This window comes from Streptosporangium longisporum (assembly GCF_039534895.1).
In the GTDB taxonomy this organism is placed as follows: domain Bacteria; phylum Actinomycetota; class Actinomycetes; order Streptosporangiales; family Streptosporangiaceae; genus Streptosporangium; species Streptosporangium longisporum.
Genome location: NZ_BAAAWD010000006.1, coordinates 1771349 through 1829019, shown reverse-complemented (window position 1 = coordinate 1829019; position 57671 = coordinate 1771349). Strand labels below are relative to the sequence as shown.

The 57671-nt window shown below is 71.5% G+C and carries 44 protein-coding genes and 2 riboswitches (2 of these 46 running past the window's edge); of the genes, 15 read left to right on the top strand and 29 right to left on the bottom strand.

Going from position 1 to position 57671, the window contains the following annotated elements; genetic code table 11:
- Nucleotides 1-542, bottom strand: partial view of a hypothetical protein gene (locus ABD832_RS12465; protein WP_344892992.1) — the 5' portion only. It extends 148 nt beyond the left edge of the window; 542 of the gene's 690 nt are visible here — the first part of the coding sequence; its start codon is at nucleotides 540-542; its stop codon lies beyond the left edge, outside the window.
- 154 nt (nucleotides 543-696) lie between these two features.
- Between ABD832_RS12465 and ABD832_RS12460 the strand changes: the two genes are divergently transcribed.
- Nucleotides 697-1572 carry an HhH-GPD family protein gene (locus ABD832_RS12460; protein WP_344892989.1) on the top strand — a complete coding sequence of 292 codons (876 nt, stop codon included), beginning with the start codon at nucleotides 697-699 and terminating at the stop codon, nucleotides 1570-1572.
- A 169-nt stretch (nucleotides 1573-1741) separates the two neighbouring features.
- On the opposite strand, the gene ABD832_RS12455 is transcribed toward ABD832_RS12460, so the two are convergent.
- The 5 genes from ABD832_RS12455 to ABD832_RS12435 form a co-directional block, all read right to left on the bottom strand.
- Nucleotides 1742-2692 (bottom strand): TIM barrel protein, encoded by a 951-nt coding sequence (locus ABD832_RS12455; RefSeq protein ID WP_344892987.1) that lies wholly within the window; start codon nucleotides 2690-2692, stop codon nucleotides 1742-1744.
- Nucleotides 2693-3060: 368 nt separating this feature from the next.
- The gene (locus ABD832_RS12450; RefSeq protein ID WP_344892984.1) at nucleotides 3061-5568 is read right to left on the bottom strand and encodes an ATP-dependent Clp protease ATP-binding subunit; all 2508 of its coding nucleotides are present in this window, start codon (nucleotides 5566-5568) and stop codon (nucleotides 3061-3063) included.
- A gap of 278 nt (nucleotides 5569-5846) precedes the next feature.
- Complete coding sequence (locus ABD832_RS12445) at nucleotides 5847-6179, bottom strand: histone-like nucleoid-structuring protein Lsr2 (RefSeq protein ID WP_344892982.1); 333 nt, start codon at nucleotides 6177-6179, stop codon at nucleotides 5847-5849.
- A 1833-nt stretch (nucleotides 6180-8012) separates the two neighbouring features.
- Nucleotides 8013-9161, bottom strand: coding sequence for an RDD family protein (locus ABD832_RS12440; RefSeq protein WP_344892979.1), 1149 nt, complete (start codon nucleotides 9159-9161; stop codon nucleotides 8013-8015).
- A gap of 216 nt (nucleotides 9162-9377) precedes the next feature.
- On the bottom strand, nucleotides 9378-10040 hold the full coding sequence (locus ABD832_RS12435; protein ID WP_344892977.1) for an amino-acid N-acetyltransferase: 663 nt from the start codon (nucleotides 10038-10040) through the stop codon (nucleotides 9378-9380).
- 336 nt (nucleotides 10041-10376) lie between these two features.
- Nucleotides 10377-10525: riboswitch (cyclic di-AMP (ydaO/yuaA leader) on the top strand.
- Nucleotides 10526-10531: 6 nt separating this feature from the next.
- Here ABD832_RS12435 and ABD832_RS12430 point away from each other — a divergent pair.
- Complete coding sequence (locus ABD832_RS12430) at nucleotides 10532-11581, top strand: C40 family peptidase (protein WP_344892974.1); 1050 nt, start codon at nucleotides 10532-10534, stop codon at nucleotides 11579-11581.
- Nucleotides 11582-11685: 104 nt separating this feature from the next.
- Here ABD832_RS12430 and ABD832_RS12425 read toward each other — a convergent pair whose 3' ends face one another.
- From ABD832_RS12425 to ABD832_RS12400, 6 genes are all read right to left on the bottom strand, one after another.
- Nucleotides 11686-11886, bottom strand: a complete 201-nt coding sequence (locus ABD832_RS12425; protein WP_344892971.1) for a helix-turn-helix domain-containing protein — start codon at nucleotides 11884-11886, stop codon at nucleotides 11686-11688.
- Nucleotides 11887-12828: 942 nt separating this feature from the next.
- The gene (gene lysX, locus ABD832_RS12420) at nucleotides 12829-14337 is read right to left on the bottom strand and encodes a bifunctional lysylphosphatidylglycerol synthetase/lysine--tRNA ligase LysX (RefSeq protein WP_344892969.1); all 1509 of its coding nucleotides are present in this window, start codon (nucleotides 14335-14337) and stop codon (nucleotides 12829-12831) included.
- Between the two features lie 97 nt (nucleotides 14338-14434).
- Nucleotides 14435-15217, bottom strand: a complete 783-nt coding sequence (locus ABD832_RS12415) for a type III pantothenate kinase (protein WP_344892966.1) — start codon at nucleotides 15215-15217, stop codon at nucleotides 14435-14437.
- Nucleotides 15217-17925 carry an L-aspartate oxidase gene (locus ABD832_RS12410; protein ID WP_344892964.1) on the bottom strand — a complete coding sequence of 903 codons (2709 nt, stop codon included), beginning with the start codon at nucleotides 17923-17925 and terminating at the stop codon, nucleotides 15217-15219. The genes ABD832_RS12415 and ABD832_RS12410 overlap by 1 nt, the downstream gene beginning before the upstream one ends.
- A gap of 233 nt (nucleotides 17926-18158) precedes the next feature.
- Nucleotides 18159-18986, bottom strand: a complete 828-nt coding sequence (gene panC, locus ABD832_RS12405; RefSeq protein ID WP_344893465.1) for a pantoate--beta-alanine ligase — start codon at nucleotides 18984-18986, stop codon at nucleotides 18159-18161.
- Between the two features lie 144 nt (nucleotides 18987-19130).
- Nucleotides 19131-20021 carry a Rossmann-like and DUF2520 domain-containing protein gene (locus ABD832_RS12400; RefSeq protein WP_344892961.1) on the bottom strand — a complete coding sequence of 297 codons (891 nt, stop codon included), beginning with the start codon at nucleotides 20019-20021 and terminating at the stop codon, nucleotides 19131-19133.
- Between the two features lie 318 nt (nucleotides 20022-20339).
- Between ABD832_RS12400 and ABD832_RS12395 the strand changes: the two genes are divergently transcribed.
- The gene (locus ABD832_RS12395; protein ID WP_344892959.1) at nucleotides 20340-21317 is read left to right on the top strand and encodes an SAM-dependent methyltransferase; all 978 of its coding nucleotides are present in this window, start codon (nucleotides 20340-20342) and stop codon (nucleotides 21315-21317) included.
- 187 nt (nucleotides 21318-21504) lie between these two features.
- On the opposite strand, the gene ABD832_RS12390 is transcribed toward ABD832_RS12395, so the two are convergent.
- Nucleotides 21505-22704, bottom strand: a complete 1200-nt coding sequence (locus ABD832_RS12390; protein WP_344892957.1) for a cytochrome P450 — start codon at nucleotides 22702-22704, stop codon at nucleotides 21505-21507.
- A gap of 123 nt (nucleotides 22705-22827) precedes the next feature.
- Entirely contained in the window at nucleotides 22828-23760 is a 933-nt protein-coding gene (locus ABD832_RS12385) for a TerC family protein (protein WP_344892955.1), read from the bottom strand.
- Between the two features lie 200 nt (nucleotides 23761-23960).
- A riboswitch (SAM riboswitch) is annotated at nucleotides 23961-24076 on the top strand.
- A 54-nt stretch (nucleotides 24077-24130) separates the two neighbouring features.
- On the opposite strand from ABD832_RS12385, the gene ABD832_RS12380 reads away from it, so the two are divergent.
- The 3 genes from ABD832_RS12380 to ABD832_RS12370 are packed head-to-tail and all read left to right on the top strand — an operon-like array spanning nucleotide 24131 to nucleotide 27971.
- Nucleotides 24131-25468 carry an aminotransferase class V-fold PLP-dependent enzyme gene (locus tag ABD832_RS12380; RefSeq protein WP_344892953.1) on the top strand — a complete coding sequence of 446 codons (1338 nt, stop codon included), beginning with the start codon at nucleotides 24131-24133 and terminating at the stop codon, nucleotides 25466-25468.
- 17 nt (nucleotides 25469-25485) lie between these two features.
- Nucleotides 25486-26682 carry an NADH-quinone oxidoreductase subunit D gene (locus ABD832_RS12375; RefSeq protein WP_344892951.1) on the top strand — a complete coding sequence of 399 codons (1197 nt, stop codon included), beginning with the start codon at nucleotides 25486-25488 and terminating at the stop codon, nucleotides 26680-26682.
- Between the two features lie 17 nt (nucleotides 26683-26699).
- Nucleotides 26700-27971 carry an acyltransferase family protein gene (locus ABD832_RS12370; protein WP_344892949.1) on the top strand — a complete coding sequence of 424 codons (1272 nt, stop codon included), beginning with the start codon at nucleotides 26700-26702 and terminating at the stop codon, nucleotides 27969-27971.
- 47 nt (nucleotides 27972-28018) lie between these two features.
- Here the strand turns inward: ABD832_RS12370 and ABD832_RS12365 are convergent, their stop codons facing one another.
- The 11 genes from ABD832_RS12365 to dacB all read right to left on the bottom strand — a co-directional run bounded on the left by ABD832_RS12365 (nucleotide 28019) and on the right by dacB (nucleotide 38364).
- Nucleotides 28019-28471, bottom strand: a complete 453-nt coding sequence (locus tag ABD832_RS12365; RefSeq protein ID WP_344892947.1) for a DUF3180 domain-containing protein — start codon at nucleotides 28469-28471, stop codon at nucleotides 28019-28021.
- On the bottom strand, nucleotides 28468-28965 hold the full coding sequence (gene folK / locus ABD832_RS12360) for a 2-amino-4-hydroxy-6-hydroxymethyldihydropteridine diphosphokinase (protein ID WP_344892945.1): 498 nt from the start codon (nucleotides 28963-28965) through the stop codon (nucleotides 28468-28470). The genes ABD832_RS12365 and folK overlap by 4 nt, the downstream gene beginning before the upstream one ends.
- On the bottom strand, nucleotides 28962-29324 hold the full coding sequence (folB, locus tag ABD832_RS12355) for a dihydroneopterin aldolase (protein ID WP_344893462.1): 363 nt from the start codon (nucleotides 29322-29324) through the stop codon (nucleotides 28962-28964). The genes folK and folB overlap by 4 nt, the downstream gene beginning before the upstream one ends.
- 257 nt (nucleotides 29325-29581) lie before the next feature.
- Nucleotides 29582-30022 carry a nuclear transport factor 2 family protein gene (locus tag ABD832_RS12350; RefSeq protein ID WP_344892943.1) on the bottom strand — a complete coding sequence of 147 codons (441 nt, stop codon included), beginning with the start codon at nucleotides 30020-30022 and terminating at the stop codon, nucleotides 29582-29584.
- Entirely contained in the window at nucleotides 30019-30870 is an 852-nt protein-coding gene (gene folP, locus ABD832_RS12345) for a dihydropteroate synthase (RefSeq protein WP_344892941.1), read from the bottom strand. Before folP ends, ABD832_RS12350 begins: the two co-directional genes overlap by 4 nt.
- A gap of 310 nt (nucleotides 30871-31180) precedes the next feature.
- Nucleotides 31181-31765 (bottom strand): GTP cyclohydrolase I FolE, encoded by a 585-nt coding sequence (gene folE, locus ABD832_RS12340; RefSeq protein WP_344892939.1) that lies wholly within the window; start codon nucleotides 31763-31765, stop codon nucleotides 31181-31183.
- Nucleotides 31766-31767: 2 nt separating this feature from the next.
- Nucleotides 31768-33777, bottom strand: a complete 2010-nt coding sequence (ftsH, locus tag ABD832_RS12335; RefSeq protein ID WP_344892937.1) for an ATP-dependent zinc metalloprotease FtsH — start codon at nucleotides 33775-33777, stop codon at nucleotides 31768-31770.
- Between the two features lie 297 nt (nucleotides 33778-34074).
- Nucleotides 34075-34632 carry a hypoxanthine phosphoribosyltransferase gene (gene hpt, locus ABD832_RS12330; RefSeq protein ID WP_344892935.1) on the bottom strand — a complete coding sequence of 186 codons (558 nt, stop codon included), beginning with the start codon at nucleotides 34630-34632 and terminating at the stop codon, nucleotides 34075-34077.
- An 11-nt stretch (nucleotides 34633-34643) separates the two neighbouring features.
- A complete protein-coding gene (gene tilS / locus ABD832_RS12325) occupies nucleotides 34644-35657 on the bottom strand; it encodes a tRNA lysidine(34) synthetase TilS (protein WP_413224246.1) in 1014 nt (337 codons plus the stop codon).
- A 199-nt stretch (nucleotides 35658-35856) separates the two neighbouring features.
- Nucleotides 35857-36948, bottom strand: coding sequence for a zinc-dependent metalloprotease (locus tag ABD832_RS12320; RefSeq protein ID WP_344892931.1), 1092 nt, complete (start codon nucleotides 36946-36948; stop codon nucleotides 35857-35859).
- 51 nt (nucleotides 36949-36999) lie between these two features.
- The gene (dacB, locus tag ABD832_RS12315; protein ID WP_344892929.1) at nucleotides 37000-38364 is read right to left on the bottom strand and encodes a D-alanyl-D-alanine carboxypeptidase/D-alanyl-D-alanine endopeptidase; all 1365 of its coding nucleotides are present in this window, start codon (nucleotides 38362-38364) and stop codon (nucleotides 37000-37002) included.
- Between the two features lie 121 nt (nucleotides 38365-38485).
- Here dacB and ABD832_RS12310 point away from each other — a divergent pair, with 121 nt between their 5' ends.
- Complete coding sequence (locus tag ABD832_RS12310; protein ID WP_344892927.1) at nucleotides 38486-38995, top strand: inorganic diphosphatase; 510 nt, start codon at nucleotides 38486-38488, stop codon at nucleotides 38993-38995.
- 83 nt (nucleotides 38996-39078) lie between these two features.
- Here the strand turns inward: ABD832_RS12310 and ABD832_RS12305 are convergent, their stop codons facing one another.
- From ABD832_RS12305 to ABD832_RS12290, 4 genes are all read right to left on the bottom strand, one after another.
- Nucleotides 39079-40362 carry a C40 family peptidase gene (locus tag ABD832_RS12305; RefSeq protein WP_344892925.1) on the bottom strand — a complete coding sequence of 428 codons (1284 nt, stop codon included), beginning with the start codon at nucleotides 40360-40362 and terminating at the stop codon, nucleotides 39079-39081.
- Between the two features lie 125 nt (nucleotides 40363-40487).
- Nucleotides 40488-42533, bottom strand: coding sequence for a sigma factor (locus ABD832_RS12300; protein WP_344892924.1), 2046 nt, complete (start codon nucleotides 42531-42533; stop codon nucleotides 40488-40490).
- Between the two features lie 258 nt (nucleotides 42534-42791).
- Nucleotides 42792-43604 (bottom strand): hypothetical protein, encoded by an 813-nt coding sequence (locus ABD832_RS12295; protein ID WP_344892922.1) that lies wholly within the window; start codon nucleotides 43602-43604, stop codon nucleotides 42792-42794.
- 63 nt (nucleotides 43605-43667) lie between these two features.
- Nucleotides 43668-45278, bottom strand: coding sequence for an ABC-F family ATP-binding cassette domain-containing protein (locus tag ABD832_RS12290; RefSeq protein ID WP_344892920.1), 1611 nt, complete (start codon nucleotides 45276-45278; stop codon nucleotides 43668-43670).
- A gap of 288 nt (nucleotides 45279-45566) precedes the next feature.
- On the opposite strand from ABD832_RS12290, the gene ABD832_RS12285 reads away from it, so the two are divergent.
- The 8 genes from ABD832_RS12285 to ABD832_RS12250 all read left to right on the top strand — a co-directional run.
- Complete coding sequence (locus ABD832_RS12285) at nucleotides 45567-46154, top strand: RNA polymerase sigma factor (RefSeq protein ID WP_344892917.1); 588 nt, start codon at nucleotides 45567-45569, stop codon at nucleotides 46152-46154.
- Entirely contained in the window at nucleotides 46151-47104 is a 954-nt protein-coding gene (locus ABD832_RS12280; protein WP_344892914.1) for a CU044_5270 family protein, read from the top strand. The genes ABD832_RS12285 and ABD832_RS12280 overlap by 4 nt, the downstream gene beginning before the upstream one ends.
- Before the next feature lie 283 nt (nucleotides 47105-47387).
- Entirely contained in the window at nucleotides 47388-47981 is a 594-nt protein-coding gene (locus ABD832_RS12275; protein ID WP_344892911.1) for a MarR family transcriptional regulator, read from the top strand.
- Between the two features lie 5 nt (nucleotides 47982-47986).
- Nucleotides 47987-48442 carry a hypothetical protein gene (locus tag ABD832_RS12270; RefSeq protein ID WP_344892908.1) on the top strand — a complete coding sequence of 152 codons (456 nt, stop codon included), beginning with the start codon at nucleotides 47987-47989 and terminating at the stop codon, nucleotides 48440-48442.
- Between the two features lie 714 nt (nucleotides 48443-49156).
- Complete coding sequence (locus tag ABD832_RS12265) at nucleotides 49157-50545, top strand: carbohydrate binding domain-containing protein (protein ID WP_344892905.1); 1389 nt, start codon at nucleotides 49157-49159, stop codon at nucleotides 50543-50545.
- Nucleotides 50546-50788: 243 nt separating this feature from the next.
- Nucleotides 50789-52627 (top strand): ABC transporter ATP-binding protein, encoded by a 1839-nt coding sequence (locus ABD832_RS12260; RefSeq protein ID WP_344892902.1) that lies wholly within the window; start codon nucleotides 50789-50791, stop codon nucleotides 52625-52627.
- The gene (locus ABD832_RS12255; RefSeq protein WP_344892899.1) at nucleotides 52627-54453 is read left to right on the top strand and encodes an ABC transporter ATP-binding protein; all 1827 of its coding nucleotides are present in this window, start codon (nucleotides 52627-52629) and stop codon (nucleotides 54451-54453) included. Before ABD832_RS12260 ends, ABD832_RS12255 begins: the two co-directional genes overlap by 1 nt.
- A 174-nt stretch (nucleotides 54454-54627) precedes the next feature.
- A protein-coding gene (locus tag ABD832_RS12250) for a tetratricopeptide repeat protein (RefSeq protein ID WP_344892897.1) crosses the window boundary here: on the top strand, nucleotides 54628-57671 show its 5' portion. 418 nt of this gene lie beyond the right edge of the window; 3044 of the gene's 3462 nt are visible here — the first part of the coding sequence; it begins with the start codon at nucleotides 54628-54630; its stop codon lies off the right edge, out of view.

Genomic DNA, 57671 nt, shown 5'->3' with positions numbered 1-57671 from the left:
ACGCCGCGTTCCAGCCGGTCGACGTGGTCGGTCTCGCCGCTGATGCAGTCGGAGGACGACCACACCCGGTCTGGGCCGGAGGTGATGCGGACCTCCAGGGAGCGCGGTCCCACCTCGGCGGTGCACATGACCTTGCCGACGTTGACCAGCGTCAGGATGAACCGGGGCCGGATGCCCGCCGGGTAGACCGTCCCCTGGCCCTCCATGCTCAGCACGAGCTGCCGGGGGGTGCAGACCTGCCCCGGCCTCCTGTGCCGGACGGCCGTCCCGGCCGCCCCGGTCGCCCTGGAGGTCCCCGGGGACGGTGTGCGGCTCCAGGACGCCGAGGGGGTGACCTCGGGGGGCGGCAGCACACCCGGCACCGCGTCCGGCGTCTCCTGCGCGGTGGTCCCGCCGCGCTTGCGGACGTCGTCCGGGCCTCCCGTGGCCGAGCACGCCCACGCCACCACGGCGACCACCATGAGCACGCCGATCAACGCGGTCATCCGGCGCCGCCAGTAGACATCGGCTCCGAGGTCGTCACGGAACGTGTCGGGGTCCATGCTCACAGTATGGTCGGCCCGCACGGCCCCGAGGAGGCGACCCGCCGCTTCCCCGGGGCTTCGGCGCCGTTCCGGCCGCGGTCGGGCGGGTGAAAGGCGGACGAAGGAGAAGGAGCCGGATCGGGGACACCGCAGGCGGCACTATCGTCGAAAGGTGCCCGAGTCGAACCGCCTGCTCGAACCCATCCTCGACTGGTACGCCGGCAACGCCCGCGACCTTCCCTGGCGGACGCCCGGCGCCTCACCGTGGTCGATCCTGGTCAGCGAGATCATGCTCCAGCAGACCCCGGTCGTACGGGTGCTGCCGGTGTGGACCGAGTGGATGGAGCGCTGGCCCACCCCGGCCGACCTCGCCCGGGAGACGCCCGGTGAGGCCGTACGCCACTGGGGCCGGCTCGGTTACCCGCGCCGGGCGCTGAACCTGCACGCGTGCGCCCGCGCGATCACCGACCGGCACGGCGGCGAGGTCCCCTCCGACCACGACACCCTGCTGACGCTTCCCGGCGTCGGCGAGTACACCGCCGCCGCGGTCGCCAGCTTCGCCTTCCGGGGCCGGCACCCGGTCCTCGACACCAACGTGCGACGGGTCCTGGCGCGGGCCGTCGGCGGCGAGGAGTACCCGCCGAAGGCCACCACACCGGCCGAGCGCAGGCTCGCCGCCTCGTTGCTCCCCGACGCCGACCGGGCCCCGGTCTGGGCGGTCGCCGTGATGGAGCTGGGCGCCCTGGTCTGCACGGCCCGCGCGGCCCGCTGCGCCGACTGCCCGATCAGCGACCTGTGCGCGTGGCGGCTGGCGGGCAAGCCCGCCTACGACGGCCCCGCGCGCAGGGGCCAGACGTACGCTGGCACGGACCGCCAGTGCCGCGGCCGTCTCCTGGCGGTGCTGCGCCAGGCCCACGGCGCCGTCCCCAAGGACGCCCTCGACGTCGTCTGGCAGGACGTCCCGCAGCGCGAGCGTGCCCTCGACGGCCTGGTCGCGGACGGCCTGGCCGAGGTGCTCGACGACGGCACCTACCGCCTGCCCGGCTGAGACGGCCCGCCGAGACGACCGTCCGGGCCCCGGGACCGCCTCCCGGCCGAACCGGCCGGTCCCGGCCGCGTCGAGCCCCCTCCGGGGTCGCGGAGGGCTCCCGGGCCGCTCCCGGATCGTCCCCTGAGAGGCTCCGGAAGGGCTCCGGACAGGCTCCCGGGGCCGTTCCTCAGGCGGCCAGGCGCAGGCCCAGGGCGGTGAGGTTGCTCCGGGCCCAGTCGAGCTCCTCGGCGATCATGTTGACCAGCGCGCCGGGCCCCCGGGCCCGCAGCGGCACGGCCGGGTCGTGGGCCTCCACCTCGATGTGCGCGGTTCCGTTCACCGCGCCGGAGAGCATCGCGGTGAGGGTGTCCTCCAGGATCGGGCGGGTGCTGGGCAGCTCCTGGCAGGCGGCGGTCAGGTGGTTGTGCACGTGACCGAGCTTGACCACCGGGGCCCCGGCCGCCGCCAGCCCGCGCAGGGCCGCTCCGGGCTCCTCGGCGCCTCCCGACAGGTGGCAGGCGTCCAGGCAGACGCCCAGGTGCTCGGAGTCGATGCCGCCGACCCGGTCCAGGGCCTGCTCGGTGGTCTCCAGCACGCAGCCGGGCCACGGCTCGAAGCCCACCCTGACCGTCTTGCCGGTGACGCTGTAGAGCCCGCGCAGCTCCCGGGCCAGCCGCTCCAGGCGGCGCGAGGCGATCGCGTGCAGGTCGGCGGGCCAGTCCCGGCGCCAGCCGATCGGGATGGTGGAGATGCTTCCGAAGCGGACGTCGTCCGGGAGCAGGAAGGCCAGGATCCTGGCCAGCGCCATCGTGTAGCGGTAACGCTCGGGCTTGGCCCAGTCGGGGCCGGGCGACTCCTGGTTCCTACCGCCGGTGCCGTTGAGGCTGACGACCTCCAGGCCGCGCTCCTCCAGGGAGCGGCGCAGGCGCACCAGCTCGATCCGGTCGGCGCTGAGGTGGTCGGCGACGCTCGGGGAGAGCCAGAGGCCGACGCCCATGCGCTCCACACCCAGGCGCTTGCGCACCGGCACCGCGTACCTGGTCAGGTGGGCGATCAGGTTCTCCAGGTCCTCGGCGGGGTGGACGCCCGCGTTGTAGGCCAGGTGAACGAGCGTCCCGTCCTCGTGCCGTAAACGCATGCGGTGCCTCCCAGGCGTACTTCTCGTGGGTCCCCGATCGCCCCGCGCCGGCCGTTCGCGGCGCCGCGAGCCGGAGGCTCTCTCCAGCCGGGAGCTCGGCCCGGCTCGTGCAGCATCCCGTGCGGGCAGCGACCTCCGCGTCATTCCCGGAGTTGATACGTCGCTACGTCGCGAGGCTGACATCGTCGGCGATCCACGGTGGCCGATGTGGTTCGAGGATCGCGCGGTGAGGCCCCGCCGAGCTCACTCTACACAGTGTAGTACTACCTGTCGTGGCGTAGACACCCTCTTTGGTAACAAATAGACAGGCCCCGCCGTGAGTCTCCTCACGGCGGGGCCTGCCGGGTGGCCCCGGAGGGCCTTGCGTCCTAGTTCTGGATGGGCTCCGCGATGGCGGCGGCCGAGTCGGGGACCCGGTCGACCGGCGCGTTCTCACCGACGAAGGTGAACTTCGCGTTCTCGCCCTCGCCCTCGACCGCGATCTTCACGATCTGGCCGGGACGGAGCTCGCCGTACAGAATCTTCTCGGACAGGGTGTCCTCCAGCTCGCGCTGGATCGTGCGCCGGAGCGGGCGGGCGCCCATCACCGGGTCGTAGCCACGGTCGGCCAGCAGCTGCTTGGCCTCCTGGGTGAGCTCCATCCCCATGTCGCGGTCCTTCAGACGCAGGCCCACCTGGGCCAGCATCAGGTCCACGATGTGGATGATCTCGTTCGGAGTCAGCTGGTGGAAGACCACGATGTCGTCGACACGGTTGAGGAACTCGGGCCGGAAGTGCTGCTTGAGCTCCTCCTGGACCTTGGACTTCATCCGGTCATAGTTGGACTCGGCGTCGTTGTTCTTGGCGAAGCCGACCCCCTGGCCCTTGGAGATGTCCCGGGTGCCGAGGTTCGTGGTCATGATGATGACGGTGTTCTTGAAGTCGACCACCCGGCCCTGGGCGTCGGTCAGGCGACCGTCCTCCAGGATCTGCAGCAGCGAGTTGAAGATGTCGGGGTGGGCCTTCTCGATCTCGTCGAACAGGACGACCGAGAACGGCTTGCGCCGCACCTTCTCCGTCAGCTGACCGCCCTCCTCGTATCCGACATAGCCCGGAGGCGAGCCGAACAGACGGGAGACGGTGTGCTTCTCCATGAACTCCGACATGTCCAGCATGATCAGCGCGTCCTCGTCCCCGAACAGGAACTCGGCCAGCGCCTTGGACAGCTCGGTCTTACCGACACCGGACGGGCCGGCGAAGATGAACGAACCACCCGGGCGGCGCGGGTCCTTCAGGCCGGCGCGGGTACGGCGGATCGAGCGGGACAGACCCTTGATGGCGTCGTCCTGGCCGATGATCCGCTTGTGCAGCTCGTCCTCCATGCGGAGCAGCCGCTGGGACTCCTCCTCGGTGAGCTTGAAGACCGGGATGCCGGTGGCGGTGGCGAGGACCTCGGCGATGAGCTCCTCGGTGACCTCGGCCACGACGTCCATGTCGCCGGCCTTCCACTCCTTCTCCCGGCGCTCGCGCTTGAGCTGGAGCTGCTTCTCCTGGTCACGCAGGGCCGCGGCCTTCTCGAAGTCCTGCGCGTCGATCGCGGACTCCTTGTCGCGCCGGACGCCCGCGATCTTCTCGTCGTACTCGCGCAGGTCCGGCGGAGCGGTCATGCGGCGGATGCGCATGCGCGAACCGGCCTCGTCGATGAGGTCGATCGCCTTGTCCGGCAGGAACCGGTCGCTGATGTAGCGGTCGGCCAGCTGCGCGGCGGCCACCAGGGCGCCGTCCGTGATGGAGACGCGGTGGTGGGCCTCGTAACGGTCGCGCAGGCCCTTGAGGATCTCGATCGTGTGGCTGAGGCTGGGCTCGGCCACCTGGATCGGCTGGAAACGACGCTCCAGCGCCGCGTCCTTCTCCAGGTGCTTGCGGTACTCGTCGAGGGTGGTGGCCCCGATGGTCTGCAGCTCACCCCGGGCCAGCATCGGCTTCAGGATGCTGGCGGCGTCGATCGCGCCCTCGGCGGCGCCCGCCCCGACGAGCGTGTGCAGCTCGTCGATGAACAGGATGATGTCGCCTCGGGTGCGGATCTCCTTGAGGACCTTCTTCAGGCGCTCCTCGAAGTCACCGCGGTAACGCGAACCCGCCACCAGGGCGCCCAGGTCCAGCGTGTAGAGCTGCTTGTCCTTGAGCGTCTCGGGCACCTCGCCCTTGACGATCTTCTGGGACAGGCCCTCGACGACGGCGGTCTTGCCGACGCCGGGCTCGCCCACCAGGACCGGGTTGTTCTTGGTCCTGCGGGACAGGACCTGCATGACCCGCTCGATCTCCTTCTCCCGGCCGATGACCGGGTCGAGCTTGCCCTCACGGGCGGCCTGGGTCAGGTTACGGCCGAACTGGTCCAGCACGAGGGAGGTCGACGGGGCGGCCTCGGTCGGGCCTCCCGCGGCGGCCGGCTCCTTGCCCTGGTAGCCGTGGAGCAGCTGGATGACCTGCTGCCGGACCCGGTTGAGGTCGGCACCCAGCTTCACCAGCACCTGGGCGGCGACGCCCTCGCCCTCACGGATGAGGCCGAGCAGGATGTGCTCGGTGCCGATGTAGTTGTGTCCCAGTTGCAGGGCCTCGCGGAGCGACAGCTCAAGGACCTTCTTGGCACGCGGGGTGAACGGAATGTGCCCCGACGGCGCAGACTGACCCTGGCCGATGATCTCCTCGACCTGCTGACGCACACCTTCAAGACTGATGCCGAGGCTCTCCAGAGCCTTGGCGGCAACGCCTTCACCTTCATGGATCAAGCCAAGAAGAATGTGCTCCGTACCGATGTAGTTGTGGTTGAGCATCCGGGCCTCTTCTTGGGCCAGGACGACAACCCGCCGTGCGCGGTCGGTGAACCTCTCGAACATCTCGTCGCTCCTCACAGAGCGGTCAGGCAGGTCCGGGATATCCGGGCCCTGTCATCCCGCATGGTAGCCCCGACCCGGCGACCGCTCTATGCAGAAGACGTTCCCCGAGAGCAGGGCGTTCACCCTCATCCAACTACTTACGGGGGGCGGGATGTTCCCGCTACGCCGCAAGCGAACGACGTTTGTCGGCTCCCCGAACGCATCATGCGGTCATGGCCGCCACCGGACCCCACCGTGACCGCCATAACCGCATGATTCACTCGACCGGCCGAGCCGGTCTAGTGAGCCCGCTCGTAGTCTTCGACGATCTTGGACGCGATACGGCCGCGCTCGCTGACGTTCTTCCCGTTGGCCTTCGCCCACGCCCGGATGTCGGCGCTCTTCTCGCGGGTGAGTGCCCGCGCCCCGCCCGCACGGCGGCGGCGGGCCGGCAGTGCGCCGGAACGACGGGCGCTCTGCACGAAAGGAGACAGGGAGTCCCTGAGCTTCTTGGCGTTAACGTCGCTCAGGTCAATCTCATAGCTGGTGCCGTCAATCGCGAAGGTGACGGTCTCGTCGGCCTCACCCCCATCGAGGTCGTCGATGAGAATCTCCTGGATCTGCTTGGCCATCTACACAATCCTTTCGCGGAGTATTGTTTCATTCGCAAGCCAAACATATACCCGCGACCCAAGAGCGGCAATTCCAGAAGCCTGGCGATTCTCACAGGGAACCGGGGCTCCCGGTGCGGCTCCGTGGTGGATCAGCTGTTCTGCGTCTCGGCCGGATCGGCCTGTTTTGCCTGGCGCCGACCGGCGGCTTCACTCCGAACCAACTTGACGACTCCGAAGATGAAGGCCCCGCCGACGACCGCCGGGGGTATCAACGCGGACAATACTGCGTACATTCGTCCTCGCTCCGCACCGTGGATGGGCTTTCTGGACCGGGAAAAGTGGCGGCGACCCCGGGGCACGGGTGCGTGCCCGATCGGTCCGGAACCGCTCACGGATGACCATAGCGCCACCGACCGGCGACATGCGTCTCAGGGGCGCCATGCCCGTCGGTCTCCAGCCTAATGCTTCTCTCCAGCCGCCTTACCGGTTGCGACCGTAAAGCCGTCAAGAAAAACAGCCGGGGAGATCAGGTGATCATCGTCGTCTCCGGAATACCCGGCCGCGCGGGCGTTCCGGCCGGTGCACCACCCCCTCCCCCGCGGTGAAGCCCCTGCTCAGAAGGCATCCCGGCAGGAACGGCGCCCCGCCGGTATCCCGGGATCCGCAACGGACGGGTTCATCACGGGAATGCCCGCCGCCGGTGGAACACCCGGGCGGAGAGCCTCCCGCCTCATGGTCCGGCCGGAGCCGATGCGACGCGAGCGCTTGTAACAAGACGGATCTTCAGTGCTTTCTTGCCTGGAGTATGACTCACTTCGGTGGGCGGCACATAGTCGTAGACCGTATAACCACCAAAGGCGAGCCCCCCTCGCGCAAGCCCGGCAAGACCGTGCCCACCCGATCCGGATCCCCAAGAAGGTCTTCATCGGTCGCCTCGAACACACCGTGAAGACGAACGGGAGAAAGCCGTGAGCGCCGCGCGGGACACTCCGGGCGGGCGGAAGCGGCCATTCGGAGAGTGGTGGGCTAACTCCCGACGGCGGACGATCCGGCCATTGAGGGGCCATAGCGGTACGAGGACATCGGTGGCACCGAGGGCGACTATTTTCCTGGACCGGGCCAAGGGACGGTCATAAGTCGTCCCGCGCCCGGGAGTAAATGGGGGCGCGCGGCCACGGCGTCCCGTCCGCCCGGCCGTTACGGCTCCGCGGGATCCTCGTTTTCCGGCCCGGATGAAGCCGAGCGCGTCAAGCCGCGCCCGTGAAGGCGAGTACGTCAAGGCGTGTACGTGAAATCCCGCGTGTGAGGACGGGGGTTGGAAGGCCGCGCGTCAGGGTCCGTGGACGACGCCGTGGGGACGAGAAGGCCCGCGGAAAGGCCCCCGTGACGGGAGAAGGTCCGGGTGCGGGGTCGTGCGAGGGCTCATGGACGACACCGCGCGTGCGGAAGGCGGCGTGCGACGCCGTAACGCGCGAGAGGGCCGCGAAAGGCGCGTGTGCGGGAGCCGGGGGCGAGGACGGGCCGGGAGGGCCGGTGCGCGGCCGGCGTCCCGAGGCCCGCGCCTTGAGGGCCGGGCTCGAAGGGCCGCTTCCGGGGGGCCGGGCCGGGAAGGCCGGGCTCGAAGGGCCGCTTCCGGGGGGCCGGGCCGGGAAGGCCGGGCTCGGAGGGCCGGGCAGGGAGGGGCTCGCGTCAGGGACCTCGCGTCAGGGATCGCGGGGCCGGGATCGCGGGGCCGGGATCGTGTCGCGTCGCGTCGCGTCGGCGACCGTGGTGTCGCGGGACGCGTACGAAGGCCCGCGCATGAAGAACGGGACCGGCGGTCGAACCGCCGGTCCCGTCTCTTCGGGGAAACTACTTGATCTTCACGACGACCGTGTCGGCCACCTTGTCGTGCAGAGCCTGGTGCAGGGGCTGGTCCCAGAGCAGCCACAGGACGTTCAGGAGGGAGAAGATGCGCACGATCCAGTTCAGGAACGGCACCCAGGACAGGAACTGCGGACCGAAGAACACGCCGGCACGCTTGAGCGCGACGGCGCTGCTGAGCCCGCCCGGCGGCACGACGTTGCCCACGGGCACGATCTTGATGCCCATGACCATCTTGCCGACGGTCTGCCCGCTCCTGGTCGTCATGAAGAACTCGTAGGCGAAGTACAACGCCGCTGCGAGCAGGGACGTGAGCAGGGTGGCGAGGAAGACGCCGCCTCCCGCGTCCAGGGTCCCGGTCGCGCTGTCGAAGCTGGGGGACGTGATGATGACGGCGGCCAGCACGGCGCTGATGATGAACGTCGGGATCCCCAGGATGATCCCGTCGATGAGCCGTGCCACCAGACGCTGCCACCACTCGGCGAGCGGCGCCGGAGCGCCGGGGACGCCGCCGTAGGGCTGTCCGTAGCCCTGCTGGCCGTACGCCGGTTGACCGTAGCCCTGCTGGCCGTAGTCCGGCTGCTGACCGTACCCGCCCTGCTGGCCGTAGCCCTGCTGCTGGCCGTAGTCGGGCTGCTGGCCGTACCCGGGCTGGGACGGCTGCTGCCCGTAGCCCTGCTGGCCGTAGCCGGGCTGCTGGCCGTAGTCCGGCTGCTGCCCGTAGCCACCGCTCGTGCCCTGCTGGCCGTACCCCGGCTGGCCGTAGCCACCCGTGCCGCCCTGCTGGCCGTAGCCCGGCTGCTCGGCGGAGGACTGGCCGTAGCCGGGCTGCTGGCCGTAGTCCGGCTGCTGCCCGTAGCCACCGCTCGTACCCTGCTGGCCGTAACCCGGCTGGCCGTAGCCACCCGTGCCGCCCTGCTGGCCGTAGCCCGGCTGCTCGGCGGAGGACTGGCCGTAGCCGGGCTGCTGGCCGTACCCGCCGGTCGCCCCCTGCTGGCCGTAACCCTGCTGCTGGCCGTACCCGCCGGTCGCGCCCTGCTGGCCGTAACCGGGCTGCTGCCCGTAGCCCTGCTGGCCGTAGCCCTGGGCCTGTCCAGGACCGGTGTTCGGCTGTGAGGCCTCCGACCGATATCCCACGACCGTTATGTCGGGGTCGAGTTCACCAGCGGCTCGACCCGCGTTGTGCTGTCCGTATTCCGGCTGCCCCGACGGTGTGCGATCGCGGTCGGGATCATCCTGTGGATACGGCGGCTGTCCGGTGCTCACCGCGTCACCTCACTTAGACTGCGCATGTGGCAGATGTCAGACTCACATGCTTGCTGCAGCACAAGGTATCGACATAGGCAACAACAGTCACCTTTCCGTTGTGTCAGCTCTAAAGTCACTCACGTCGGGCTCACGTGTCAGATGCAGCAGCATCCGCGTATTGCCCAGGGTGTTGGGCTTGACGTGCTCCAGATCCAGGAACTCCGCGACGCCCTCGTCGTAGGAGGCCAGAAGCTCGGCGTACACCTCCGGGGCGACGGGGGTGCCCTGGATCTCCCGGAACCCGTGCCGGGCGAAGAAGTCCACCTCGAAGGTCAGGCAGAAGACGCGGCGCAGGCCGAGCTCGACGGCGGTGCGCAGCAGCGCGGAGACGATGCGGTGGCCGATCCCCGCCCCCCGGCGGGCGGGGTCGACGGCGACGGTGCGGATCTCGGCCAGGTCCTCCCACAGGACGTGCAGCGCCCCGCAGCCGACCACCTCCCCGTGCTCGTCGGTGGCGACCCAGAACTCCTGGACGTCCTCGTACAGGGTGACGGTGGCCTTCTCCAGCAGGCGCGGTCCCGCGCCGCCGTAGGTGTCGACCAGGCGCCGGATGGCGCGGACGTCCGGGGTGCGGGCACGCCGGACGGTGACGCCGGCCGCCCCCGGCGGTCCGTCCCGCTCCGTGCCGGTACGGGGTTCACCACCGCTTCCGGCCTCGGCGGGGGCGCGCATCACCGGCGCCGGAGACTGTTCCGCAACCTGCTCCATGACCGATCAGCGTACGTCCTCGCCGTCCCCCAATTACGGCTCACCCCTAACTCGCGCACCACCCTCCTCTCGTGACCCTTGGTAGTCCCATTGCCACGCTGGGCATCGGACGCCGAAGTGTGGCGCATTTCATCTTCGGTACGCTCCCGGAGCTGGGAGGACCCCCTCGGGGCCCGACGACCCCCTGGGCAAAGGCCCCGTAAAGGCCTCAGTGATCATTTTGAGATGTGATCCGTCCGTGACATTTCAGTTGCGAAACCTCTACTGAATTCGAAGTTCTGGTTGAGCAGGAACCAGGGGTGGACTAATCTCCGTCCTCGATGTCAGAGATGTGAAAAGCCTGACCCGCCGAATCTCCCGCAGGGAGAACCGGGGACCCACCCGAGTCCCCCGGGGTGAATCCGAGTGCCACCGGCGCACCCGGTAGGGCTGCCCTCCGGCCCGAACCCGTCAGCTAACCCGGTAGGCGGCCGAGGAGAAGGAGTCCATTGGTGAAGCGCACGCGCGACCGCGGAGGAGACCAGGCGGGTGGCGACGCCCACCGTCCACGACGCGCGCCGCGAGGGCTCCGCCGCCGCATGGCGGTGATCGGCCTGGCGTTCGCCACCCTCACCCTGGGCACCCCGCTGGTCGCGGCCTCCGCCGACCCCGAGCCCAGCCTCAAGCAACTGGCCGCGCAGGCCGAGAAGCTGCACAACGAGATCGAGACGCTCGCCGAGCAGTACAACGGCGAGCGGGTCAAGCTCAAGCAGGCGCAGCGGGCCGCGGACAGCGCCAAGAAGACCCTGGCCACCAGCGAGTCCGAGCTGGCGGCGCGGCGGACCAAGGCCGCCCTGCTGGCACAGAGCAGCTACATGGCGGGCGGACTGAACGCAGGGCTCACCCTCACCCAGACGTCCGACCCCGACGACTTCCTCGACCAGGCCACCACCAGCTACGCCCTGCAGCAGCAGCAGAGCGAGGAGGTCGCCCAGGTGGGCCGGGCGATCGAGGCCGCCGAGCGGGCGCAGGCCGGCGCCAAGGCCAGGACCTCCGAGGTCAAGAAGCTGCTGACGGAGATCGGCGCCAAGCGCGCCAAGATCGAGCGACTGGTCGCGCGGGTGGAGAGCGACCTGTTCAGGGAGGTACGCGCCCAGGCCGTCGGCAACCGTGGCGCCCGGGTGAAGGTCGACGCGCCCATCGTGGGCAGCGGCAAGGGGGCCGAGGCCGCCCGCTGGGCGCTGACCCAGCAGCTCAAGCCGTACGTCTGGGGCGCCGAGGGTCCCAACTCCTTCGACTGCTCCGGGCTGGTCATGTGGGCCTACCAGAAGGTCGGGATCAGCCTGCCGCACTACACCGGCGACCAGTGGACCGCGGGCACGCGCGTCTCCCGGAGCGAGCTGCGCCCGGGTGACCTCGTCTTCTTCTACAGCGACCTGCACCACGTCGGGATCTACATCGGCGCGGGCCTGATGGTCCACGCCCCCCGGACCGGGGACGTCATCCACATCACCACGATCGACGACCGGCCCTTCGTGGGAGGCGTGCGCATCGCCGGCTGACCCCGGCACCCGCTCGACGCCGTCCCGCGCCCGCCCGGCGCGGGATCTGGCGTCGGCCGAGGACGGGCGGACGGAGCGGGCGGCTGAATTCGGGCGGCGGCAGGCTAGATCAGGCGGCGGCGGGCCGCCCAGGCCACGGCCTCGATCGCCGTGGCGACGCCGATGCGGTCGCAGATGCCCCTGAGCCTGCGCCTGACGGTCCGGCCGCTGATGTCGAGCCTGCGGCCCACCCTGTCGACGGTGACGCCCTTGGCGAGCTCAGCCAGCAGCACGAGGTCGTCGGCGCTGAGACCGATATCGCCCATGCCCAGGGGGCTGTCGCCATGGCGCGAATCCACTTCCGGATATGCCATCAAGAGTCACTCCCCCCACTCTGGAAACCGGGCCTAAGGCACCATGAATGAATACCGCCCGCCAGGAACGGTAAACGCCTTGTTCAAAGGTCGTCAAGTTCCGCCCTTCATGGCGTCGCCGCACTATTGACATAGCAGGCCATACGTGAAGTACTCATGATATGTCAGCGCCTTTGCGGTTAAGTCATGATCCGCCTCGGGCGTGGACCCGTAACCGTCCCCTGGCTGCGAGGACCCGCATCTTCGTAGAACAAGATTTTGCCGGATCGGCAGGCCCTGCGGCCCTCCGGACGCCGGGTCCGCGACGCGCGCGCCTCCCGTATTTTTCGGGAAATCGACCCCTGTTCCGCCGGTGCGGCGGTGGTCACGTCCCTCGGCACCTTGACGGCGTGACGTAAAAACCCGGAAATCGTGGGCCACTTCGGTTCTTTGCGGCATTTGCGGAGTTTCGCGCGGGGCCACTCGCACGCCGTAATATCGGGCGTGCGGAAAGGGAGTTTCTACACCATGCGGAAACTCCTCCGCACGGCACGAAGGGACGCGAGCACCGCCGTTTCCGGCGGCCGGGATCCCGCCCTTCCGCTCCCGGTCCCCGCGCACCGTACGGGCACGTCTCCGGCCCCGGGAAGGTGACCGCCGCCGCCGACGCGCGACGCCTGACCGGTGGGTACGCCGTCCGGGCCGTGTCGCCCCGTTCTGTGGGTCCGCGGGTGTCGTGGGTGCCGCGGGTGCCGTCCGGGAGGCCCGGGGCACGCTTTTGCCCGGACGCGGCACAGCGCCCGGGCGGGGGAATGATCGTGCTCCGTACGGCGGTACCGGACCCGGGCGTGGTCGGCCCGGTACACGCCGTACGGCGGGAACGTCGTTTCGCGTGGCCCGGGGGCCGCGCGTCGGTCAGGCCCGGCCCGCCGGCTTGACCAGGGGGAACAGGATGGTCTCGCGGATGTTCCTGCCGGTGAAGGCCATGATGAGACGGTCGATGCCCAGCCCCATGCCGCCGGTGGGCGGCATTCCGTATTCCAGGGCGGTGAGGAAGTCCTCGTCAAGCTGCATCGCCTCGACGTCGCCGCCCGCGGCGAGCAGGGACTGCTCGGTGAGGCGGCGGCGCTGCTCGATCGGGTCGTTCAGCTCCGAGTAGCCGGTGCCGAGCTCGGTGCCGAACCCGATCAGGTCCCACTTCTCGGTGAGGAGCGGGTTGTCGCGGTGGTTGCGGGCCAGCGGGGAGGTCTCCAGCGGGTAGTCCATGACGAACGTGGGCTGGATGAGCGTGTGCTCGACGAGAGCCTCGAAGATCTCCTGGACGAGCTTGCCCTGACCCCACGCGGCGTCCCAGTGGATCTCCCGCGCGTCCGCGAGGGCACGGACGCGCTCCAGCGGCGTCGCGGTCGTGACCTCCTCGCCCAGCGCCTCGGAGACCGACCCGTAGAGGGTGATCCGCGGCCACTTGGCCAGGCCCAGATCGATCTCCTGACCCTCGTGGACGACCACGGAGTGACCCAGCGCGGCCACCACCGCCTGCTGGATCATCCGCTGGGTCAGGTCCGCGATGTCGTTGTAGTCGAGATAGGTTCCGTACGCCTCGAGCATGGTGAACTCGGGGTTGTGGGTGGAGTCCGCGCCCTCGTTGCGGAAGTTGCGGTTGATCTCGAAGACCTTCTCGATCCCGCCGACCACGAGCCGCTTGAGGTAGAGCTCGATCGCGATGCGGAGGTAGAGCTCCATGTCGTAGGCGTTGATGTGGGTCTTGAAGGGCCGGGCCGTGGCTCCGCCGTGGATCGGCTGGAGCATCGGCGTCTCGACCTCCAGGTAGCCCTCCTCGTGCCAGAAGTCGCGGACCGACCGCACCACGGCGCTGCGGGTGTACGCCAGCTTCCTGGCCTCGTCGTTGACGATGAGGTCGACATAGCGCTGGCGGACCCGCGCCTCCGGGTCGGTCAGGCCCGCGTGCTTCTCCGGCAGCGGCCGCAGGCACTTGGAGGTGATCACCCAGCGGTCGGCGAGGATGGACAGCTCGCCCCTGCGCGAGGTGATGACCTCGCCCTCGACGCCCACGTGGTCGCCGAGGTCGACGTCGCGCTTCCACGCGGCCAGCGACTCCTCGCCCACCCGGTCCAGGGAGATCATGACCTGGAGGTCGCCGGAGCCGTCCCGCAGGGTGGCGAAGCAGAGCTTGCCGCCGGTCCGGGACAGCATCACCCGCCCGGTGACGCCCACCCTGTCGCCGGTCGCGGTGTCAGCGGAGAGATCGGCGTATTTCCCGCGGATCTCGGCGTTGGTCGCGGTACGCGGGAAGTTCACCGGATAGGGATCGACGCCCTCGGAGCGGAGGCGGTCGAACTTCTCCCGGCGCACGCGCATCTGCTCGGGCAGGTCCTCGGCGGGATTGGTCACGTCATCGGTCACAGTTCCAAAGGGTACCGATGCGGCGAACCCCGCGAGGTCACCCACCGTGCCCGCCGCCCGCCCGGGTCATGCCCTCCGGACGGGCCCGCGGGGCGGCTCAGGCGGTGTTGCGGTGATAGATCAGACGCAGGCCGATCAGCGTGAGCCACGGCTCGTGCATGTCGATCGAGCGCGCCTCGCTCACCACGAGCGGCGCCGCGCTGCCGGTGGCCACCACCGTGACCTCGTCGGGGTCGTCGGCCAGCTCGGCCGCCATCCGCTCGACGATCCCGTCCACCTGCCCGGCGAAGCCGTAGATGATGCCCGCCTGGAGCGCCTCCACGGTGTTCTTGGCGATCACCGACCTGGGCCGGATCAGCTCCACCTTGTGCAGCTGCGCGCCGGCCGCGGCCAGCGCGTCCACCGAGATCTCGATGCCGGGGGCGGTCACCGCGCCGACGTACTCGCCCTTGGCCGAGACCGCGTCGAAGGAGGTGGCGGTCCCGAAGTCGACGATCACGCACGGCCCGCCGTAGAGCTGGATGGCCGCCAGCGCGTTGACGATGCGGTCGCTGCCGACCTCCTTGGGGTTGTCCATCCGGACCGGGACCCCGGTGCGGACGCCGGGCTCCACGATGACCGCGTTCACGTCCCCGTAGTAGCGGCGGCACATCTCGCGCATCTCGTTCAGGACCGAGGGGACGGTCGAGCAGATCGCGATGCCGTTGACGTCGGCGCCCTTGAGCAGCGGCGACTGCCCGAGCAGTCCCTGCAGCACGACGGCGATCTCGTCCGCCGTGCGCCGGGGGTCGGTGGAGATCCGCCAGTGCTCGATGACGTCCTCGCCCTCGAAGAGGCCGAGAACGGTGTGCGTGTTGCCGACGTCGATGGCGAGCAGCATCAATTCCCCCGAAGGTCCAAGGCGATGTCCAGTGCCGGCGCCGAGTGCGTGAGCGCGCCCACGGCAAGGTAGTCAACACCCGTCTCGGCCACATCACGAGCCGTTTGCAGGGTCAGCCCGCCGCTGGACTCCAGCCGCGCCCTGCCGTCCACCAGCCGCACGGCCCGCGCCAGCTCCTCGACGGTGAAGTTGTCCAACAGGATCTCCTCGGCTCCCTCGGCCAGCACCGGCTCGATCTGGTCGATCCGGTCGACCTCGACCTCGATCGGCAGGCCGGGGCAGGCGTCACGGACCGCCCGGAACGCCTCGGCGACCCCGCCCGCGGCCACCACGTGATTGTCCTTGATCAGCGCCGCGTCCGAAAGGGACATGCGGTGGTTGACCCCTCCGCCGCACCGCACCGCGTACTTCTCCAGGGCACGCAGTCCGGGCAGCGTCTTGCGGCTGTCCCTGATCGCGGCCCCGGTCCCCTCGACGGCGCGGACCCAGCGCCCGGTCAGGGTCGCGACGCCGGACAGGTGGGTGAGCAGGTTGAGCGCGGTGCGCTCGGCGGTCAGCAGGTCCCGGGTGGGGCCGGTGACGGTCATCAGCACGTCGCCCGCGGCGACGCTCTCGCCGTCCTTGACCCTGCGCTCGGCCGTCAGGCGGCCCCGGCTGAGGTGACAGAAGGCCGCCTCGGCCACGGCCAGCCCGGCCACCACGCCGTCCGCGCGGGCCACCACGTCGGCGGTGTCGGTACGGCCGGCGGGGATGGTGGCCAGGCTGGTGACGTCACCGCCCTGCCGCACGTCCTCGGCCTCGGCGGTCTCCAGGAGGGCGGTCACCGCCGACGGGTCCAGCCCCGCCTCGGCGAGGTCGGCCTCCACCCTGGCCGGCAGCGTCGTCTCGCGCCGCCCGTGGGGTACGTACGTCATGGTCGGTCCCTCCGCTGTCAGGGTCACGTCGAGGTGGCCCAGCCATTCGGCATCGTCACGTTCGGGAAAGTCCTCGCGCCAGTGCGACCCCCGGGTCTCCTGGCGGTGCCGGGCCGCCTCCACCAGTACGGAGGCGACCGTCAGCAGGTTGGTGGTCTCCCACGACTCGGTGCACGGCTCGACCGCCACCGGGGTCCACCGGACGTTCAGCAGGGCCCGGGCGACCTCTCCCAGGGACTCCCGGCTGCGCAGCACGCTCGCCCCCCTGCTCATGTGCCCCTGGATCCTGGTACGGGCCCTGGGGTCGATCAGGCCGAAGGGGCGGCCGTCGGGGACCGGCACGCCCGCCACGGCGTCCACGGCGTTCCTGGAGCCCTCGGCGGGGGCGGCGTCCACGGGGTCCGCGGCCCTGGCGTCCGTGGCGTCCACGGTGGCCGCGGCCTTTCCGGCGGGCGTGGTGTTCACGGGATCCGTGGCGTCCATGGCGTCCGTGGCCTTCACGGTGGCCGCGGCGGACGGGCCGTGGCCGGTGGCCGCGGCGTGGACGTCGGCGGCGATCCGCGCGGCGAAGACCAGCCCCTCCAGCAGGGAGTTGGAGGCCAGCCGGTTGGCGCCGTGCACGCCGGTGCACGCGACCTCGCCGCACGCGTACAGGCCGGGGACGCTGGTGCGGCCGTGCAGGTCGGTACGGACGCCGCCGCTGGCGTAGTGGGCGGCGGGGGCGACCGGGACGAGGTCGGCGACCGGGTCGATGCCGTGCTCCCGGCAGACCGCGTGGATCGTCGGGAAGCGGGTGCGCCACTTCTCCTCGCCGAAGTGGCGGGCGTCGAGGTACACGTGGTCGGCGCCGGTGGCGCGCATCCGCCGCATGATCGCCTTGGCCACCACGTCGCGGGGGGCGAGATCGGCCAGCTCGTGCACGTCCCGCATGAACCGGACGCCGTCGGCGTCGACCAGCACCGCGCCCTCGCCCCTGACCGCCTCGGAGATCAGCGGCTGCTGGCCGGTGGAGTCCTCGCCGAGCCAGAGCACGGTGGGGTGGAACTGGACGAACTCCAGGTCCCTGACCACGGCACCGGCGCGCAGCGCGAGCGCCACCCCGTCCCCGGTGGAGACGACCGGGTTGGTGGTGGCGGCGTAGACCTGCCCCATGCCGCCGGTGGCCAGCACCACGGCCCCGGCCGTGACCGCTCCCACCCCGTCGCGCTCGCCCTCGCCCATGACGTGCAGGGTCACCCCCGCGGCGTGGCCGCGCGCGTCCTTGAGGAGGTCGAGGACGAGCGCGTGCTCGATCACCTCGATGCCCGACTCGCCGACGGCCTGCACCAGCGCCCTCTGCACCTCCGCGCCGGTGGCGTCGCCGCCCGCGTGCACGATGCGGTCGCGCCGGTGGCCGCCCTCCCGGGTGAGCTGGAGCGCACCGGAGGCGTCGGTGTCGAACCGGGCGCCCGTCGCGATCAGGTCGCGCAGCGCGTCCGGCCCCTCGGTCACCAGGACCCGTACGGCCTCCTCGTCGCAGAGGCCCACCCCGGCGACGAGCGTGTCGGACAGGTGCTCGGCGGGGGTGTCGGCCGGGTCGAGCACCGCGGCGATGCCGCCCTGAGCCCAGCGGGTGGAACCGGACGACAGGACGTCCTTGGTGACGACCAGGACCTTCGCCCCGGGAGCCAGGCCGGCGTAGCGCAGCGCCAGGGTGAGACCCGCGATGCCGGAGCCCACCACGACCACGTCCGCCTGGACCGTCCAGCCCGGAGCGGGCGCGGTCAACCTCTGGGGGATGGCCGGGATGCTCATTGCCGCCTCCTCGCGGGGGTTCATAGAGGCCGTTCATTTCGTCACTCTGACGATAACGGGGCGTCCGAGGCGGCCTCACCCCGGGGTGGGCATCGGGCGGCCGTCCCCGATCCCGGGGCCCCGGGGCCGGTCCCGGCCACGGGCACCGCCCGTCCGGTCCTGGCTCCGGGATCATGCTCCCCGGATCATGCTCCCCGGACCACGGGACCCGCCCCGGATCGTGGGCGCCCTGATCAGCCGAGGGTGAGCGTGACGTTGTCGATCAGCCTGGTGGACCCCACCCGTGCCGCCACCGCCAGGATCGCCTCGCCCGCGTGGTCGTCGCCGACCTCCGTGAACGTCGCCGGATCGACCAGGACCAGGTAGTCCAGGGCCAGCGACGGCTCGGCGTCCAGCACCGCGCGGGCGGCACGGCGGACCCGCGTCGCCGCATGCTCCGCCGACCCCTCGGTCAGCGCCCTGGACAGGGCCAGCGCCACCTGCCGGTCCCGCGGCGACAGGTAGCGGTTGCGGCTGGACAGCGCCAGCCCGTCCGGCTCGCGGACCGTGGGCGCCCCTACGACGGTGACCGGCACGTTCAGGTCGGCGACCATCCGGCGGATCATCGCGAGCTGCTGGGCGTCCTTCTGCCCGAACACCGCCACGTCCGGCCGGACCAGGTTGAACAGCTTCAGCACCACGGTCAGCACCCCGTCGAGGTGGCCGGGCCGGAACTCCCCCTCGACGATCGATCCCATCGCCCCCGCGGAGACGCCGACCTGCCTGCCGGGCGGGTACATCTCCTCGGCGGAGGGGGCGAAGACGATCCCCACCCCCTCGGCCCTGCAGATCTCCAGGTCGGCCTCGAACGTACGGGGATAGCGGGAGAAGTCCTCGGCGGGGCCGAACTGGAGCGGGTTCACGAAGATGCTCACCGCCACCTGGTCCGCCCGCTCACGCGCCAGCCGGACGAGGGAGCGGTGCCCCTCGTGCAGCGCGCCCATGGTGGGCACGAGCGCCAGCGTGCCCGCGCCGGAGAGGGCGCCCGCGCCGATCCCCAGGGTCTCGCGCGCCTTGACCAGTCCTGCGTGGTCGTCCGCCACGATCACTGCGACCTCCGGGGGGTGATGCTCCGGCTCCCTGGCCGGAGGGGGGTGACGCTCCGGCCAGGGAGCCGGAGCGGGGGGACGTCCGCGAAGCGGCCGCTCGGGGGCCTCAGGTCCATGTCAGGTCCACGTGTTGCCGCCCAGCGCGTCCAGCAGGCGCTCGGCGGCCTCGGGCTTGAGCAGCCCGGCCGCCAGGGCCCGGTCGGCGGTGAGCCTGGCCAGCGCCACGTAGGCGTCCGCGGCCTCGGGGGCGGCGAGGATCAGCGCGTCCACGTGCCTGCGGACGGTCCCGGCGTCGCCGCGCACCACCGGCCCGGTCAGTCCGGCGATGCCGAGCCTCAGCACGTTCTCCAGGGCCGCGCCGAGCAGCGGGCCGAGCATCCGGCCCGGCTGCTCCACGCCGATCCGCCCCAGCAGCTCCGAGGACTCCGCGATGAGCGTGACCATGTGGTTGGCCGCCCCCGCCAGGGCCGCGTGGTACAGCGGCCGGTCCTCGTCGGCGATCCAGACCGGCTCACCCTCCATCTCGATGACCAGGGCCTCGGCCACCGCGCGGAGCGGGTCGGGCGCGGTCACCCCGTAGGAGATGCCGGTCAGGCGGCGCAGGTCGTCGTCGCGGCCGGTGAAGGTCATCACCGGGTGCAGCGCCAGCGGCAGCGCCCCGGCCTTGATCGCCGGGTTCAGCACCGCCAGCCCGTACGCGCCACTGGTGTGGGCCACCAGCTTGCCCCGCAGGTCGGCGCCGGTGCCCACCAGGCCCGAGACCAGGTCGGGCAGTACGTCGTCGGGGACCGTCAGCAGGACCAGGTCCGCGCCGGCCACCACGTCCTCGGGCCGGACCGGGACGAGCCCGAGCCGCTCGACCGCCCGCTCCCTGGAGGCGTCCGAGACGCCGCTCGCGGCGACGACCCGGTGCCCCGCCCTGACCAGCGCGGCACCGAGCGCCGAACCGACCCTGCCCGCTCCGACCACTCCGACGGCCAGGCGTGCCGGGCGATCGACTGCGTCCATGACGTCCCGTCCTTCGACCATGTGGGGGCTCCGTGCCCGATTGACCAGCGTAATGGGCCGTGCCGTGGTGACCGCCTCAAGGCGCTCGTTCGGTCCCGGCGGCGAGGTTCCCCCACAAGAGTGCCAAACCGGATCTCCGGAGGGGCGCAGGGACCCGCGGAAGGTCTGGCGGTGACGGGAACCGGACGTCCGGGGACGCGCCGACGCGGCCTCGTCCGACGCCACGCGGGCCGGTGACAGAATGCGGTCATGTGCTCACTCCAATCGTCGGCACGAGTTGATCTCGTTCCCCCGCCCCGCCGGGTAGCGTCTGAGGACGTGTGGCTCACCTGGCGCGCCGCGATGGAGCATGCGCTCTACGGCGAGAGCGGTTTCTACCTCCGGGAGCGTCCCTCGGGTCACTTCCGTACCTCGGTCGGCGTCTCCCCGGTGTTCGCCGAGGCCGTGCTGCGCGAGCTAGTCGCGGTCGACGAGGAGCTCGGCGGCCCCGGGACGCTCGACCTGGTCGACATCGGCGCGGGCGAGGGCGTTCTGGCGAGCGGCGTGCTCGCCGCGGCCCCGGCCTCGCTGCGGCGGAGGCTGAGGGTGACCGCGGTCGAGCTGGCGCCCCGCCCCGCGGCATTGCCCGAGGAGATCGTCTGGGCCAGGGCCGCGCCGGACGGGATCTGCGGCCTGGTGATCGCCAACGAGTGGCTGGACAACATCCCGGTCGACATCGTCGAGCAGACGGCCACCGGGCCCCGGCTGGTGCTGGTCAACGTCATCGACGGCGAGGAGCGGCTCGGCGGCAGGCCGGGTGACGCCGACCTCGCCTGGCTGAACCGCTGGTGGCCGATGCGGCTCACCGGCGAGCGGGCCGAGATCGGCCGGCCGCGCGACCGGGCCTGGGCGTCGGTGATCGTGCGCCTGGCCCGTGGGCGGGCGATCGCGATCGACTACGCCCACTCGGCGGACGACCGGCCGCCCTACGGCACGCTGGCCGGGTACCGCGACGGGTCGACGGTGGCGCCGGTGCCCGACGGGTCCTGCGACATCACCGCCCACGTGGCGCTGGACGCCTGCGCGGCCGCCGGTGAGAGCGCCGGAGCCGTCACCACGGCGCTGACCACGCAGCGCGAGGCGCTGCGCGCCCTCGGCGTCACCGGACGGCGCCCACCGGCCGAGCTGGCCGGCCGCGACCCGCGCGGCTACCTGAGGGCCCTCGCCCGGTCCTCGGAGGAGGCCGAGCTCATCGCGCCCGGCGGGCTCGGCGGGTTCGGCTGGCTCTCCCAGACCCGCCAGGGCCTGCGACGGTGAACGCCGGGGCCCGCGAACCCGCCCGGCCCTCGCCCGGCCTCGCGGACCTCGCCCGATCCCGGACCTCCCGGCCCTCGCGGACATCCCGGACCGAGGCTCGTCCCGGACCTCCCGGGCCTCCCGGACCGAGGCTCTTCCCGGATCCCCGGACCGGGGCGAACCGTCGGCGCGTGACCGCGAAGCCGGTTCAGATCCGTACGTCGAGTGAGGTCAGGCCCCGGATGACGTAGCCCGGCCCCCAGGTGGGTTCGGCGACCGGCTCCATCCTCGGCGCCTTACGCAGCAGGGCGCCGAACGACTCGATCAGCTCGATCCTGGCCAGCGGCGCGCCCAGGCAGAAGTGGATGCCCGCGCCGAAGGAGATGTGCGGGTTGTCGGCCCGGCCCACGTCGAGGCGGCCGGGGTCGGCGAAGACCTCGGGATCGCGGTTGGCCGAGCCGAACAGCAGGGCCACCTCGGCGCCCCTGGGGATGTCGACCCCGCCCACCGAGACGTCCTCCAGCACCCATCGCTCGAACATCTGCAGCGGCGTGTCCCAGCGCATCAGTTCCTCGATCGCGGTGGGCAGCAGTCCCGGATCGGCGCGGAGCCGCTCCAGCTCGGCCGGGTTGCGGAAGAGCGCCCACCAGCCGTTGCCGGTGACGTTGACGGTCGCCTCGTGCCCGGCGTTGAGCAGCAGCACGCAGGTGCCGACGAGCTCCTCCTCGGTGAGCCTGTCGCCCTCGTCGGCCACCAGGGCGAGCGCGCTGATCAGGTCGTCACCGGGGTCGGCCCGCCGGACGCGGGCCAGGTCGACGAGGTAGGCGGAGAATTCCTCGGCCGCCCGTACGGCCGCGTGCTGGGCCTCGACGGACGGCCGCAGCTCGTACATGCCGCAGATCCGGGCCGACCAGGGCCGGAGCAGGTGCCGGTCCGCCTCGGGCACGCCGAGCATCTCGGCGATCACGGCGACCGGGAGCGGCTCGGCCACCTCGGCGATCAGGTCCCCGCCACCGCGCTCGACGAAGTCGTCAACCAGTCGTCCGGCCATCCGGGCGACCTTGGGCCGGAGCGCCTCGACCATGCGCGGCGTGAACGCCTTCGACACCAGCCGCCTGAGCCGGGTGTGCACGGGCGGCTCGACGTCGAGCATGCCCGCCCTGATCACCCGCCAGAACGGGTCCTGGAACCCGGGGTCGTCCGGCCTGCCGAACTCGGCGTGGGTGGCCACGTGCAGGTAGGAGCGACCGAGCCTGCGGTCGCGCAGCAGCGCGTTGACGTCGGCGTGCCGGGCGACGAGCCACTGGCCGGTCGGCTCGAAGAAGTCGACCGGCCGCTCCCGTCGCAGTTCGTCGTAGGCGTCGTACGGGTGGGCGACGAATTCCGGATTCCAGGGATCAAAGCGCACGTGAGCATCGTAATCCCCCACCTGGGGCCGGGCCGGTCCCCCTACCCCGCTCACCCGGCGCCGCTCACCCGGCCGTCCAGCTCCGTTCACCCGGCCGGACACCCACCGGCCGCCCGCCCGGCTTCACGCGGGACGATCCGTCCCGTCCGGTCGCACATCGGTCCCGGTCTCGGCTCCGGTCACGGACCCGCTCCCGGCCCCGGTTCCCGTCCCGGCTCCGGCGCCGGACCGCGCCCCGGCCTCCGCCGCGGACTCCGAGTGGCCCCGCGTCCCCGGCACGGCCGGCTCGCCCTCCCCCGAGGAGGCGTCCGGCTCGGCCTGGTAGCGGGAGTGCAGCTCGACCGGCTTCTGCGCCGTCTTGCGGCGCATCCGGATGTTCAGCAGCTCCACCAGCAACGAGAAGGCCATCGCGAAGTAGATGTAGCCCTTGGGGATGTGCTGCTCGAAGCCCTCGGCGATCAGCACGACGCCGATCAGCACCAGGAAGGACAGCGCGAGCATCTTGATGCTCGGGTGCTGGTCCACGAAGCGGCTGATCGGACCGGAGGCGAACAGCATCACCAGGACCGCGACGACGACGGCCGCGATCATGACGCCCAGCTCGTCCACCATGCCGACCGCGGTGATCACCGAGTCGAGCGAGAAGACGATGTCGAGGATCATGATCTGGACGATCACGGAGGCGTAGGAGGAGGCCATCCTGCCCCCGCCGTGGCCGGAGTCGCCCTCCAGGCTGCCGTGCATCTCGTGGACGCTCTTGGCCAGCAGGAACAGGCCGCCGAGTATCAGGATCAGATCTCGCCCGGATATCCCCTGCCCGAACACCTCGAAGAACGGCTCGGTGAGCCTCACCACCCAGGCGAGGGCCACCAGCAGGGCGAGGCGGCTGAGCAGGGCCACGAGGAGGCCCAGCCTGCGCGCCCGGTCCCGCTGCTCGGGAGGGAGCCTGCTCACCAGGATCGAGATGAAGATGATGTTGTCGATCCCCAGCACGATCTCCAGAGCGACAAGGGTGAAGAACCCTATCCATATCTCCGGGTTGGTCACCCAGTCCATTGCTTCCTCCTTTGTCGGCCCGTGGGGGAACAGAGCCGGCCGGCGGCCAGAACGGTTCTTCGGTTGACTCCCTGGACGACCGGGAGCCTCCAGGAGTTCCTCGCGCGCCCTTCCGTGTCGAAAGTCACCCCCGGTACCGGCCTGCGGCGCGTGTCCGGACTTGCGGAAGGGCGGCGGCCGTCGGTTATAGTTCCCCCGTAGGTCATGAGTGCCAGTGACAAGCCCCGGCTCGCTGGCCGGCAACCCTCGCGTCCGCGGCGGGGTGCCCCGGGTGAGGACCTGGTCCGGCACGAGGTGTGCCGGGCAAGCGCGGGCTTCGGGTGCCTATGTCTCATGGGTCGAGGTCCGATGACCTCGAAGGAGCACCGGCATGTCCACCCTGACGATCTTCGCCTCCACCACCGCTTTCACCGCTTCCACCGACGACGCCCGCACGGCCCACGCGACCGTCACCCCCGCGGCGCCGGCCACCGCGACCGGCGGACGGCCGATCCCCGCCGTGCTCGGCTCGGACCTGGAGGTCCCGGTGAAGGGCGGCAGGCTCGTCCGCTACGCCAACCTCGACTACGCCGCCAGCGCCCCCTGTCTGGAGCCGGTCAGCGCCGCCGTCGCCGCCGCGCTCCCGGCCTACTCCAGCGTCCACCGCGGCGCCGGGTACGCGTCCCAGCTGACCACGGCCCGCTACGAGCAGGCCCGGCACACGGTGCGCGCCTTCGTCGGAGCCCGCCCGCACGACTCGGTGATCTTCACCCGCAACACCACCGACGCGACCAACCTGCTGGCCCGGAGCCTGCCCGAGGGGACCACCGCGGTGGTCTTCGACACCGAGCACCACGCCTCGCTGCTGCCCTGGGACCGCGCGGTGCGGCTGCCGGTGCCGGCGTTCCCCGGCGAGGCCGTCCGCGCCGCCGACGAGGCGCTGTCCTCGATCGAGGGCCCGGCGCTGCTGGTGGTGACCGCGGCCTCCAACGTCACCGGCGAACTCTGGCCGATCGCCGCGCTGGCCCACATCGCGCACCGGTACGGCGCGCGCATCCTGGTCGACGCCGCGCAGCTCGTCCCGCACCGCCGCCTCAACCTGACCGCGCTCGACCTGGACTACGTGGTCTTCTCCGGTCACAAGCTCTACGCCCCCTTCGGCACGGGCGCGCTGGTCGGCCGCTCGGACTGGCTGGCCGACGCCGAGCCGTACCTGCGGGGCGGTGGCGCGGTGAGGGCCGTCACCGACGACGGGGCCGAGTGGCACGACGACCCCGAGGCCCGGCACGAGGCCGGCACCCCGAACGTGCTGGGCGCCGTCGCCCTGGCCGCGGCCTGCGACGCCCTGTCCGCCACCGGCTGGACCCCCCTGGTCCGCGAGGAGGAGCGCCTGCTCACCCGGCTGCGCGCGGGCCTGGCCTCGATCCCCGGCGTGCACGAGCTCTCCCTGTGGGGCCCGGACCACCCGCGCGTCGGCATCGTCTCCTTCGTGGTGGACGGCCTCACCGCCCGCGAGGTCGCCGAGACCCTCTCCGGGGACCACGGCATCGGCGTCCGCGACGGCAAGTTCTGCGCCCACCCCTTCGTCCGCCACCTGCTGGGCGCCAAGGACGGCGGCTGCGACGACGTCACCGCCTCGGCGGTACGCGCCTCCATCGGCATCGGCACGACCGAGGAGCACGTGGACCGGCTGATCGGCGCCCTGCGGGATCTTGCCTCGCGCGCGTGACGTGACAGCATGGACCCATGACCGAACCTCGTGCCGAAGGCGCTCCCCGTGAGCTGAGCGTGGGGATGGGGGCGGGGGCCGCCGCCGTGGGCGGCGCGCACGGCAAGGAACTCGCGACCGAGGACATGATCCTCAACATCGGGCCGCAGCACCCCTCCACGCACGGCGTGCTGCGGTTGCGGCTCACCCTGGACGGGGAGCGGATCGGCTCGGCCGAACCGATCGTGGGCTACATGCACCGGGGCGCGGAGAAGCTGTTCGAGGTGCGCGACTACCGGCAGATCATCGTGCTGGCCAACCGGCACGACTGGCTGTCGGCGTTCGCCAACGAGCTGGGCGTCGTGCTCGCGGTGGAGCGGATGCTCGGCATGGAGGTGCCGGTCAGGGCGGTCTGGACGCGCACGCTGCTGGCCGAGCTCAACCGGGTGCTCAGCCACCTGATGTTCCTCGGCTCCTACCCGCTGGAACTCGGCGCGATCACGCCGGTCTTCTACGCGTTCCGGGAGCGCGAGACCCTGCAGGCCGTGATGGAGGAGATCTCCGGCGGGCGCATGCACTACATGTTCAACCGGGTCGGGGGCCTCAAGGAGGAACTGCCCGAGGGGTGGACGGGCCGGGTCTCGGCGGCCGTGGCCGACGTGCGGCGGCGGCTGCCCGACATCGAGGACCTGGTCTCCGGGAACGAGATCTTCCTCGCCCGTACCCGCGGGGTGGGCGTCCTGGACCGAGAGACGATCATGCAGTACGGCGTGAGCGGCCCGATCGCCCGCGCCTCCGGCGTCGACATGGACCTGCGCAGGGACGAGCCCTACCTCGCCTACGGCGAGCTGCCGGTGAAGGTCGTCACCCGCTCGGCCGGGGACTGCCACGCCCGGTTCGAGGTGCTGCTGGAGCAGGTGAAGGTGTCCCTGGACCTGGCCGACGCCTGCGTCGAGCGGCTCCGCGACCTGCCCCCGGGGCCGATCAACCAGCGCCTGCCCAAGGTGCTCAAGGTCCCCGAGGGCCACACCTACGCGTGGACGGAGAACCCGCTCGGCGTCAACGGCTACTACCTGGTCTCGCGCGGGGAGAAGACGCCGTGGCGGATGAAGCTCCGCTCGGCCTCCTTCAACAACGTCCAGGTGCTCCGCGAGCTGCTCCCGGGCCATCTGGTGCCCGACATGGTCGCCATCCTGGGCTCGATGTTCTTCGTCGTCGGCGACATCGACAAGTGAGGGACGGCCCGGAACACATGACCGAACCCGCCCGGGACGGGGAGCGGACGAGCTCCCCCTCGGACACCCCCGCCTCTCCCGGCCCTCCCGCGGACGCCCCGGACGCCCCCGGCTCCCCCGCGGACGCCCTCGGCTCCCCCGCGGACACGCCCGCCGTCACCGCGGGCGTCTCCGGCACCTGTGGCCCCGCCGCCCCGCAGGGCCGGACACCCCTGCGGCGGGACCGGTACGTCGACTGGCTGCGCGCGGTCAGCCTGGTCGTCGTGGTGGTCTGGCACTGGGCGTTCACCATCCTGGAGTGGGGGCCGGACGGCCCCTCGCCGACGAGCCCGCTGGGCTTCACCTCGGGCCTGTGGATCCTGACCTGGCTGCTGCAGGTGCTGCCGCTCTTCTTCTACGTGGGCGGGCACGTCCACCTGCTGTCGTGGAACCGCGCCCGCGAGCGCGGGGTCGGCATCGGCGCCTTCGTGTGGCGGCGCATCCGCAGCCTCGCGATCCCGGCACTGGCGCTGGCCGGGACCTGGATCGTGCTGGGCGTGTTCGTGACGTGGGCGTTCGGCATCGGCTGGATGGACCGCGTGGTGCTGCTCGTCATCAGCCCGCTCTGGTTCATCGGCGTCTACCTCGTGCTGATCGCCCTGCTCCCGGTGGCGCTCTGGCTGCACCGGCGCTACGACGTGCTGGCGCTGATCTGGCTGGCGGGGGCGGCGCTGGTCGTCGACGTGCTGCGGCTGCGCTACGGGTACGAGGCCGCGGGCTGGCTCAACATGATCATCGTCTGGGGGCTGGCCCACCAGGCCGGGTTCTTCTACGACCGGGTGGTGGCGCTGCCCCGCCGCTTCGACGTGGCGATCCTGTGGACCGGGTTGTTCGCCCTGTTCGGCCTGGTCTACTCGGGGATCTACCCGGGCTCGATGGTGGGCGTGCCCGGCGACAAGCTCTCCAACATGGCGCCGCCCACGTTCGTCATCGTGGCACTGCTGATCTTCCAGATCGGCCTGGTGGAGGTGGTGAGGCCGTCCATGGAGCGCCTCCTCGGCCGCCCCCAGTGGCAGGGCGTGAACGAGACCGTCAACCGGTTCGCGCTCCCGCTGTTCCTCTTCCACACCACGGGCATGGCGATCTGGGTGGCGCTGACCTGGTGGCTGGCGGGCGGCAGGCCGGCCGCCCTGGTCCGCCCCGACCTGTCCTGGTGGCTGGAGCGGCCCCTGGCCGTCGCCGGGGCGCTGGTGTGCACGCTCCCGGTCATCATGCTCTTCGGGCGCAGATGGGCCGCGAGGCAGAACTAGCGGCCCCGTCCGGCGGCCCCGTCCGGCGGCCCCGTCTGGCGGCCCGGTCAGCGCTCGTCGTCGGAGGGGTCCTTGGGCACCTTGCAGCAGTGCTCCAGGTACAGGGCCGCGCAGACCAGCAGCACGCAGGCCAGCGTCGACCCGCCGGTGATGAAGAAGTCGCGGCGGGGCACCTCCTGGTCCAGCAGCGCGGCCGTGTAGAAGGCGAACCCGGCGAAGATCCCCCCGAAGACCGCCCCGCCGTACGCGGACGCCTTGGCCAGCGCCGCCAGGCGGGCCACGGCCAGGGGCTCGACGGGCTCGGTGCCGGGCCTGCGCCCGATCCTGGCCTTGGTCATCCACCCGCTGTAGAACTCCCCGACCGCCAGCAGCAGCACCGTCGGGATGGCCGTCCACGGCACGGTCGGCAGCTCAGAGTAGAACCGCCTGACGAGCGCCCAGGTGAGGATCGCGAACACGGCGGCGAGCCCGGCGAGGACGCCGGGACGGGTGGGCCTCACACGGGCCTGCTCAGGACGAGGTCGGTGCGCGGCCGTACGTACGCCTGGTCCAGGCCGGCCAGCAGGTCGGCCACCCGCCGCCCGGACAGGACCGCGCCGGGGTCGGCCCGCACCCACGGGACCAGCACGAAGGCGCGCTCGTGCGCCCGGGGATGCGGCAGGGTGAGGTCGGGGTCGTCCGTCACGACGTCCCCCACGGTGATCAGATCGACGTCCAGGGTGCGCGCTCCCCAGCGCTCCACCCGGACCCGGCCGAAGGCGTTCTCCACACCCTGAGCACGATCGAGCAGGCTCCGGGGTTCCAGCCCGCTGTCGGCGATCACCACCGCGTTGAGGTAGGCGCCCTGTTCGGGGCCACCGACCGGGTCGGTCTCGTAGACCGGTGAGACCGCGACGAAGGTGAGGTCCGGGCCGGCGAAGAGCGCGTCGACCGCGCCTTGCAGGGTGGCGAACCGGTCGCCCAGGTTGCTGCCGAGCGCCAGGACCACCCTCATGCCCGGCTCCGGGTGATCGTCACGACCACGTCGTCGAACGGCAGCGGGATCGGCGCGGACGGCTTGTGCACGCTCACCTCGGCCGACAGGACGGGCTCGCGGGCCAGGCAGACGTCGGCCAGCCGCTGCGCCAGGGTCTCGATCAGGTCGACCGGCTCGCCCTCCACGACCCGTACCAGCTCCTCGGCGAGCTCACCGTAGTGGACGGTTTTCGAGAGGTCGTCGGTGGCCGCGGCGGGCGCCGTGTCGAGGAAGAGCGTCACGTCGACGACGAACTCCTGGCCGAGCTCCCGTTCCGCCGCCAGCACGCCGTGCCGCCCGCGGGCCCGCAGTCCCCTGACGCTGACCCGGTCGGCCACCGGCCCGGCTCCGGCCGTCCCGTACGGCCCCCGCCGTGCCGGGTCGCGGACGGGGCCGCCGAACGCGTCGCGGCCCGGGTCCCGCAGGGGGTCGCCGAACCGGTCGGCGGGCGGGTCCGGGAACAGGCCGTCGACCGGATCTCCGATCAGCTCGCTGACCCCGTCGTGGATCCGCAGCGGCTCCCGAGCGTGGGCTCCGGCCCTCTCGTCGGGCCCGTCACCAGCCCCCTCACCGGGCCGTCCGCCGGCGCGCTCGCTCACGCGTCCTCCTCGTCCTCGTCCTCGTCGTCACCCTGCAGCACGGGGGAACCGTGGTGCAGCCAGAGCCGCCACCCCGCCGACGTCCGCACGAAGGTGTTGCTCGCCACCACCTTGCCCGCGGCGAAGCTGGAATCACCTTCGTCGCCCGCGGTGAGGATGTTCTCCTCACAGGTGAGGACGGCGACGTCGCCGAGGACCATGACGCGGACGTCGGTCAGCACGAACTGGATGTAGGGCGTGTTGGCCATGATGAGCGCCCAGGAGCGCAGCACCTCCTGGCGGCCGTTCACGATCGGCCAGCCCGGGTGCACGCAGCTGATCTGCTCGCCCTCGATGTCCTCGGCCCAGATCTCGGTCATCCGGTCCAGGTCGGCGTTCTCGATGGCGGTGTAGAACTCCTGGTTGACCGTCTCGACGGCGGTGGTGTCGACGCTCATGATCTCGCTCCCTGAACTGCGGCAGCCACACGGACGGCGTCCGCGTTCGGGCGGACGTCGTGCACGCGCACGCACCACGCCCCCGCCTGCGCGGCGAGCGCGGTCACGGCGAGGGTGGCGTCGTCACTACGGTCGAAAGGGCGGGGCGTGCCGTCCGGGGCCGCCAGCAGGCGTCCCAGAAAGCGTTTGCGCGACGCCCCGACGATGAGCGGGTACCCCAGCCCGGCGAGACGGTCGACACCCGCGATCAGCGCCCAGTTGTGCTCGGGGTTCTTGGAGAAGCCCAATCCGGGATCGAGCACGATCTGCTCCTCGCCCACCCCCTCGGCCAGCACCGAGGCGACCCGCTTGGCCAGTTCCTCGCGTACCTCGGTCACCACGTCGCCGTACACGGCCCGGCGGTCCATCGCGTGGCTGTGCCCCCGCCAGTGCATCACCACGTACGGCACGCCCGAGGCCGCGACCACCCGGGGCATCTCCGGGTCGGCCAGCCCGCCGCTGACGTCGTTGACCAGCCTCGCCCCGGCCTCCACGGCCATCTGGGCGACCTCGGCCCGCATCGTGTCGACGCTGACGACGACACCCTGACGGCTCAGCTCGCGGATGACGGGCCCGACCCTGGCCAGCTCCTCCTCCAGGGGCACCCGGGCGGCACCGGGCCTGGTGGACTCGCCGCCCACGTCGACGATGTCGGCGCCCTGCTCGACCAGATCCAGGCCGTGGCGTACGGCCTCCTCGGGGTCGAACCACCGGCCGCCGTCGGAGAAGGAGTCGGGAGTCACGTTGACCACGCCCATCACGAGGCACCGGCCCGCGTCCGGCAGCCCGGGCACACTCCACGTAGTCATGCGGACAAGCCTAGGCGTTGTCCGCCGCCCGCCTGTGTCGTGGGTCCGGCTTGCGCCATAACGAATCCGCACACCCGCCGCGGAACATGCCACCCCCGGGCGTTCCCGGACGCGGGGGGCGACGGGACGGCGCCACTCCCGGACGAGCGCGCAGGGTGACGACAGGTGCCTCTCCCGGACGGCCGCGCAGGGTGACGGCAGGCGTCTTTCCCGGACGATAGCGCGGGGTGACGACACGCCGCCGCTCCCGGACGATCGCGCGGGGCGAGGTCCGGGAGCGGCGGTGAGGATGATCGGAGAGGTGGGACGGTCAGCGGATGATCAGGGCCATCGCCTCGGCGCGGGTCTTGTCGCTGCTGCGGAAGTCCCCGCGGACGGCCGAGGTGATCGTCTTGGCACCGGGCTTGCGGACGCCCCGCATGGTCATGCAGAGGTGCTCGCACTCGATCACGACGATCACCCCGCGCGGCTCCAGCACGTTCATCAGCGCGTCGGCGATCTGCGAGGTCATCCGCTCCTGCACCTGGGGGCGCCGGGCGTAGACGTCGACCAGGCGGGCCAGCTTGGACAGGCCGGTGACCTGTCCCTTGGCGTTCGGGATGTAGCCGACGTGGGCGACGCCGTGGAACGGCACGAGGTGGTGCTCGCAGGTCGAGTAGACCTCGATGTCCCGCACGAGCACCATCTCGTCGTGATCCACGTCGAAGACCGTGGTCAGCACGTCCTCGGGCGTCTGTCCCAGCCCGGCGAACTGCTCGGCGTACGCGCGGGCCACCCGGGCCGGGGTCTGCTGGAGGCCGTCCCGGTCGGGATCCTCACCGATGGCGATGAGGATCTCCCGCACGGCGTTCTCCAGCCGGACCGCGTCGACCTGGAGCGGCTTGACGCCTCCCACGGTCAGTTCCCGTCCCTGGGCACCGAGTCGGAGTGACCCGTTCCCGCGGGCAGGGCGCCGTTGCCGCCCGCCACCTGCTCGCCCGCGGGGAGCGAGCCGTTGCCGGACTGCTCCTTGCGGGTCAGGATCGGCGGGCGGTTGGAGGGCAGCCGCTTGCCGTAGCCGGAGTAGGAGGGGCGCTTCTCCTTGATCACGACCGGGGCGAAGATCTCCAGGACCTGGCTGCGGGAGAGGGTCTCCTTCTCCATCAGCTCCAGGACCAGGTTGTCGAGCACGTCGCGGTACTCCACGAGGATGTCCCAGGCCTGGTCGTGCCCGGCCTCGATGAGGCGGCGGACCTCCTCGTCGATCGTGGAGGCGATCTTCTCGGAGTAGTCGCGCTCGTGGCCCATCTCGCGGCCCAGGAAGACCTCGCTGTTGCCGCTGCCGAACTTGCGGGCGCCGAGCTGCTCGCTCATGCCGTACTCGGTGACCATGCGGCGGGCGACGGAGGTGGCCTTCTCGATGTCGTTGGAGGCACCGGTGGTGGGCTCGTGGAAGACGAGCTCCTCGGCCGCGCGGCCGCCGAGCAGCATCGCGAGCTGGTCCAGCATCTCCGAGCGGGTCGCGAGGAACTTGTCCTCCATCGGCAGCGTCATCGTGTAACCGAGGGCGCGTCCGCGGGACAGGATCGTGATCTTGTGGACCGGGTCGGAGTTGGGCAGCGCGTGCGCGACCAGGGCGTGACCGCCCTCGTGGTACGCGATGATCTTCTTTTCCTGGTCCGACATGACCCGCGACTTGCGCTCGGGACCGGCCATCACGCGGTCGATGGACTCCTCCAGGAGCTCCATCGTGATCAGCTTCTGGTCGGCCCGCGCGGTGAGCAGCGCGGCCTCGTTGATCACGTTGGCCAGGTCGGCACCGGTGAACCCGGGCGTCCGGCGGGCGATGATGTCGAGGTCGACGCCCTCGGCGAACGGCTTGCCGCGCCCGTGCACCTTGAGGATGCCCTTGCGGCCCTCCAGGTCGGGACGGTCGACGGTGACCTGCCGGTCGAAACGGCCCGGACGCAGCAGCGCGGGGTCGAGGATGTCGGGCCGGTTGGTCGCGGCGATCAGGATCACGCCGCCCTTGACGTCGAAGCCGTCCATCTCGACCAAGAGCTGGTTCAGCGTCTGCTCGCGCTCGTCGTGCCCGCCGCCGAGACCGGCGCCACGGTGGCGGCCCACCGCGTCGATCTCGTCGATGAAGATGATGGCCGGCGCGTTCGCCTTGGCCTGCTCGAACAGGTCCCGGACACGCGAGGCGCCGACACCGACGAACATCTCCACGAAGTCGGAACCGGAGATGGAGTAGAACGGCACCCCGGCCTCACCGGCGACGGCCCTGGCGAGCAGGGTCTTGCCGGTTCCGGGCGGGCCGTAGAGCAGCACGCCCTTGGGGATCTTGGCGCCGATCGCCTGGAACTTGGCCGGGGCCTGCAGGAACTCCTTGATCTCCTGGAGTTCCTCGATGGCCTCGTCGGCACCCGCGACGTCGGCGAAGGTGGTCTTGGGGGTGTCCTTGGTGATGAGCTTCGCCTTCGACTTGCCGAAGTTCATGACCCGCGAGCCGCCACCCTGCATCTGGTTCATGACGAACAGGAAGATCAGCACGATGACGACGATCGGCAGGAAGCTCACCAGCAACCCGACGAGGAAGTTCTGCTGGGGCACCTCGACGTTGTACCCGCCGGGCAGCTTGTTGGCGGCCCTGGCCGCCTGCAGCCTGTCGGTGAGCTGGACGCCCTGACCGGTCACCCAGGAGGAGTAGTAGCGCTTCTTGTCGGTGAGGGTGACCTCGACGCGCTGGTCCTTGTCGATGACCTTGGCGTTGGAGACCTTGCCCTCGTCGATCCAGCTGATGATCTGGGAGGTGTCTCGCTTCTCGTAGTTGCCCTCCCCACCCAGCATGGTGGAGACGAGAAGGAGCAGTACGACGATGCCCAGGATCCACAGCAGTGGCCCACGTGTAAATCGCTTGAGATCCATCCGATGCGGAACCCCGGCGGGCCCGTCCCTTCCTGACCAGAGCCTGGCAACCCCGGGCGAACCCGGGGTTCGCGGTATCCCTAACCGCTCCAACTGACTACCCCGGAGGGGACCACAGGCCACCTCTTCGGTCGTCCGAAGGTACACCGGCGCGACGCGCGGAGTTACCGCGCGGTCCGCACCGGCTTTGCCTTACCAACGTACGTCAGGTAGGTCCGTGTTCCCCGCCGCTATGGGCAATGTCGCGTTTGTGAATCACACTCTTCGCGCAGGGCGTACTTTTCCGCCCGCTCCGCCTCAGCCGGCCCCGTACACGTGCGGTGCGAGGGTCCCGATGAAGGGCAGGTTGCGGTAGCGCTCGGCGTAGTCGAGGCCGTAGCCGATCACGAACTCGCCGGGGATGTCGAAGCCGATGTACTTCACGTCGATCGGCACCTTCACCGCCTCGGGCTTGCGCAGCGCCGCGCAGATCTCCACCGAGGCGGGATTGCGCGACCGCAGGTTCTGCACCAGCCACGACAGGGTCAGGCCGGAGTCGATGATGTCCTCCACGACCAGCACGTGGCGTCCCGCGATGTCGGTGTCGAGGTCCTTCAGGACCCGCACCACCCCCGACGACCTTGTGCCCGCCCCGTAGGACGACACGGCCATCCAGTCCATCTGCACGGGCAGGTGCAGGGCCCTGGCCAGGTCCGCCATGACCATGACCGCACCCTTGAGCACCCCCACCAGCAGCAGGTCCTTGCCCGCGTAGTCCTCGTCGATCCGGCCGGCGATCTCCTTGATCTTGGCTTGGAGCTCTTCCTCGGGAATCAGGACCTTCGCGAGATCCCTGCCCATGTCGGCTGCGTCCACCTGGGATTTCCTTACGAAAAGGGGCTGTCCGTCTGTCTGGCGAATATCAGGGTGTCATACCGCCGGACGACGGCCACCCCCCCGGGCACCTCTATGCGCCGCTGTCCCCGCCAGGCCGTCACCAGAGTGTCGATCTGCAGGACGTGCGAGGCCGCGAGCGTGCCGGGCGGGGCGCCCGCGTCGATCACCGCCCGCCGCAGCACACGGCGGCGCACCGCCACCGGCACACCCTCCAGCTCCGGTACGGCCACCACCACCGCGTCGATATCGCTAAGAGCGCAATCCGGGACGGCCGAGCGGGCGTAGACCTCGTCCGCCCACGCGTCGAGCGCGTCGGCGTCGTCCCGGCACAGGTCCGCGGTCCTGGCGAGCGCCTCGGCCATCCCCGGGCCGAGCTCGTCCTCCAGGGCGGGCAGCAGCCGCCTCCTGACCCGGACCCGGCTGTAGCGGGCGTCGAGGTTGTGCGGGTCCTGCCACGGGGTCAGGCCGAGCGCCGCGCAGGCGGCCACGGTCGTGGCGCGGCCGAGGCCCAGCAGCGGCCTGCGGTAGATCCCGGTCAGCGCGGGCATGCCGGCCAGCGAGCGGGTGCCGCTCCCCCTGGCCAGGCCGAGCAGCACGGTCTCGGCCTGGTCGTCCCTGGTGTGCGCCAGCAGCACGGCCGCGGCGCCGAGCCGCTCCGCCGCCCGCGACAGGGCCGCGTACCGTGCCTGCCGGGCCGCCGCCTCCGGCCCTCCCGAGGTGCCCACCGAGACGGTCAGCGCCTCGGCGGGATCCAGTCCCAGGCCGGGCGCGAGCCCGACCACGTCGGCCGCGCGGTCGCCGGAACCCGGCTGCAGGCCGTGATCGACGGTCAGCAGCCCGGCGCGCAGCCCGGCGCGAGGCACGACGAACCCCAGCGCGGCGGCCAGGGCCAGGGAGTCGGCGCCGCCGCTGCACGCGGCCAGCACCAGCCGGCCCGGCTCCAGGTCGCCCAGCGCGAGCCGTACGGCACGGCGGACGTCGGCGACGGCGGGATGCGGACCCATGACGGCCATTGTCCGGCCTGCGGCGGGCGCCACGGCACATCGCGCCGTGGCGGGACGCGGCGTCGCGGTGCGGCACCGTGGTTCGGCATCGTGGGGAACGGGAAGCGGCGGGGCGGACGTGCCGCCCCGCCGGTGGGTCGTGTCGGTGGATCATGCCGGTCGGTCGGACATGCCGGCCGGGATCGACCGGCCGGCCCGGTCAGCCGACGGTGCCGCCCGCGGGGATGGCCGGGGTGCCGATGACCCTGGCGATCCAGCGTTCCGGAGAGGCGATCTCGGCCTGGCTCGGGAGCGTCGCCGGCGAGGTCCAGATCTTGTTGAAGCCGTCGATGCCCACCTGACCCACGACCGTGCGGACGAAGGCCGATCCCTCGGCGTACTGCTTCATCTTGAGGTCGAGGCCGAGCAGCCTGCGGACCGTGCGGTCCAGGCGGGAACCGCCCTCGCGGCGGTGGTGGAACTTGGCGCGGATGTCGGCGACCGTGGGCACCACGGAGGGGCCGACCGCGTCCATCACGTAGTCGCCGTGCCCCTCGACCAGGGTCATCACCGCGGTGAGCCGGTCGAGGATCACCTTCTGCTCGGGCGTCTGGATGGCGTCGATCAGGTTGCCCTCGCCGCCCCTGACCACGTCGGTGAACGTCCCGGCGGCCGAGCGGAGGCGCTCCAGCAGGACGGGCAGGTCGATGTCGGAGGCCAGCAGGAAGTCGGTCGTCTGCGACCTGACGTACTCGCGCAGCCAGGGAACGCCGGTGAACTGCACCCGGTGGGTCTCCTCGTGCAGGCAGACCCAGAGCCGGAAGTCACGCGGGTTGACGTTGAGCTCCTGCTCGGCGTGGACGATGTTCGGCGCGACCAGGGTCAGCCGCCCGGTGGGCGCCTGGCCGGTCGGGTCCGGCGGCAGGAACAGCTCGTACTGCCCCAGCACGCGGGAGGCCAGGAAGGCCAGCACCGCGCCCACCTCGACGCCGGTGACGCGCGAGCCCACCGCGCTCACGATCGCCGGTGTCTGGTCCCTGCGGGCGGCCATCCGCTCGGTGAACGGCTCCAGCACCACCCGGAAACCCTCGACGTTGGCCTTGATCCAGCCGGGCCGGTCGACGATGGTCGCGGTCTGTGGCGCGGTCTCGGTGTCGATTCGGGTGAAGTCGCGGACGTGCCCCTCGGCCTCGCGCGAAAGTCGTCGCAGATCGGCGACGGCCTGGCGGGCCTCCTCTCGGCTCACTTGCGGCCCGGGGCGCACCAGGCGCGTTCCGGTCGCTACGGCAAGATCCCAGTCGATCACCTGCATACCGTCCACCGTACGTGCTGTCCCGTCCGGCCGCGCACCCGGAACCCGCGATCAGCCGGAGGCGACCACCGCGGCGAGCCGGTCCAGGGCCGCCTCCGCCTTTCCCCAGCCCGGCGGTACGTCGTCGGCCATGAACGCGAAGGTCACCAGGCGCCCGCCCCGCGTGGTGGTCATCCCGGCCAGGGTGTTGACCCCGTCCAGGGTGCCGGTCTTGGCGCGGATCAGCCCGTGGGCGGAGCGGAGCCGGTCGAACCGGTGTCCCAGGGTGCCGCTGAAGCCGGAGATGGGCATGCCGGCGACGATCGCGTGCAGGTCCGGACGGTCCGGGGAGGCCGCCACCGCGACCAGGCGGGCCAGCGCCTGGGGGGTGATGCGGTTCCTCGGCGAGAGCCCGCTGCCGTCGAAGACCCGCACGCCCTCGGCCGCGCCGAGCCTGGCCAGCACCGCGCCCACGGCCGCGGCGCCGCCGTCGAAGGAGGCGGGCTTCCCCTCCTTGATCGCGACGTGCCGGGCCAGCGCCTCCGAAAGGTCGTTGTCGCTGAGCGTGAGCGCCCGCTCGACCAGCGTGTAGACCGGGGCGGAGTCGACGCGGGCGATCTCCCGCGCGCCGGCCGGGGCCCTGGAGCGCCTGGCCGAGGACGAGACCTTGATCCCGTTCCTCGACAGCAGCGACACGAACGCGGCGTGCGTCGCGCGCGAGGGGTCCGCGACCCGTCCGCTCTGCCCGGGCGAGGCCCTGCCCTCGTCGAGCATGAGCGCCGTGACCGGGGCGACGCTGCCCTCGGGCACGTACCCGGGCTTCCACGTCGCGGCGGTACGCGGACCGGTGTAGAGGAAGTCGTCGTAGGCCACCGTCACCCTGGTCGTCCCGGCCGCCTTGAGCGCCCTGGCGGTACGCGAGGCGAGCGTGGCGAGCGTGGCGGGCCGGGGGTGGACCTGGCGGGCCGCCGCCCGGGGACTCGCCAGCGTGGGGTCGCCGCCGCCGACGAGGACGATCGTGCCGGGCGAGGCCCCCCGCACCACGCGGGTGCTCAGCCGGGCGTCCGAGCCCAGGGAGGCCAGCGCGGCCACCGAGGTGACCACCTTGGTGGTGGAGGCGGGGGTGATGCCCTCGCCCGCGCCGCTGCCGAACAGCACGGCGCCGCTCTGCGCGTCCAGGACCGCGGCGCCGACGCTTCCGCCCAACGCCGGGTCACCCAACGCCTTGGTCAACCGCTGCGCCAAAGTACCCTTGGCAGGGAGAGGCCCGTTCCCCCCCGCGGCCAGCACCGGACCCGCGGTGATGACCGGGACGGGGGGCGGCTTCGCCGACGCCACCGGCTCCGGCTCCCTGCGGACCAGCGCATCACCGGTGAGCAGGTGCGCGCCGGCCGCGACGACGAAGATCTGCAGCAGGACGAGAGTGACCAAGGCCACCCACCGATCACGCCGCATCACGCCGCCGACCTCTCATCGTCCATAACCATCAGGCATAAAACGCTTACGAGACATTAACGCCCAACCGGGGGTGCCCGGAGGGTTGAGTGGAGGAACCGCGGTGGAGTTCGACGTTCTCGTTGAGATTCCCAAGGGGCAACGGAACAAGTACGAGGTGGACCACGAGTCGGGCCGCATCAGGCTCGACCGCATGCTCTTCACCTCCACGCAGTACCCCGCCGACTACGGCTTCATCGAGGACACCCTCGGCGAGGACGGCGACCCGCTCGACGCCCTGGTGCTCCTGCAGGAACCGACCTTCCCCGGCTGCCTGATCAAGTGCCGCGCGGTCGGCATGTTCCGGATGACCGACGAGAAGGGCGGCGACGACAAGGTCCTGTGCGTCCCCGCCACCGATCCCCGGATGGAGCACATCCGCGACATCCACCACGTGCCGGAGTTCGACCGGCTGGAGATCCAGCACTTCTTCGAGGTCTACAAGGACCTGGAGCCCGGCAAGTCCGTCGAGGGCGCCAACTGGGTCGGCAGGGTGGAGGCCGAGGAGGAGATCGTGCGCTCCATCAAGCGGGCCGCGGACGAGGCGGCCGGCGGGCACGCGCCCGGCCACTGAGCGACGGGCACCGGACGACGGGCACCGGGACCGGGACATCCGGCGGGACGTCCGGCGGACGTCCACCGGCGGATCCCGGGCCGTCAGACGGGACGGGTCGCGCCGACCAGATCGCTGCGCCACATCGGCGCGACCCGGACCACGTCCCCCGTCTGCGGGGCGTGCACCATCAGCCCCTGGCCGATGTAGATCCCGACGTGGTGGATGTCCCCGGGGTTCCGGGTGACCTGGCCGTAGAAGAGCAGGTCACCCCGGCGCAGCTCGCTGAGCGGGACGTGCGGCCCCGAGGTCCACTGGGTGCCGGTCCAGTGGTCGATCCTGATCCCGACCCGCTCCCAGGCCCTCATGGTCAGCCCCGAGCAGTCGTACGCGGCCGGGCCCGCCGCCGCCCAGACGTAGGGCTTGTCGAGCTGGGTGAGCGCCCAGTCCGCGGCGATGTCGCCCCTGGCCGACCCCGCCGCCACGTTCAGCGCCCAGCGCGAGGCGTCGTTCCCCGAGGCCACCCGGGCCCGTGCCGCCTCGCGGCGGAGCGCCTCCTGCTGGAGCCGGGCCCGCTCGGCGTTCTCCCTGGCGATCCTGGCCCGCTCCAGGGCCGCGGCGCGCTCCCTGGCGATCAGGTCGGCGGCGCTGCGCGCCTCGTCGGCCAGCTTCTCCAGCCGCGCCTGCTCCCGCTCGATCCGCCGGGTCTCCTCGACCTGTTCGGCCACGGCCTCCTCGGCGGCCCGCTTGGCCTCCTCGGCCGCGACCGCCGCCTCCCGCTGCCGGGCGTAGGCGTCCTCGGCCTGTTCCCGCAGGATGGCGAAGACCTCCTGGGCCTCGCGCAGCTGTTTCAGCCGCTCGGCCTGGCCGCCGCCCAGGTGGGCCAGGATGCTGGCCCGGCGCAGGTAGCCGTCGTCGGCGGTGCCGCCGCCGGCCATCACGGTCATCATCGGGTCGCTCAGGTCGACACCGCCGTAGTTCTGGGTGGTGATCGCGGCCACCGCCCGGCGGGACTCCTCGACCTCCGAACCGGCGGTCCCGGCGCGTTCGGCGGCCTGCTCGGCCACCTCCCTGGCGCGGGTCGTCCTGACCAGTTGCCCGTTGTAGGACTCGACGAGCCGCTCGGCGTGGATCGTCAGCGCCTCCAGCCTGGCCTGCGCCTCGGCGACCAGGGCCGTGGCGGTGCCGAGCCGCTCACCGCGCTCGCGGGCCCTGGCGCGTGCCTCGGCGACCTCGGCGGCCGACGGGCCCCGCACGCCGGGCGCGACGTCGTCGGGCGGGGCCGAAGGACCGGGCACGGCGACTGCGGGGAGCCCCGGCCCGGTGATCAGGCAGCAGGCCAGGCCCGCCACCGCGGCGACATGACGGCGCCGTCCGATTGAACGCATGCGTCTCCCCCCGGAGTCCCCCGTGAAATACCGCGTGACGCGGTGCCGCCCCCCAGAGCGGCGCACCGGCCGCTCAGGCGGCCTCCCTCAGCATTCCCGCCGATCACTCGAAGCACACATGACGCTCACGCACCGTGACGATCGCCCGCCACGACATCCCCGTCCGCGAGGGTGCGGCCCTCATCCTTCCGGGTCGGCGCCGCCCCCGGTAGGCGTCGTGTCCTGGCCGGTGTTCCCCGGCCGGGCGGTGTCACGGCTGGTGTCCTGGCCGGTGGCGTCCGGACGGGTGGTCTCTGGACCGGTGGTGTCCGGGCGGGCGTCCTGGCCGGTCGTGCCGGTGCCGGTCGTCTCGCGGCGGGTGGTGCCGACGCGGGCCGTCTCCTCGCGGGCCGTCTCCTCGCGGGCCGTCTCCTGGCGGGCCATCTCCTCGCGGGCCGGGCCGGCGGGAGCGGGTCCGGGACCCCCGCCGGGACGGCCGGTACCGGCCTGACCCCGGCCGTGGCCTTCCCGCCGCCCGGAGCCGGTGTCCGGGGAGGCGGCCACTCCCTCTCGGGACCGGTGACCGCCGGACGCGGGCCGGGAGCCGTCGTGCGAGCGTCCCGGCGCCACCGCCGGGCGCCGTCGGTCGGGAGCCCCCGTCCCGCCCGCGGGGAGCCCTGATCCGCCCGGCGGGACTCCGGCCGGCCCGGCGGCCGCTGGGCGAGCTCGCAGAAGCGCGACGACCGGTGCCCGTGGTGGTGACGATGCGGGAGGCGTCCCGGTGGACGGTGCCAGCGGCGCCCGTCGGGCCCGGACTCCGAGGACGGCGGCACGGGCGGGAGCCGTACGGGTGGCGGGGCCGGAGGGCCCACCGGCGGGGGCGGACCTCCCTGCCGGTCGGGCGGGCCGTCAACGGGCGGGCCCTCAGCGGGTGGGCGCGGGGACTCGCGCGGGCCGTCAGCCGGAGGCTCGGCCGCGTTCCTGGGAGAACGCTCGCCGGGGTCCCTCGGAGCACGCTCGGCCGGTGACGCCGGATCCTCGGCCCCTTCCCCGGCCGGGCCCCGTCCCGGGGACCGGCCGGGGAAGGGGCCGTCCTGCGGCCCGGATCCGGTGGTGCCGGACGACCACGCCGACCCCAGCGAGCCGACCAGCTCGACGGCAGACGCCTCGTCGGCGTGACCGGGCGTCAGGTCCGCTCCCCGGCCGGGCTCCCACGGCCGGTGGCCGGACGGAGGTTCCACCACCGCCGGGAGACCGCCCGAGGCGACGCCGGGGCCCGCGGGGTCGGCCAGGGACTGGACGAGGACCAGGACGACCGCGGCCGCCGCCGCGGCGATCGCCACCGCCGTCCCGGCCGCCACGCGGGACCGGCGCGCTCGGGGAGACCGGCCCGCGGGGAACCCGGCGTCGTCCAGGGGGCCCGCGCGGTGGGCGACGTCGCGCCGGTAGGGGACCTGGCCGGGGTCGCTGAAGCAGTCCATCACCCGTTCGCGCAGGGCGGGCGGCAGCGTGTCCACCGGGAGCAGGTCGAAGACCTTGGCCGCCGAGACCTGCCTGACTCGGTGCGGGGCGCAGGTGTCGCACCGGTTCACGTGCCGGATCACCCGCTCCCGTGCCTCCGGGGTGAGTTCGCCCCCGAAGCCGGTCAGCAGGCGGGCCCGGCTCGCGCAGTCGTAGGGCCCCTTGCGGACCAGGACCTCGGCGGTGACGACGTCGCGCAGGCGTTCCCTGGCCGATTCGTACAGCGCTCCGGCGGCCTTGGTGCCCACGCCCAGGACCGCGCCGAGGTCGAGGGGGCCGAAACCGTGGCGGCAACTCAGGTCGAGGACCTCGCGGTCGCCGGGGGACAGGCTCCGGGTGGCGTTCCAGGCCATCACCCGCAGGTCGGCGTCGCCGCCGGTGACCTCCGGGGCGGGGGCCCGCGTCCCGGGCGCCTCGGCGAGGACGCGCCGGACGCACTCCTGCCGGGCGAGCGCGTACAGCCACGCCTCCAGCCGCCGGGGGTCGGAGAGGGCGTGGACGTGGGCCTCGGCGGCGACGAAGGCGCCGAGGAACGCCGCCTGCGCGTCCTCGGGGGTCGCGAGCATCGAGCGGCAGTAGCGGTAGACGCCCTCGGCGTAGGCGTCGTAGAGGGCGACGAGGGCCCCGGGCTCCCTCGCACGCAGGGCTTCGACCAGGACACTGTCAATCATGTGACCGACGGTAAAGGATCCGTCACACCACGTTCCAGTGGTTCACCGACAATGACGAGAACTGTCTCCGGCCGGTCAATCGAATCCGTAAGAATGACCTTAGGATTGCAGTAATAAATATTGATGAATGGTTTTATGACCGAATCGTTCGCCTCGGCCGGAGCCGTGGAGGGGGCCCGGCCGCAGCAGCCGACCGGAGGGGCCGGCCGGAAAGCCCGGTCCCGGGACTCGGTCACGGAACTCGGCCGGGGACCTCGGTCAGGGTCCCATGACCCCCGCCAGCTGCGCCTGCTTGCCGCGGTCCTTGGCGAACGGCGGCATCTTCGGCTTGACCGTGTGCAGCGGCAGCGCGCCGCCCAGGGCGAGCTGCTCGAAGGGACGGCTGCTCGACCCCCAGGTGCGCGCGGTCACCTCGGCCGAGGCGATGTCGCGCGGGTCCTCGACGCTCCTGATCTGCAGCACGAACCGTCGCCGCTCACCCGCCTGGACGTTGTCCACGAAGGTGCTCCCGCCCCCCAGCAGCTTTCCCTGCCGGTCGCGCAGCAGCGCGGTGACCGCCAGGCTGCGGGCGGGCATCACGTACGGGGTGCCGACGTAGCCGGTGACCAGGTAGTCGCCGTCGGTCGTGCGGTCGGTCAGCACGTCGTACACCGGGAAGGGCTGGAAGGCCGAGACGATCCGGCCGGCCCGGTGCCAGCGGGCCGGGCGGTAGGAGACGTTCACCGCGACGGGCCGCTCCTGGGTCACCACCTGGCCGGTGAAGGGGAGGCTGCCGCCCGGGGGCACCGCGTCCAGCGGCTGGTCCAGCCGGACGACCTCCTTGCCCTGGGAGTCGCTGGCGACGACGGTGGCCACCACGTGCTCGCCGAAGTGCCACGGGTTGGCGTTCGCCAGGACCCCGGCCCAGTTCACCACGTACCCGTCGTCGCCCTTCACGATGGACGACGCCTGTTCCCTGACCGCGAGCGGCTGGAGCGGCGCGACCGGATCCTTCTCCTCGCCGGAGCATCCGGGGCCTCCGGCGAGCAGCAACAGGGCCAGGGCCGCGACGATTCGGGTGCTGTGCTTCACCTAGCCGTGATAACCGGCGGGGCCGTCCCTCCCACCCCGACACGCCGACGGCGGCCCGACTCTTTACCTCTGCCGGACCACCCTGGTCTCATCCCATACCGGTTCAGATGATTCGTAGACCTTTCCATCGGAACCGAAGACCAGATACCGGTCGAAGTCATCGGCGAACCAGCGGTCGTGGGTGACCGCGACCACGGTCCCGTCGAAGGCGTCCAGCCCTTCCTGCAGCGCCTCGGCACTGGCCAGGTCGAGGTTGTCGGTGGGCTCGTCCAGCAGCAGCAGCGTGGTGCCCGACAACTCCAGCAGCAGGATCTGCAGCCGCGCCTGCTGACCTCCGGAGAGGGTCTCGAAGCGCTGCTCGGCGATGCTCCCGGCCAGCTCGTAGCGGGAGAGGGCCTTCATCGCCTCGTTCTTGAGCCGGGCGTGCTCGGTCATCACGATCTCGCAGGGCGTACGGCCGAGGAGTTCGGGTCGGGCGTGCGTCTGGGCGAAGTGACCCGGCACGACGCGGGCGCCGAGTCTGGCCACCCCGGCGTGCCGGACCTCCTCACCGGCGATCAGGCGCAGGAAGTGCGACTTGCCCGAGCCGTTGGAGCCCAGGACCGCCACCCGCTCGCCGTACCAGATCTCCAGGTCGAACGGCTTCATCAGGCCGGTGAGTTCGAGGCCCTCGCAGATCACCGCCCGCTTGGCGGTCCGGCCGCCCTTGAGCCGCATGCTGATGAACTGCTCCTTGGGAGCGGCCTCGGGCGGCCCGGCCTCCTCGAAGCGGCGCAGCCGGGTCTGGGCCGAGTGGTAGGCCGCGGCCATGGTGTCCATGTACTTGGCCTTCTGCTTGAGCATCAGGACCAGCCGCTTGATCTTGGCGTGCTCCTCGTCCCAGCGTTTCTTCAGCTCGTCGAGCCGCTCGTTGCGCTCCCGGCGCGCCTGGGCGTACGAGCGGAAGCCCCCGCCGTGCACCCAGATGTTGCCGGACTCGACGGTGATGATCCGGTCGGCCGCGTTGGCCAGGAGCTGCCGGTCGTGGCTGACCAGCAGAACGGTCTTGGGCGTGTCCCGCAGCGCCCCCTCCAGCCAGAGCTTGCCCGGCACGTCCAGGTAGTTGTCGGGCTCGTCGAGCAGCAGCGTCTGGTCGGGGCCGCGCAGCAGCGCCTCCAGCACCAGCCGCTTCTGCTCACCGCCCGACAGGGTGTTGACCTCGCGGTACTTGCAGTCGTCGTAGGCCATGCCGAGCGCGGCCATCGTGCAGGTGTCCCAGAGGACCTCGATGTCGTAGCCGCCCGCGTCGGTGTAGTCGGTGATGGCCTGCGCGTAGCGCATCTGCGCCTTCTCGTCCTCGCGCTCCATCATCACCAGCTCGGCCGCCTCCAGCTTCCCGGCCGCCTCCCGTACGCGCGCCGGGGCCACGCTGACCAGCAGGTCGTGCACGGAGCGGCCGTCACGGATGCTGCCGATGAACTGCCGCATGATCCCCAGGCCGCCGGAGCTCGCGACGTTGCCGTCGACCGGCTGCAGGTCACCGGCGATCAGCCGCATCAGCGTCGTCTTGCCCGCCCCGTTGGGACCGACGAGCGCCGCCTTGACCCCCTCGCCCACCCGGAAGGAGACGTCCTCCAGCAGCGGCCGCCCGTCCGGCAGAACGTACGTCAGATGGCCGACCTCAACGTGTCCCACGGCTATTCCCTTTCAAAAGGTCCTCGCGCAGGGTACATGCCGCTTTCATGGTCCGGCATCCGGGTTTCCGGTCGATACGGTCCGGCGAGCAGGCCGTCATACCCGGGCGGGGCGGGTCTCCTCGAGTGCGCGTGCGCCGGCCGCCCCTCCCCGACGCGCGTCACCGTCGGGCCGGACGGGATCCCGCGCGGGCCGCGTCGTGTTCACGAACGAGCATCGCGTCTCCCGGCGGCGAGAACCTGTTCCGGCTCTCCGGGAGACAGCAGGCATGGAACCACGAGGATCGAGATGACCGCCCAGCCGGTGGACACGGATCAGGCGGACGACGCCGAGCTGATCCGCCGCTCGCGCGACGACCCCGAGCAGTTCGCCGCGCTGTTCGACCGCTACGCCCGCCCGATCCACCACTACGTCGCCCGGCGGCTGAGCACCCAGGCGGCCGACGACATCACGGCGGAGACGTTCCTGACGGCCTTCCGCCGTCGCGACTCCTACGACCTGGCCCGGCCGCTGGCCAGGCCCTGGTTGTACGGCATCGCGACCACCCTGGTCGCCAGGCACCGGCGCGACGAGGAGCGGTTCCTGCGGGCGCTGAGCCGTACCGGGGCGGACCCGCCGCCGGAACCGATGGCCGACACGGTGATCAGCCGTGTCGCCGCCCAGGGGGAGGAGCGACGGATCGCGAAGGCGTTGGCGGGGCTGTCACGCGGTGACCGTGACGTGCTGCTGCTGGTCGCGTGGGGTGACCTGTCCTACGACGAGGTCGCGCAGGCGCTCGGCGTCCCGTTGGGGACCGTGCGTTCTCGATTGCACCGCGCGCGCAAGAAGGCCAGGGCCGTCATCGGCGGCGACCCGACCCGGGAGGAGAGGCAGTGAAGGAGATCCGGTGGTTCCGCGCGTCCGTTCCGACGATCACACGCGAGGCGGAGGAGTCGGCCCGCGCCCGCCTCCTGCGCGAGATACACACCCTGCCCGCGCCCGCGCGGCGGCGCCTGCCCCGGCTGTCCTGGAGGATCGCGCTCGCCGGCGTGTTGTCGGTGGTGATCGGCATCGGTGTGGTCCGATCGCAGGTGCCCCAGGTGACGCCCGTGGCCGGCGTCCAGGAGCTCAGCGAGCGCGCGGCCGAGGCGGTCGAGGCCCGCGGCGGGATGAAGCCCTCGCCGGGCCAGTGGTTGTACATCAGGGAGAGGCAGGCCACGCCCGGCGAGCTCGGCGGCGGGTTCGGTGTGAACATCGGCGAGCGCACCACCAGCGAGATGTGGACCAGCGTGAACGGCGAGCAGGTCGCCTGGTACCCGCCCGGCGGCGAACTGCTCGTCCAGGGCACCCATCCCGGAATCTCCGCGGCCGATCTGGCCGAGCCTCCCGTCACGCCACAGAAGCTGCTCGACCGGATCGACAAGGTCACGGCGGAGTCCATGGCCGAGTGGTTCAGCGGCGATGGCAGCCCTCATGAGGAGTCCAGGGAACAGCGGCTCTTCCAGGCGATCTACCAGCTCATGGGCGAGCAGGCACTCAGCCCCGAGGTGCGTGCCGCCCTGTTCCGCGCACTGCCCTTGATCGAGGGAGTGACCGTACGTCCCGATGCCGTGGACGCCGAGGGCAGGCGCGGGATCGCCTTCAGCCACACCGACGACTGGGCACGCTACGAACTCATCCTGAGCCCGGACGACTTCCGCTACCTGGGGACGTACGGGGTCACCGTCGCGGACCGCACGATGAGGTACGCGAACGTGGACCCGGTCTTCGTGCCGGCGGGCACCCCTCTCGTGCTCAGCGCCCAGCTGGAAACCCACCTGGTCGACAAGGCCGGGCAACGACCTTAGGACACTCTGGCGACCCCCTTCCGAGCAGGAAGGGGGTCGCGGTTCACAGGCAGGCCGACCTTGAGATGTCCCGCGACCATTCCGTTGCCCTTCAAAGGGTCCTCGCGCAGCGTTGCCCACCGACCTCGCCCTGCGGGCACTCGGATTTTCCGCCGGTACGGCACGGTGTCGCGACCGGCGTCACCCTTCGGCAGCTCCCTCGCTTCCACGAACAGGAACGCTTTGAGATGGATCGATGACACAGCGCTATCAGTATGCTATAGATGCATAGTACTATTCATCTATGAGGGAAATTCCACCGTTGCTGCTTCCCCTGTTCCGGTCCAACGCCGTCGGCGAACTACTCGCCTGGCTGTACCTGCACCCGGAGAAGGAGTACTCGACGACCGATCTCGCCAAACGGACAGGTGTGTCCCAGCCGACCGTGAGCCGTGAGATGGACCGGTTCGCCGCCGCCGGGTTGACCAAAGAGAGACGGCACGGCAACCTCCGCCTCATCCGTGCCGACACCGACACGATCGTCGCCAAGCCGCTCACCGACCTGCTGGCGGTGACCTTCGGCCCGGCGGCCGTCCTGCCGCCCCTCCTTCAGCCGATCCCGGGCATCGACGAGGCGTACATCTACGGCTCCTGGGCCGCCCGGCACGCGAACCAGACCGGGCCGTCCCCACGTGACATCGATGTCCTCGTGGTGGGCGCCCCGGACGAGGACGAACTGTACGACGCGGCACGAGCGGCAGAACGCGTTCTCGGCCGCGAGGTGAACATCAACCGGATCTCGCCTGCGTCGTGGCACGCCGACCAGGGCGACCCGTTCGTGACGTCCCTGCGGAACAAGCCCCTCCATCTTTTGATTCAGAACCGGAGAACACCGTGAGATGGATGCAGGGACGCGACCGGATCGACGCGATGCTGACCGCCGGTCAGTTGGAGCGGGTACCGCCGAGCCGGGAACATGCCGACACCATGATCGCCCAGGCCGAGCGGCACATCATTCTCGCCCGCAGCGGTGTCGGGACAGACCCCACAGGGGCCTACCAACTCGTCTACGACGCCTCACGGAAGGCTCTCGCGTCGATTCTGGAAAATCAGGGCTTACGTGCCACAAGCAGGGGCGGGCATCTCGCGGTGCTGGACGTGGTGACGGCTCAGTTGGATCCTCCGCTCGGACAGGCACTCCGCTCCTTCGACCGCATGCGCCGCCGTCGCAACAGCGCTGAATATCCACGCCCCGACACCCCGGAGATCACTCCCGACGACGTGCTGCAGGACCTGGAGAAAGCCGAGCGGTTCATAGCCCTCGCCGCCAAGGTACTAGACCAGATGAGCCCGTACTGAGGTGCCCGCGAGAGTTCCGAGCACTTCCCAGGGGATCACGACACTTACGTCAGATGGCCGACCTCAACGTGTCCCACTGTGCTTCCCTCTTTCCGAGTCCCCGCGCAGGCTACATGCCGGTTTGCAGGTCCGGCATCCCGATTCCAGCCGGTACGGCCTGCGACCCGGTCGTCATGCCCGCGGCGAGCGGATCGCCCCGGTGCTCGTGAGCCGGTGAACTCCTCCCGGGGCACACCGCCGAGCTGGACGGGATCCCGCGTGGGTCCTTGCCGCGTTCGCGGTCGAGCATCCCGTCCCCCTCCGGCGAGAGCCCGTTCCGGCTCTCCGGGAGACGGCAGGCGATGGCCGGGGAGATCGGCGACCGTTCTCGACACTCTCGGTGACCGTGGTCCGGAGCCGTGTCCGCCGGATTTTCGCCGTTCGCCGCGGGATCCCTGCCGGTCCGTCGACTCCGCCATATGACACAAAATGCTTTTTTACGGACTTAATTGATTAAATCCACACAAAGTACCTTGCTGAGGTTTTTATCAGAAAGGGATGGCCAGCCGAAACCGTTATCGGTACTGCACTTTTGGTTACGGCAAACCTAATACCAGGGCAAGATCATACGTTTATTCGTCAGTCCGAAAATACTTAAAATGAGGTATTTGTTTCATCAGTGGCGCTGATTACTCTCCCGATCATGGGTTCTCAATGGGAGGAACACCTTTGTCAGTGAAACTGCGTCGCATCATGTCGGCGATCGCCGCGGGGGGACTCGTCGTCCTGGCGATGGCGAGTCCGGTGGCCGCGTTCGCGCCGCCGTACCTCGACGAACCCACCGGTCCGTACGTACTGCCGGTGGACGCCAACGTTCCCAAGCGTGGCTGCACCACGACGCTGTCCGACCCCAAGAACGCGAGCGGGAGCACCCCGGCCATCCAGGTGATCTACGCCTGGCACGACGGCGGCGGGAACAACTACGAGACCCATGTCGAGCAGATCGCCAAGCTGGTCGACCGGATGGACCTGGAGCTGGACGATTCCACCAACTACGACCAGCACCTGAAGCTGAGCTGCCGTACCGGCTACGACACCGGCACCTACTCCGGTTACGCCCGCGCGCTGGTGGTACCGGAGAAGATCGAGGCCGGTGTGATCGGCGGCGAGACCACGGTGGACAAGATCACCGATGATCTCGGCGCGGCGGGATACGACAACGCCAACCGTAAGTACGTGGTGTTCGAGGACTTCAACGGGACCGCGACCGCCTGGTGCACGACGACGTGCGCGGCGACCGCCGACGAATGGTCCAGCGCCACCCAGCTGCACGAACTGATCCACCTCGGCGCGGACAGTTTCTACGTGGACCATCCCAAGGTCACCGAGGCCGTCGACCACCTCAGTTATCCCGACGTCATGTCCAACCCGAGGTACGACTGGCAGCTGGACCACGACTTCAACAACTACTACGACCCGAGCGAGACCACGGCGACCTTCTACACCGGCAACGAGGCCGCCGACACCCGCAAGGTGAACGTCGCGGCCTGGCCCTACTTCACCGCCCCCACCTGCTGCGACATCGGCTACAGCAACGACCTGCTGACCGCGCAGGAACGCACCGTCGAGGCCGACGCGCCGTACGCCACCCCGACCGGGTTCAGCGTCTCGGGCGGCGGCTGGATCCAGGTGACCCCGCCCGGCCCGACGTCACAGATCTCGGCCAAGCACTACGACGGCCGCCGGTCGCTCACCATGAGCGTGCAGTCGCACGCCGTCGGCGTCGTGTCGGTCACCCGCAGACCCGCGGTGACCGCCGGCCAGACCTACAGGTTCTTCGCCAAGATGACCACCGCCACCTCCGGCAACGTGAAGCTGCGCCTGTCGTGGTACAACTCGTCCAACACCCTGATCTCCTCCAGTGAAGGTCCGGCCATCGCGCTGACCGGCACCTGGACGGAATACCGGCACAGCGCGACCGCCCCGGCCGGAGCGACCGGCGTCCAGATCTCGGTGGTCAGCCCCGCCGGCCAGACCTTCGCCTACCAGCTCGACTCCCTCCAGCTCAACCACTGCAACAACGGCAAGACCGCCGACGGCTGCCGCCTGGACACCTGGCAGTGACCTCCGGGTGACGAACTGACCCAACGCCTCCCAACGCCTCCCAGCGCCTCCCGGCGGTGACCCGGTACACCGGAGCCCGCCGGGAGGCGCTGGGTCGTCCCTTGCCATGTCTCTTGCCATGTCGTCCCTTGTCGCGCGGCGGGGTCCGCGGACGGGGCGAGAACAATCCGATGGGAAAACGTCGGGGGCCGGTGGTAGAAAGCAGGTCCGACCCCCGTCCTCGACCCGTCCGGGAGCCATGCCGTGTCCAGCAGCAGCGCGGAGTTCTCCGTCTCCGGCCGCCCGTACGACAGGCGGAGCCCGGTGCGCTGGATCTGGTCCCACGTCCGCCGCCACCCGCTCCAGCTGACCGGTTTCCTCGGTTCATCCCTGGTCATGGTGGTGCTCAACGGCATGGTCCCCGGGCTCACCGGCAGGGCGTTCGACGTCGTGCTGAACGGTGGCGGCGGCGCCGCGCGGGCGCTGGGCCTGATCTCGCTGGGGCTGCTGGCGATCGTGGTGACCCGCGGCGCCTTCGACGTGGTCGCGCGCCTGTCCGGCGAGGTCCTGGCCAAGCGGCTGGAGCGCGACGCCCGAGACGAGCTGTACGTCAGCCTGCTGGGCAAGAGCCAGACCTTCCACAACCGGCAGCGCGTCGGCGACCTGATGGCGCGGGCGGCCAACGACATCCGGCAGCTCTCCGCGATGATCAATCCGGGCGTCGACCTGATCGTCGACTCCGGCCTGACCGGCCTGGTGCCGCTGTTCTTCATCGCCGCGATCGATCCGCGCCTGCTGCTGGTGCCCTGCCTTTTCGGGGTCGTCTTCGTCATCGCGCTCCGGCACTACATGAGGCGGCTCAATCCCGTGGCGACCCGCATGCGGGAGGAGTTCGGCGACCTCAACGCCGGGCTGAACGAGGCCGTCCGCGGCATCGAGGTCATCAAGGTCACCGCGCAGGAGGACCAGGAGCGGCGGCGGTTCCGGGCCCGCGCCCGGCGCTACCGCGACTCCTTCGCCGCCAACGGCCTGGTCCAGGCCCGCTACCTGCCGACCCTGCTCTTCGCCTTCGCGATGGCCGGGGCGCTCTGGCACGGCCTGTATCTCCAGGCCGCGGGAGCCCTGACGATCGGCGAGCTGGTCGCCTTCATGGGCCTGATGGGCATGCTGGGCTTCCCGACCTCGATCTCGATCTTCACCTTCTCGCTGGTGCAGATCGGCATCGTGTCCTCCCGCCGGATCCTGAGCATCATGAACACCGAGACCGAGCTCGGGCAGCGCGCCGACGGCCACACCGCGCCGATCGGCGGGTCGATCGTCTTCGAGAACGTGACGTTCGGCTACGGGGACGGCGATCCGGTGCTGCGCGACCTGACGTTCGCCGTACGGCCGGGTGAGACCGTCGCCGTCGTCGGCGAGACCGGTTCGGGCAAGAGCACGCTGGCGAAGCTGGTCCCGCGGATCTACGACGTCACCGCGGGCCGGATCCTGGTGGACGGCGTGGACGTGCGCGAGTGGGACCTCGACTCGCTGCGCTCCCAGATCTCCACCATCGAGCAGGACATCGTGCTCTTCTCCCGCTCGGTGGCCGAGAACATCGCCTTCGGGCTGGGCCAGCGGGCGGACCGGGAGGCCGTCGTCCGGGCGGCGGAGGAGGCCCAGGCCGCCGAGTTCGTCGGCGAGCTCGACGAGGGCTACGACACGGTCATCGGGGAGCGCGGCATCACCCTCTCCGGCGGCCAGCGCCAGCGCCTGGCCATCGCGCGGGCACTGCTGACGAATCCCGCGATCCTCGTGCTCGACGACTCGACGAGCGCGATCGACTCCGCCACGGAGGACAGGATCCAGCAGGCCATCGACCGTGTCCTGGACGGGCGCACCACGCTCCTGATCACACACCGGCTCTCCCAGATCCGCTGGGCGGACAAGGTCCTGCTGCTCCGCCGGGGCGAGCTGGTGGACTTCGGCACGCACGACGAGCTGATCGCCCGGAGCCGTCTGTACCGGCGGATCTTCGCCCACTACGACGAGGTCGACCTGCCGGGCACCGGGGCCGCGGACCCGGTCGTGGCCGTGGCGGGCGAGCAGGGAGGGCACGCCTGATGGGCTTCATCATGGACGGTCTCGACGCCGAGGACTACGACCGCACCTACAGCGACCGTGACCTGCTCCGCAGGATCCTGTCGTACTTCCGGCCGAAGCTGGGGTCGATGGTCCTGGTCGCGATCATGATCGTGCTGTTCTCGCTGACCCAGGCGGCCATGCCGTTGCTGATCAGCGAGGGCGTGGACGGCATCGAGAACGGCACCATCGCCGACGTCGGCCTGCGGCTCAGCGCCGGCCTGTTGCTCGCCGGGGTGCTCGGCTGGCTGTTCAACTTCGTCCGCCAGTGGTACAGCGCGAAGGTCACCGGCGACGTCGTCCTGCGCCTGCGCGAGGACGCCTTCGACGCCGTGCTCGAACGCGACCTGTCGTTCTACGACGAGACCCCGTCGGGCAGGATCGTCAGCCGGGTCACCTCCGACACCGACGACTTCGCCACCGTCTCCACCCTCACGATGGACCTGATCAGCCAGGTGCTGATGGTCGGCTTCGTGGCGGTCCTGCTCTTCCAGCGCAGTGTCGGGCTCGCCCTGCTCACCCTTGTCGTGGCGCCGGTCGTGATGGCCGTGGCCCTGCTGTTCCGCAAGGTCGCCCGCACCAGCACCCGCAGTGCGCAGCGCTCGCTGAGCCGCGTGAACGCCACCCTGCAGGAGACCATGGGCGGGATCACCGTCGCCAAGAACTTCCGCCAGGAGCAGCGGATCTACGACGAGTTCCGCCCGATCAACCAGCAGAGCTACCGGGTGACGCTCCGTCAGGGCTTCGTCTTCTCCAGCATCTTCCCCGTGCTCTTCCTGGTCGCCGGGCTGGCCACGGTCGGTCTCGTCCAGGTGGGCGGCACCCGGGCGCTCGGCGGTGAGCTGTCCGCCGGCGACTGGTACCTCTTCCTGCAGAGCGTCGCGCTCTTCTGGATCCCGCTGACCTCCATCGCCGCGTTCTGGTCCCAGTTCCAGCAGGGCCTGTCCGCGTCCGAGCGGGTCTTCGCCCTGATCGACGCGCCGCCCCGGGTCGTGCAGACCGATCCCCGGCCGGTCGGCAGGCTCGCGGGCCGCATCGAGTTCCAGGGCGTCACGTTCGGCTACGAGGCCGGCAGCACCGTCCTGCGGGACTTCGACCTCGTCATCGAGGCGGGCGAGAGCGTCGCGCTGGTCGGCCACACCGGTGCGGGCAAGTCCACGCTCAGCAAACTGATCACCCGGTTCTACGAGTTCCAGGACGGCCTGCTGACGATCGACGGCCGTGACATCCGCACGCTCGACCTGGCCGGGTACCGGCGGCAGATCGGCGCGGTCCCGCAGGCCCCGTTCCTGTTCAGCGGCACCGTCGCCGACAACATCCGCTATCCGAGGCCGGAGGCGACCGACGAGGAGGTGCTGGCCGCCGCCACGGCCGTCGGGGGCGGCGACTGGATCGACGCCCTGCCCGACGGCCTGCGGACCGACGTCGGCGAGTACGGCCGCGCCCTGTCCATGGGCCAGCGCCAGCTCGTCGCGCTGGCCCGCCTGCTCGTCCAGGATCCGGCGATCGTGGTCCTGGACGAGGCCACCGCCAGCGTCGATCCGCTGACCGAGGCCCAGATCCAGGAAGGGCTGGACCGGGTGCTGGCCGACCGCACCTCCATCGTCATCGCCCACCGGTTGTCCACGATCGAGCACGTCGACCGGATCATCGTGCTGGATCACGGCCGGATCGTCGAGGAGGGCGACCACGCCACGCTGCTGGCCCGGGGCGGTCACTACTGCAAGGTCTACAACACCTACTTCCGCCACCAGTCACCCGACTACCGTCCCGGTTCCGGGTTCGTCTCCGTCGCCGGTTCCACATGACCGGAAACGCGGCCCCGGCCGGGCGGGCCCGCGCACCAGGGCGGGATATCCGTAAACAGTGAAACATCGCGCAAATATTATTAAGAAAGTCCTAAACTGGGATAAGGCATTCTTCTGAATACATATTCTTGATTTAATCCATTACCTCCCTTCGCATAGGGTGATGATGGTGAAATGAATGGCGATGAGAGCGGCGGCCGGGTCCGGCGGGGGTCGCGCCCTGTCACTCGCCCGAGGATCCCCCCGGGACCGCTGCGCGAGCTCAAGGATCTGCTGTACGAGCTGTACCTGGAGGCCGGCGCGCCCGCCCCCGGTGCCGTCGCCACCATGATCGTCGCTGACGACGGTCTGACCGCCGCTCCCGGGCCCGACGCCGTGCACCACATGCTGACCTCGGTCCGGCCGCCTCCCGTGCAGGCCGACCTGATCGCCGTCGTCATCGTGCTGGCCCGATCGGCCGGGCAGGATCCCGGGGCGGCGGCCGGGCGGGCCCGTGAGCTGTGGGCACGCAGCCGCCTGGCCGTCGCGGCGGGGGTGCCGATCCGTTCGCTGACCGACCCGTTCGCGCTCGGGGTGCACCCGTCGATCGACCCGGGACCCGAGGCGACCGGTCCGGGAAGCGGGACGAGGACCCCTGGGACCGGCGCGACCGGTCCGGGAGCCGGGACGACGGGCCCGCCGCGGCTGCCCGCCTACGTACCGCGCCGGCACGACGAGGAACTGGCCGCCCTGGTACGGCGGGCGGCGGCCGGGCAGAGCGGCATCGCGATGCTGGTCGGCGACTCCTGCACCGGCAAGACCCGGACCTGCTGGGAGGCCGTGCGGCTGCTGCCCGGTGGGTGGCGGCTGTGGCGGCCGGCCGGCCGGGACCGTCCCGAGGAGACCGCCGACGCCCTGGCCTTCGTCACGCCGAGGACCGTCGTGTGGCTCGACCGCTCCCAGCTCCACCTGCTCACCCCGGACGAGCAGGGTGAGCGGGTCGCCGCCGGGTTACGGGCCCTGGTGCGCGACCCCGAGCGCGGCCCCGTGCTGGTCCTGGGCACCATCTGGCCGGAGTACTGGGCCGCGCTGACCGCCGCTCCCGTCGGTCCGGCGACCGGTACCGGCGCGGACGGCCCCGTCGGTGGTTCCGCCGGTGGTCCCTCTGGTGGTCCCGCCCGCGCCTCCGCCGACCCCCACGCCCGGGCGCGGGCGCTGCTGACCGGCACCGCGGTCCACGTACCCGGCCGTTTCACCGGGCCCGCGCTGGAGGCGGTGCGCGCGGCGACGGCCCGCGACCCCCGGCTGGCGCGCGCGTACGCCCAGGCCCGTGACGGCCGGATCGCCCAGTACCTCGCCGGCGCGCCCGCCCTGGTCAAGCGCTACCGCGACGCGCCCGCGCCGGTCAGGGCCCTGATCGAGGCGGCCATGGACGCCAGGCGCGCCGGCCACGGCCCGGTCCTGCCGGACGCCCTGCTCAGGGCCGCCGCACCCGGCTACCTGACCGGTCCGCAGCGGGAGGACCTGCCCTGGGACTGGTTCGACCGGGCCATGGCCCACGCCTGCGCGCGCCATCGAGGGGTCGGCGGCCCGCTCGCCCCGGTCCGTCCCCTTCCCGGCGTACCGGCCCGTTTCCGGCTGGCGGACCACCTGGAGCAGCTCGGCCGCACCGGTCACCGTACGCGTCCCGTGCCGGCGGCCGTGTGGGACGCGCTGATCCTGCACGCCGCCCCCGGGGAGCAACTGTCCGTCGCGGTGCAGGCCCACGCCCGCGGCCTGCACCGCCACGCCCTCCGGCTGTACGGGACCGCCACCGCCGCGGGCGATCCGGAGGCGGCCGGGCAGGCGATCGCCCTGCTCAGGGAGGCGGGACGGGGCGGTGAGGTATTGGCCTGGCTGCGGGCCCACGACGGGCTGGACGACGCCCGGGTCCTGCGCCGGATCACCCCCCTGCTGCGCGACGTGAGGCACCACGAGGAGGTCATCGCCGCCTATCGGCGCGCCGCGGAGGCCGGGAACACCGACGCGCTGAGGGAGGTGATCGAGCTGCTGGTGGAGACGGGACGGACCGGCGAGGCCGTCGTCCTGACGCGGGACCTCGCCCGGGAGGCCGACACCGGCCTGCTCGGCTGGGCGGCGGCCCTGCTGGACCGGGCGGGACACCCCGAGCGGGCCCTCGCCGTCTACCGGCGTGCCGCCGAGGCCGGGAACCTGGACGCCCCGGCGTGGCTGGGCTCCCTGCTGCTGCGGACGGGCCGCGAGCAGGAGGCGATCACCGCCTACCTGCGCGCCGCGGAGACGGGCGACCGGCACGCCCTCGAACGGGCCGTCGCCCTGCTGGTGGGGGCGGGACGGGCCGGGGAGGCGATCGCCAGGACGCGGGACCTCGCCGAGCGCGGCGACCACCGCGCCCTGCGGCAGGCGGTCCGGCTGCTGGTGGAGGCGGAGCGTACCGGCGAGGCCGTCACCTGGCTGCGCGCCCGCGCCGAGCGCGGCGACCATCGCGCCACCGCCGAGCTGGTCGAGCTGCTCCGGCGGCGGGGCCGGACCGAGGAGGCGGTCGGCTGGCTGACCGGGCGGGCGCGGGACGGCGACACCTACGCCTTCTGGCGGATGGTCGGGCTCCTGCGGCAGACCGGACAGGTGGACCGGGCGATCGCCCGGCTCAGGGCACGGGCGCGGACCGGTGACGACCTCGCGCTCGAACAGGCGGCCCGGCTGCTGCGGCACACCGGCCGGACCGGGGAGGCCGTGACCTGGCTGGCCTCCCGCGCCCGGGACGGTGACCGGCACGCCGTCGAGCTGGTGCCCTCCTTCCTGAGCGAGGCGGGACGCGTCACGGAGGCCATCGCCGCCCACCGGCGCGCCGCCGAGGCGGGCAACGCCGGTGCCCACTGGCCGATGGCCGTCCTGCTGTACGGGCAGGGCCGGTGGGAGGAGGCGCTGGACGCCTACCGCCGCGCCGCCGGGGCCGGTCGTGTCGGCGAGGGCTGGCGGATGGTCGAGCTGCTGGAGCGGACGGGCCGGACCGGCGAGGCCCTGGCCGCCTACCGCCGCGCCGCCGAGGCGGGGAACACCGACGCGGGCTGGCGGATGGTCGAGCTGCTCCAGCGGGCGGGCCGGACCGGGGAGGCGATCGCCTGGCTGCGCGCCCGTGCCGGGAACGGCGACGCCGACGCCCTGTGGAAGGCCGTCGAGCTCCTCCAGGAGTCCGGACGGACCGGGGAGGCCGTCACCTG

Excerpts from the sequence above, each read along its gene's own strand:
- ABD832_RS12285 (WP_344892917.1), top strand. The coding sequence starts at position 45,567 with ATGACCGCCCAGCCGGTGGACACGGATCAGGCGGACGACGCCGAGCTG.
- ABD832_RS12275 (WP_344892911.1), top strand. The coding sequence starts at position 47,388 with ATGAGGGAAATTCCACCGTTGCTGCTTCCCCTGTTCCGGTCCAACGCC.
- ABD832_RS12435 (WP_344892977.1), bottom strand. The coding sequence starts at position 10,040 with ATGGAGCAGGTTGCGGAACAGTCTCCGGCGCCGGTGATGCGCGCCCCC.
- ABD832_RS12415 (WP_344892966.1), bottom strand. The coding sequence starts at position 15,217 with ATGCTGCTCGCCATCGACGTCGGCAACACGCACACCGTTCTCGGCCTC.
- ABD832_RS12375 (WP_344892951.1), top strand. The coding sequence starts at position 25,486 with ATGACCGAACCTCGTGCCGAAGGCGCTCCCCGTGAGCTGAGCGTGGGG.
- ABD832_RS12450 (WP_344892984.1), bottom strand. The coding sequence starts at position 5,568 with ATGTTCGAGAGGTTCACCGACCGCGCACGGCGGGTTGTCGTCCTGGCC.
- ABD832_RS12385 (WP_344892955.1), bottom strand. The coding sequence starts at position 23,760 with ATGGACTGGGTGACCAACCCGGAGATATGGATAGGGTTCTTCACCCTT.
- ABD832_RS12270 (WP_344892908.1), top strand. The coding sequence starts at position 47,987 with ATGCAGGGACGCGACCGGATCGACGCGATGCTGACCGCCGGTCAGTTG.
- ABD832_RS12350 (WP_344892943.1), bottom strand. The coding sequence starts at position 30,022 with ATGAGCGTCGACACCACCGCCGTCGAGACGGTCAACCAGGAGTTCTAC.
- ABD832_RS12425 (WP_344892971.1), bottom strand. The coding sequence starts at position 11,886 with ATGGGCGATATCGGTCTCAGCGCCGACGACCTCGTGCTGCTGGCTGAG.
- ABD832_RS12410 (WP_344892964.1), bottom strand. The coding sequence starts at position 17,925 with ATGAGCATCCCGGCCATCCCCCAGAGGTTGACCGCGCCCGCTCCGGGC.
- ABD832_RS12380 (WP_344892953.1), top strand. The coding sequence starts at position 24,131 with ATGTCCACCCTGACGATCTTCGCCTCCACCACCGCTTTCACCGCTTCC.
- folK (WP_344892945.1), bottom strand. The coding sequence starts at position 28,965 with ATGAGGGTGGTCCTGGCGCTCGGCAGCAACCTGGGCGACCGGTTCGCC.
- folP (WP_344892941.1), bottom strand. The coding sequence starts at position 30,870 with ATGACTACGTGGAGTGTGCCCGGGCTGCCGGACGCGGGCCGGTGCCTC.
- ABD832_RS12445 (WP_344892982.1), bottom strand. The coding sequence starts at position 6,179 with ATGGCCAAGCAGATCCAGGAGATTCTCATCGACGACCTCGATGGGGGT.
- ABD832_RS12320 (WP_344892931.1), bottom strand. The coding sequence starts at position 36,948 with ATGCAGGTGATCGACTGGGATCTTGCCGTAGCGACCGGAACGCGCCTG.
- ABD832_RS12305 (WP_344892925.1), bottom strand. The coding sequence starts at position 40,362 with ATGCGTTCAATCGGACGGCGCCGTCATGTCGCCGCGGTGGCGGGCCTG.
- ABD832_RS12400 (WP_344892961.1), bottom strand. The coding sequence starts at position 20,021 with ATGGACGCAGTCGATCGCCCGGCACGCCTGGCCGTCGGAGTGGTCGGA.
- ABD832_RS12255 (WP_344892899.1), top strand. The coding sequence starts at position 52,627 with ATGGGCTTCATCATGGACGGTCTCGACGCCGAGGACTACGACCGCACC.
- ABD832_RS12300 (WP_344892924.1), bottom strand. The coding sequence starts at position 42,533 with ATGATTGACAGTGTCCTGGTCGAAGCCCTGCGTGCGAGGGAGCCCGGG.
- ABD832_RS12455 (WP_344892987.1), bottom strand. The coding sequence starts at position 2,692 with ATGCGTTTACGGCACGAGGACGGGACGCTCGTTCACCTGGCCTACAAC.
- ftsH (WP_344892937.1), bottom strand. The coding sequence starts at position 33,777 with ATGGATCTCAAGCGATTTACACGTGGGCCACTGCTGTGGATCCTGGGC.
- tilS (WP_413224246.1), bottom strand. The coding sequence starts at position 35,657 with ATGGGTCCGCATCCCGCCGTCGCCGACGTCCGCCGTGCCGTACGGCTC.
- ABD832_RS12370 (WP_344892949.1), top strand. The coding sequence starts at position 26,700 with ATGACCGAACCCGCCCGGGACGGGGAGCGGACGAGCTCCCCCTCGGAC.